58 protein-coding genes, 1 pseudogene and 1 other annotated feature (2 of these 60 cut by a window edge) are annotated in these 56,510 nt (G+C 64.5%); of the genes and pseudogenes, 29 read left to right on the top strand and 30 right to left on the bottom strand.

Annotated features, from left to right (window positions below):
- From P8192_RS12980 to P8192_RS12960, 5 genes and pseudogenes are all read left to right on the top strand, one after another.
- Positions 1–119: the end of an MBL fold metallo-hydrolase gene (locus P8192_RS12980; RefSeq protein WP_278157435.1), read on the top strand. 1,273 nt of this gene lie to the left of the window's left edge; the window shows 119 of its 1,392 coding nt (coding positions 1,274–1,392); its start codon lies off the left edge, out of view; the stop codon is at positions 117–119.
- 85 nt (positions 120–204) lie between these two features.
- Positions 205–876 (top strand): rhodanese-like domain-containing protein, encoded by a 672-nt coding sequence (locus tag P8192_RS12975; RefSeq protein ID WP_278157434.1) that lies wholly within the window; start codon positions 205–207, stop codon positions 874–876.
- Positions 873–1,826, top strand: a complete 954-nt coding sequence (locus P8192_RS12970) for a sulfite exporter TauE/SafE family protein (protein ID WP_278157433.1) — start codon at positions 873–875, stop codon at positions 1,824–1,826. The genes P8192_RS12975 and P8192_RS12970 overlap by 4 nt, the downstream gene beginning before the upstream one ends.
- A gap of 181 nt (positions 1,827–2,007) precedes the next feature.
- Positions 2,008–2,211 (top strand): metal-sensitive transcriptional regulator, encoded by a 204-nt coding sequence (locus P8192_RS12965; protein WP_347403412.1) that lies wholly within the window; start codon positions 2,008–2,010, stop codon positions 2,209–2,211.
- 160 nt (positions 2,212–2,371) lie between these two features.
- Positions 2,372–3,515, top strand: a pseudogene (locus tag P8192_RS12960) (IS3 family transposase).
- Positions 2,649–2,777: a sequence feature (AL1L pseudoknot), on the top strand. (Overlaps the previous pseudogene by 129 nt.)
- 531 nt (positions 3,516–4,046) lie before the next feature.
- Here P8192_RS12960 and P8192_RS12955 read toward each other — a convergent pair.
- The 3 genes from P8192_RS12955 to P8192_RS12945 form a co-directional block, all read right to left on the bottom strand.
- Entirely contained in the window at positions 4,047–4,883 is an 837-nt protein-coding gene (locus P8192_RS12955) for an HpcH/HpaI aldolase family protein (protein ID WP_278157432.1), read from the bottom strand.
- On the bottom strand, positions 4,868–5,653 hold the full coding sequence (locus tag P8192_RS12950; RefSeq protein WP_278157431.1) for a fumarylacetoacetate hydrolase family protein: 786 nt from the start codon (positions 5,651–5,653) through the stop codon (positions 4,868–4,870). The genes P8192_RS12955 and P8192_RS12950 overlap by 16 nt, the downstream gene beginning before the upstream one ends.
- A 322-nt stretch (positions 5,654–5,975) precedes the next feature.
- Complete coding sequence (locus P8192_RS12945; RefSeq protein WP_278157430.1) at positions 5,976–6,665, bottom strand: DUF1345 domain-containing protein; 690 nt, start codon at positions 6,663–6,665, stop codon at positions 5,976–5,978.
- 391 nt (positions 6,666–7,056) lie between these two features.
- Here P8192_RS12945 and P8192_RS12940 point away from each other — a divergent pair, with 391 nt between their 5' ends.
- The gene (locus P8192_RS12940; RefSeq protein ID WP_270107094.1) at positions 7,057–7,260 is read left to right on the top strand and encodes a cold-shock protein; all 204 of its coding nucleotides are present in this window, start codon (positions 7,057–7,059) and stop codon (positions 7,258–7,260) included.
- Between the two features lie 141 nt (positions 7,261–7,401).
- Here P8192_RS12940 and P8192_RS12935 read toward each other — a convergent pair whose 3' ends face one another.
- Both P8192_RS12935 and hpaD read right to left on the bottom strand, forming a co-directional pair.
- Positions 7,402–8,499 (bottom strand): fatty acid desaturase family protein, encoded by a 1,098-nt coding sequence (locus tag P8192_RS12935; RefSeq protein WP_278157429.1) that lies wholly within the window; start codon positions 8,497–8,499, stop codon positions 7,402–7,404.
- Positions 8,500–8,669: 170 nt separating this feature from the next.
- The gene (hpaD, locus tag P8192_RS12930) at positions 8,670–9,773 is read right to left on the bottom strand and encodes a 3,4-dihydroxyphenylacetate 2,3-dioxygenase (RefSeq protein ID WP_278157428.1); all 1,104 of its coding nucleotides are present in this window, start codon (positions 9,771–9,773) and stop codon (positions 8,670–8,672) included.
- Between the two features lie 187 nt (positions 9,774–9,960).
- On the opposite strand from hpaD, the gene P8192_RS12925 reads away from it, so the two are divergent.
- Positions 9,961–10,476, top strand: a complete 516-nt coding sequence (locus P8192_RS12925) for a hypothetical protein (protein WP_278157426.1) — start codon at positions 9,961–9,963, stop codon at positions 10,474–10,476.
- Between the two features lie 71 nt (positions 10,477–10,547).
- Here the strand turns inward: P8192_RS12925 and hpaE are convergent, their stop codons facing one another.
- The 4 genes from hpaE to P8192_RS12905 are packed head-to-tail and all read right to left on the bottom strand — an operon-like array spanning position 10,548 to position 14,538.
- The gene (gene hpaE, locus P8192_RS12920; protein WP_270107097.1) at positions 10,548–12,053 is read right to left on the bottom strand and encodes a 5-carboxymethyl-2-hydroxymuconate semialdehyde dehydrogenase; all 1,506 of its coding nucleotides are present in this window, start codon (positions 12,051–12,053) and stop codon (positions 10,548–10,550) included.
- A complete protein-coding gene (locus P8192_RS12915; RefSeq protein ID WP_278157425.1) occupies positions 12,050–12,760 on the bottom strand; it encodes a GntR family transcriptional regulator in 711 nt (236 codons plus the stop codon). Before P8192_RS12915 ends, hpaE begins: the two co-directional genes overlap by 4 nt.
- Entirely contained in the window at positions 12,721–14,277 is a 1,557-nt protein-coding gene (locus P8192_RS12910) for a fumarylacetoacetate hydrolase family protein (protein ID WP_278157424.1), read from the bottom strand. Before P8192_RS12910 ends, P8192_RS12915 begins: the two co-directional genes overlap by 40 nt.
- Before the next feature lie 48 nt (positions 14,278–14,325).
- A complete protein-coding gene (locus P8192_RS12905) occupies positions 14,326–14,538 on the bottom strand; it encodes a hypothetical protein (protein WP_278157423.1) in 213 nt (70 codons plus the stop codon).
- A 306-nt stretch (positions 14,539–14,844) separates the two neighbouring features.
- On the opposite strand from P8192_RS12905, the gene P8192_RS12900 reads away from it, so the two are divergent.
- Positions 14,845–15,099 carry a hypothetical protein gene (locus tag P8192_RS12900; RefSeq protein ID WP_278157422.1) on the top strand — a complete coding sequence of 85 codons (255 nt, stop codon included), beginning with the start codon at positions 14,845–14,847 and terminating at the stop codon, positions 15,097–15,099.
- Here the strand turns inward: P8192_RS12900 and P8192_RS12895 are convergent.
- From P8192_RS12895 to P8192_RS12880, 4 genes are all read right to left on the bottom strand, one after another.
- On the bottom strand, positions 15,086–15,715 hold the full coding sequence (locus P8192_RS12895; protein ID WP_278157421.1) for a GerMN domain-containing protein: 630 nt from the start codon (positions 15,713–15,715) through the stop codon (positions 15,086–15,088). The two genes, P8192_RS12900 and P8192_RS12895, sit on opposite strands and share 14 nt — an antisense overlap.
- Positions 15,716–15,870: 155 nt before the next feature.
- Positions 15,871–16,530, bottom strand: coding sequence for a CoA transferase subunit B (locus P8192_RS12890; protein ID WP_278157420.1), 660 nt, complete (start codon positions 16,528–16,530; stop codon positions 15,871–15,873).
- Between the two features lies 1 nt (position 16,531).
- Entirely contained in the window at positions 16,532–17,305 is a 774-nt protein-coding gene (locus P8192_RS12885; RefSeq protein WP_278157419.1) for a CoA transferase subunit A, read from the bottom strand.
- Between the two features lie 73 nt (positions 17,306–17,378).
- Positions 17,379–17,753 carry a hypothetical protein gene (locus P8192_RS12880; RefSeq protein WP_278157418.1) on the bottom strand — a complete coding sequence of 125 codons (375 nt, stop codon included), beginning with the start codon at positions 17,751–17,753 and terminating at the stop codon, positions 17,379–17,381.
- 280 nt (positions 17,754–18,033) lie between these two features.
- Here P8192_RS12880 and P8192_RS12875 point away from each other — a divergent pair, with 280 nt between their 5' ends.
- On the top strand, positions 18,034–20,022 hold the full coding sequence (locus tag P8192_RS12875) for an HNH endonuclease signature motif containing protein (protein ID WP_278157417.1): 1,989 nt from the start codon (positions 18,034–18,036) through the stop codon (positions 20,020–20,022).
- 45 nt (positions 20,023–20,067) lie between these two features.
- Here P8192_RS12875 and P8192_RS12870 read toward each other — a convergent pair whose 3' ends face one another.
- From P8192_RS12870 to lhgO, 4 genes are all read right to left on the bottom strand, one after another.
- Complete coding sequence (locus P8192_RS12870; protein WP_278157416.1) at positions 20,068–21,045, bottom strand: PKD domain-containing protein; 978 nt, start codon at positions 21,043–21,045, stop codon at positions 20,068–20,070.
- Position 21,046: 1 nt separating this feature from the next.
- Positions 21,047–21,748: a DUF6318 family protein gene (locus P8192_RS12865; protein ID WP_278157415.1), complete on the bottom strand. Its 702-nt coding sequence runs from the start codon at positions 21,746–21,748 to the stop codon at positions 21,047–21,049.
- A gap of 153 nt (positions 21,749–21,901) precedes the next feature.
- Positions 21,902–22,102 carry a helix-turn-helix domain-containing protein gene (locus P8192_RS12860; RefSeq protein ID WP_278157414.1) on the bottom strand — a complete coding sequence of 67 codons (201 nt, stop codon included), beginning with the start codon at positions 22,100–22,102 and terminating at the stop codon, positions 21,902–21,904.
- Positions 22,103–22,271: 169 nt separating this feature from the next.
- Positions 22,272–23,540 (bottom strand): L-2-hydroxyglutarate oxidase, encoded by a 1,269-nt coding sequence (lhgO, locus tag P8192_RS12855; RefSeq protein WP_278157413.1) that lies wholly within the window; start codon positions 23,538–23,540, stop codon positions 22,272–22,274.
- Positions 23,541–23,640: 100 nt separating this feature from the next.
- Here lhgO and P8192_RS12850 point away from each other — a divergent pair, with 100 nt between their 5' ends.
- From P8192_RS12850 to P8192_RS12795, 12 genes are all read left to right on the top strand, one after another.
- Entirely contained in the window at positions 23,641–24,330 is a 690-nt protein-coding gene (locus P8192_RS12850; RefSeq protein WP_278157412.1) for a GntR family transcriptional regulator, read from the top strand.
- A gap of 164 nt (positions 24,331–24,494) precedes the next feature.
- On the top strand, positions 24,495–25,340 hold the full coding sequence (locus tag P8192_RS12845) for an HpcH/HpaI aldolase/citrate lyase family protein (RefSeq protein WP_278157411.1): 846 nt from the start codon (positions 24,495–24,497) through the stop codon (positions 25,338–25,340).
- Between the two features lie 41 nt (positions 25,341–25,381).
- A complete protein-coding gene (locus P8192_RS12840; protein ID WP_278157410.1) occupies positions 25,382–25,573 on the top strand; it encodes a hypothetical protein in 192 nt (63 codons plus the stop codon).
- A 95-nt stretch (positions 25,574–25,668) separates the two neighbouring features.
- Positions 25,669–26,781 (top strand): mevalonate kinase, encoded by a 1,113-nt coding sequence (gene mvk, locus P8192_RS12835; RefSeq protein WP_278157409.1) that lies wholly within the window; start codon positions 25,669–25,671, stop codon positions 26,779–26,781.
- A complete protein-coding gene (gene mvaD / locus P8192_RS12830) occupies positions 26,778–27,797 on the top strand; it encodes a diphosphomevalonate decarboxylase (protein WP_278157408.1) in 1,020 nt (339 codons plus the stop codon). The genes mvk and mvaD overlap by 4 nt, the downstream gene beginning before the upstream one ends.
- The gene (locus tag P8192_RS12825; protein ID WP_278157407.1) at positions 27,794–28,885 is read left to right on the top strand and encodes a phosphomevalonate kinase; all 1,092 of its coding nucleotides are present in this window, start codon (positions 27,794–27,796) and stop codon (positions 28,883–28,885) included. Before mvaD ends, P8192_RS12825 begins: the two co-directional genes overlap by 4 nt.
- Positions 28,882–29,982 (top strand): type 2 isopentenyl-diphosphate Delta-isomerase, encoded by a 1,101-nt coding sequence (gene fni / locus P8192_RS12820; protein ID WP_278157406.1) that lies wholly within the window; start codon positions 28,882–28,884, stop codon positions 29,980–29,982. The genes P8192_RS12825 and fni overlap by 4 nt, the downstream gene beginning before the upstream one ends.
- A complete protein-coding gene (locus P8192_RS12815) occupies positions 29,979–31,058 on the top strand; it encodes a hydroxymethylglutaryl-CoA reductase (protein ID WP_278157405.1) in 1,080 nt (359 codons plus the stop codon). The genes fni and P8192_RS12815 overlap by 4 nt, the downstream gene beginning before the upstream one ends.
- Positions 31,059–31,101: 43 nt before the next feature.
- Positions 31,102–32,256 (top strand): hydroxymethylglutaryl-CoA synthase, encoded by a 1,155-nt coding sequence (locus P8192_RS12810; RefSeq protein ID WP_278157404.1) that lies wholly within the window; start codon positions 31,102–31,104, stop codon positions 32,254–32,256.
- Between the two features lie 6 nt (positions 32,257–32,262).
- Complete coding sequence (locus P8192_RS12805; RefSeq protein ID WP_278157403.1) at positions 32,263–35,853, top strand: DEAD/DEAH box helicase; 3,591 nt, start codon at positions 32,263–32,265, stop codon at positions 35,851–35,853.
- Positions 35,854–35,901: 48 nt separating this feature from the next.
- Positions 35,902–36,573: a DUF2625 family protein gene (locus tag P8192_RS12800; protein WP_278157402.1), complete on the top strand. Its 672-nt coding sequence runs from the start codon at positions 35,902–35,904 to the stop codon at positions 36,571–36,573.
- Between the two features lies 1 nt (position 36,574).
- A complete protein-coding gene (locus P8192_RS12795; RefSeq protein ID WP_278157401.1) occupies positions 36,575–37,270 on the top strand; it encodes a DUF1801 domain-containing protein in 696 nt (231 codons plus the stop codon).
- On the opposite strand, the gene P8192_RS12790 is transcribed toward P8192_RS12795, so the two are convergent.
- Both P8192_RS12790 and P8192_RS12785 read right to left on the bottom strand, forming a co-directional pair.
- The gene (locus P8192_RS12790) at positions 37,233–37,358 is read right to left on the bottom strand and encodes a hypothetical protein (protein ID WP_278157400.1); all 126 of its coding nucleotides are present in this window, start codon (positions 37,356–37,358) and stop codon (positions 37,233–37,235) included. The two genes, P8192_RS12795 and P8192_RS12790, sit on opposite strands and share 38 nt — an antisense overlap.
- Positions 37,359–37,460: 102 nt before the next feature.
- Positions 37,461–37,841 carry a hypothetical protein gene (locus P8192_RS12785; protein WP_278157399.1) on the bottom strand — a complete coding sequence of 127 codons (381 nt, stop codon included), beginning with the start codon at positions 37,839–37,841 and terminating at the stop codon, positions 37,461–37,463.
- 122 nt (positions 37,842–37,963) lie between these two features.
- On the opposite strand from P8192_RS12785, the gene P8192_RS12780 reads away from it, so the two are divergent.
- Both P8192_RS12780 and P8192_RS12775 read left to right on the top strand, forming a co-directional pair.
- Positions 37,964–38,245 (top strand): hypothetical protein, encoded by a 282-nt coding sequence (locus P8192_RS12780; protein ID WP_278157398.1) that lies wholly within the window; start codon positions 37,964–37,966, stop codon positions 38,243–38,245.
- 93 nt (positions 38,246–38,338) lie between these two features.
- On the top strand, positions 38,339–39,685 hold the full coding sequence (locus tag P8192_RS12775; RefSeq protein ID WP_278157397.1) for an aminotransferase class I/II-fold pyridoxal phosphate-dependent enzyme: 1,347 nt from the start codon (positions 38,339–38,341) through the stop codon (positions 39,683–39,685).
- Between the two features lie 114 nt (positions 39,686–39,799).
- Here the strand turns inward: P8192_RS12775 and P8192_RS12770 are convergent, their stop codons facing one another.
- The 10 genes from P8192_RS12770 to P8192_RS12725 all read right to left on the bottom strand — a co-directional run bounded on the left by P8192_RS12770 (position 39,800) and on the right by P8192_RS12725 (position 49,199).
- A complete protein-coding gene (locus tag P8192_RS12770; RefSeq protein ID WP_278157396.1) occupies positions 39,800–40,678 on the bottom strand; it encodes a PaaX family transcriptional regulator in 879 nt (292 codons plus the stop codon).
- Positions 40,679–40,760: 82 nt separating this feature from the next.
- Entirely contained in the window at positions 40,761–41,804 is a 1,044-nt protein-coding gene (locus P8192_RS12765) for a cytochrome P450 (protein WP_278157395.1), read from the bottom strand.
- A 220-nt stretch (positions 41,805–42,024) separates the two neighbouring features.
- Complete coding sequence (gene phnE, locus P8192_RS12760) at positions 42,025–43,668, bottom strand: phosphonate ABC transporter, permease protein PhnE (RefSeq protein WP_278157394.1); 1,644 nt, start codon at positions 43,666–43,668, stop codon at positions 42,025–42,027.
- Positions 43,669–43,672: 4 nt separating this feature from the next.
- Positions 43,673–44,395 carry a phosphonate ABC transporter ATP-binding protein gene (locus P8192_RS12755; protein ID WP_278157393.1) on the bottom strand — a complete coding sequence of 241 codons (723 nt, stop codon included), beginning with the start codon at positions 44,393–44,395 and terminating at the stop codon, positions 43,673–43,675.
- An 82-nt stretch (positions 44,396–44,477) separates the two neighbouring features.
- Positions 44,478–45,470, bottom strand: coding sequence for a phosphate/phosphite/phosphonate ABC transporter substrate-binding protein (locus tag P8192_RS12750; protein WP_278157392.1), 993 nt, complete (start codon positions 45,468–45,470; stop codon positions 44,478–44,480).
- A 193-nt stretch (positions 45,471–45,663) separates the two neighbouring features.
- Positions 45,664–46,710 carry an LLM class flavin-dependent oxidoreductase gene (locus tag P8192_RS12745; protein WP_278157391.1) on the bottom strand — a complete coding sequence of 349 codons (1,047 nt, stop codon included), beginning with the start codon at positions 46,708–46,710 and terminating at the stop codon, positions 45,664–45,666.
- Entirely contained in the window at positions 46,707–48,041 is a 1,335-nt protein-coding gene (locus P8192_RS12740) for an O-acetylhomoserine aminocarboxypropyltransferase/cysteine synthase family protein (protein WP_278157390.1), read from the bottom strand. Before P8192_RS12740 ends, P8192_RS12745 begins: the two co-directional genes overlap by 4 nt.
- Positions 48,038–48,793, bottom strand: coding sequence for an alpha/beta hydrolase (locus P8192_RS12735; protein ID WP_278157389.1), 756 nt, complete (start codon positions 48,791–48,793; stop codon positions 48,038–48,040). The genes P8192_RS12740 and P8192_RS12735 overlap by 4 nt, the downstream gene beginning before the upstream one ends.
- Positions 48,794–48,876: 83 nt before the next feature.
- The gene (locus tag P8192_RS12730) at positions 48,877–48,999 is read right to left on the bottom strand and encodes a hypothetical protein (RefSeq protein WP_278157388.1); all 123 of its coding nucleotides are present in this window, start codon (positions 48,997–48,999) and stop codon (positions 48,877–48,879) included.
- The gene (locus P8192_RS12725) at positions 48,996–49,199 is read right to left on the bottom strand and encodes a hypothetical protein (protein WP_278157387.1); all 204 of its coding nucleotides are present in this window, start codon (positions 49,197–49,199) and stop codon (positions 48,996–48,998) included. Before P8192_RS12725 ends, P8192_RS12730 begins: the two co-directional genes overlap by 4 nt.
- Between P8192_RS12725 and P8192_RS12720 the strand changes: the two genes are divergently transcribed.
- The 6 genes from P8192_RS12720 to P8192_RS12695 all read left to right on the top strand — a co-directional run bounded on the left by P8192_RS12720 (position 49,193) and on the right by P8192_RS12695 (position 55,830).
- Complete coding sequence (locus P8192_RS12720; protein ID WP_278157386.1) at positions 49,193–50,542, top strand: LLM class flavin-dependent oxidoreductase; 1,350 nt, start codon at positions 49,193–49,195, stop codon at positions 50,540–50,542. The genes P8192_RS12725 and P8192_RS12720 overlap by 7 nt on opposite strands.
- Positions 50,543–50,582: 40 nt before the next feature.
- Positions 50,583–52,106, top strand: a complete 1,524-nt coding sequence (locus P8192_RS12715) for an ABC transporter substrate-binding protein (protein ID WP_278157385.1) — start codon at positions 50,583–50,585, stop codon at positions 52,104–52,106.
- A gap of 210 nt (positions 52,107–52,316) precedes the next feature.
- Entirely contained in the window at positions 52,317–53,261 is a 945-nt protein-coding gene (locus tag P8192_RS12710) for an ABC transporter permease (RefSeq protein WP_278159832.1), read from the top strand.
- A 6-nt stretch (positions 53,262–53,267) separates the two neighbouring features.
- Positions 53,268–54,155, top strand: coding sequence for an ABC transporter permease (locus tag P8192_RS12705; protein WP_278157384.1), 888 nt, complete (start codon positions 53,268–53,270; stop codon positions 54,153–54,155).
- Positions 54,155–54,979, top strand: coding sequence for an ABC transporter ATP-binding protein (locus P8192_RS12700; protein ID WP_278157383.1), 825 nt, complete (start codon positions 54,155–54,157; stop codon positions 54,977–54,979). Before P8192_RS12705 ends, P8192_RS12700 begins: the two co-directional genes overlap by 1 nt.
- Positions 54,976–55,830 carry an ABC transporter ATP-binding protein gene (locus P8192_RS12695; protein ID WP_347403411.1) on the top strand — a complete coding sequence of 285 codons (855 nt, stop codon included), beginning with the start codon at positions 54,976–54,978 and terminating at the stop codon, positions 55,828–55,830. Before P8192_RS12700 ends, P8192_RS12695 begins: the two co-directional genes overlap by 4 nt.
- A 340-nt stretch (positions 55,831–56,170) precedes the next feature.
- Here the strand turns inward: P8192_RS12695 and P8192_RS12690 are convergent, their stop codons facing one another.
- Positions 56,171–56,510 carry the end of a ketopantoate reductase family protein gene (locus P8192_RS12690; RefSeq protein WP_278157382.1) on the bottom strand. The gene runs 602 nt beyond the window's last position, so only the last 340 of its 942 coding nucleotides appear in the window; its start codon lies off the right edge, out of view; it ends in the stop codon at positions 56,171–56,173.

The raw sequence follows: 56,510 nt of genomic DNA, 5'->3' as shown, positions 1-56,510 counted from the left end.
ACTGCCAGTCAGGGGTTCGAAACTCGGTGGCGGCCAGCGCGCTGCGCCGGCAGGGCCACGACGTCCGGGAACTGGTCGGCAGCTACGCCGGCTGGTCGCAATACAAGCACTCCAACTAAGACACACTCCAGTTCCAGCGGGCACCTCGGAAACCCGAGGTGCCCGCTGGAACCCCATTCGTTTTCGAGAGGAACCTCCCGCCCTATGGCTACCACCACGAACCCTGTAAGCACCGGCACCACCACGTCGACGCCGGCCTCCGCGGCCACCGCGCCCATAAGCCCCACCGAACTCGCCGAGAAGATCCAGTCCCAGCAGGCCCCCCTGCTGGTCGACGTGCGCACACCCGCGGAGCATGAGTCACTGCGGGTCCCCGGATCACACAACATCCCGTTGGACCTGCTACAGAAGAACAAAGAGGCCCTGGCCGAGCAGCTCAGTGGTGAGATCGTGCTGATCTGCCAGACCGGCAACCGTGCCAACCAGGCTCTGCAGCATCTGCGTGCTGCAGGTGTGGACACCGCTCGGGTGCTCGAGGGCGGCGTCGTCGCGATGGAGGCACAGCACAGCCAGCACACCCACCGGGGTCAGCAGCGTTGGGCCATGGACCGCCAGGTCCGGATGGTCGCCGGTTCCCTGGTGCTCACCGGGTTCTTGGGCAGCAAGCTGATCTCACCGAAGGTCGGCTACCTGGCCGGCGCGATCGGTGCCGGGCTGACCTTCTCCGCGCTCACTGATTCCTGCGCGATGGCTGCGGCGTTAAACAAGATGCCGTGGAATAAGGTCGAGGCTGATCCCACGGTGGAGAAGCTGCTGGCCGAGATCCCACGCTCCACCGCGATCCAGGCAGGCCAAACCCAGGCGTTGCGAGGATGAACGGGGGTCTGATTCTGGCGATGGTCCTCGCCGTCGGGATCGGGCTCTCCCTGGGCCTGCTCGGCGGCGGGGGCACCATCCTCGCCGTTCCGCTGCTGACCTACGTGGCAGGCTTCCCTGCGCATGAGGCCATTGCTGCGTCCATGTTCATCATCGGGGTGACCTCCGCAGTCAGTGTCCTCGCTCACGCCAGGCGTGGCAACGTGCAATGGCGGACCGGATTCATCTTCGGGGCGGCGGCGATGGTCGGGGCCTTCGGCGGTGGCCTGCTCGGCAGTCGGCTGCCCAGTGTGGTGCTGATGGTGGCCTTCGGCGCCATGATGGTCGCCACCGCGTTGGCCATGATCATGGACCGCAAAGTCACCCAGACTGGTGAGGAGCGGAAGAAGCTGCCCCTGGGCAAGATCCTCGCCGAAGGACTGGTGGTCGGTCTGGTGACCGGCATGGTCGGCGCCGGCGGTGGATTCCTGGTGGTCCCGGCGCTGGTGCTGCTGGGTGGGCTGTCTATACCCGCTGCAGTGGCTACCTCCTTGCTGATCATCTCGATGAAGTCCTTCACCGGCCTGGCCGGGTACCTGACCTCGGTGAGCATCGACTGGGTACCGGTGCTGATGATCACCGCGATCACGGTGATCGGGGCACTTATCGGCACGGTATTGGTCAAGCACATCCCAGAGAAGGCGCTCAAGAAGGCCTTCGGATACCTGGTCCTGGCCATGGGTATCGTCGTGTTCCTCCAAGAGCTCCCCCTCGTCTACGGGGTGGGTACTGCCGTGCTGATCATCGGACTGTTGGGGTACCTGCTGTACCGCCGACGCAGAACACTCCCGACTGGCACAGCAGAGCGGGAACCGAGCGCAGAACCCGTGACCGCAGGGCCCTCCACCCGGGTCCAGAACGAATCAACGACACGGCGAGATTTACACCGCGGAACCAAAAGAACCGGGTAGATCAGAACGAGCAGGAATAAGCACCGCGACGAGGCTCGAGACACGTCAGCCCGCCTCCGAGCCTGAGGCACTCAACACACCACACCGCGAGAAACAGAGAGACCATGATGAAAGAAGCCGACCCAGAGAACCGACGCCGCATCCTCAACCGGTCAAGCGAGCCCGCGGCCAGTTGGACTCCGTGATCACCGCCGTGGAATCCGGAGACGGATGCCGCGACGTGGTCACCCAGCTCGCGGCGGTCTCGATCGCCCTGGATCGCGCCGGATTCAGCGTGGTCTCCTCGGCGATGCAATTCTGCATCACCGACCCAGAACGTGCTGCTGAAATCGAAGATGGGCTCACGGTCGACGAGCTCGAGAAGCTCTTCCTTTCCCTTTCCTGATCGACTCAGATCACTTGAAAAGGTGCGCTGTTCTGCGGTTGGGCACTCCATAAAGGCATGTCGACCCTTGCCACGGAGCGCCCAGTGACGAGCAGCGTCGGGGCGATGTGAATCGCCCCGGGTCTGGTGGAGGCTCTGATTCCACGGAAGGATGAAGAGCATGGCAGCACCGAGGAAGTACCCTGACGAGCTTCGGGACCGCGCCACCAGGATGGCGATGGAAGCACGACGCGACCCGGCCACCAGGCCGGGGACGTTCCGCCGAGTAGGTGAGCAGCTCGGGATCAATCCCGAGACTCTGCGCAATTGGGTCCAGCAGGCCGAGATCGATGAAGGCCACTGTCCCGGCACCACGACCAGCGAAGCCCAGCGCGTGAGCGAGCTGGAGAAGGAAGTGCGCGAACTGCGCCGTGCCAACGCGATCCTGCGGTCGGCCTCGGCTTTTTCGCGGCGGAGCTCGACCGCCCACAGCGCTGATCATCGACTACATCGACAGCCATAAGCACCAGTTCGGCGTCGAGCCGATCTGCAGGACGCTGACCGCGGCCGGGACGCAGATCGCGCCGAGCACCTACTACGCCGCCAAGTCCCGCCCGCCCTCGGCCCGCTCTCTGCGAGACGAGCAGCTGTTGGTCGAGATCCACCGGGTGCATGCGGAGAACCTCGGCGTCTACGGTGCGCGGAAGATCCACGCACAGCTGCGCCGTGAAGGGATCCCGGTGGCTCGATGCACCATCGAGCGCCTCATGCGTGCTGAGGGTCTGCGAGGGATCAGCCGAGCGAAGGGGCCACGCACCACGATCGGCGGCAGTGCGCCGGATACACGTGCTGATCTGGTCCAGCGAGACTTCACCGCCACGGCTCCGGACCAGTTGTGGGTCGCTGACATCACCTACTGCAGGACCTTCGCCGGGTGGGTGTACGCCGCCTTCGTCGTCGATGTGTTCTCCCGCCGCGTAGTCGGCTGGCAGCTGTCGAAGTCGCTGCGGACCGATCTCGCTCTGGACGCGCTGGAGATGGGGATCTGGACCCGTGAGTACGCAGGTCACGACGTCTCCGGGCTCACGCACCACAGCGACAAGGGCGTCCAGTACGTCGCCATCCGCTACACCCAGCGGCTCGCTGAGGCCGGTGCCGTCGCCTCCGTCGGCTCGACCGGCGACTCGTACGACAATGCCCTGGCCGAGGCCTTCAATTCTCTCTACAAGGCCGAGCTGGTCCGTAACCGCGGGCCCTGGAAGAACATCGACGACCTCGAGATCGCGACCGCGGAGTACATCGACTGGTTCAGCAGTCCCCTCTAACTCAAGCAGGCTTTCATAGACTAAAGTCCTATGATTCGTCGATGCCCAGAATAGACCGGGGTAGTTCCGCTGGCCCCTGTAGGCAGGAGGTATCCGAATCGGGAGGCCCTCAACGATAAGGTCAGCACGCGCTTGTTCCCACGTCGTCGTGACTTCATCACCGGCGACGGTGCAGTATCGCAAGGAGACCCCGCGCGTGCCCATATCCTCAGTGTGACCTACTGTCAGAAAGATGAGACTACTGACACGCCACTGACAGATACATGGCATTACTGACAACTTAACTGGAACCTACAACGTCTTTATCTATTCGTCGTGGCCAACCTTGGCCTCTAAGTGGTGCATTTAGGTAGCAACAAGTTCAGCGACGGCAGGCCGCCACATGAAGCTGCGAAAACTCGCCAAACGAAGTTAACAGTCACACCCTTCTCGGTGCTATCGCATCGTCGTCCCCTGCCAGGTGAGGCAGTCATTCACGACCTACCTGGTGAATTTGGGGCAGGCCGAGATCTCAGGGGCTGAGGGGCAGGATCAGTACGACGCCGGGGCGGATCCTGATCCATCAGCATCCGACGGAGCGCACCATGTCTGAGCGAGCTGTTCGGTAGCGCGAGCCAGCAGGGCGACGTCGGCGGCGACGTTGACGAAATCCGCCCCGGCGTCCAGGTAGTCCCGCGCCTGGTCCTGGACGAAAGCGTTGACGCCCACGATCTTCCCGGCCTCGCGTGCCAGTCGGATCACCTGCTTCGCGGCGGCCACGACATCGGGGTGACTCTGCTGTCCGATCAGCCCCATGGAGGCGGACAGATCCGAGGGCCCGATGAAAATCCCGTCGACGCCGTCGGTGCTGATAATCTCGGCGGCATTCTTGACGGCGGTGGCCGATTCGATCTGTACCAGCAGGGTGATGGTGTCCCGCGCCGTCGTCAGGTAATCGGGGATGCGGTTCCAGCGCGCCGAACGAGCCAGGGCGGAACCGAGTCCGCGCACCCCGTTCGGCGGATAGTCCACCGCACGGGCGGCAGCGAGGGCGTCATCGGCGGTGTCCACCATCGGCACGATGAGCGACTGGGCGCCCAGATCGAGGTACTGCTTGATCAGTCGCGCGTCGTTTTCCGGCACCCGCACCACCGAGAGGGTGGGGTAGGCGGAGATGGCGCGCAGCTGCGCCTGGATCGACTCTAGCGACAGGGGTGAATGCTCGCCGTCGATGAGCAGATAATCTAGACCGGCGCCGGCGCAAATCTCAGCCACCCCAGCATCCCCAGCGGAGACGAACATGCCGGCCACGGGTCGGTTCCGCTCGGTGCGCGCCTGCTCGGTGAACAGGTCCTTCAACGAGGGGTCGGAGCTCAGGCGAAGTGACATGTGATGGTTCCTAACGGTCCGTAGTCGGCGTACACGGTGTCGCCGGCGTACACCCACATCGGGCGGGTGAAGGAGCCGGCCAGAATGATCTCTCCGGCGTCGAGCTGGTCATCGTGCCCGGCGATCCGGTTGGCCAACCAGTGCACGCCGTTGGCCGGGTGATTGAGCACCCCGGAGGCCACGCCCGTCTCGATGATCTCCTGGTTGCGCGACAGGGTGCCCGCCACCCAGCGCAGGTCCACCGCATCGGGAGCCACCGGGGTGCCGCCGATCACCATGGAGCCCAGGGCGGCGTTATCGGAGATGGTGTCGACGATGTTGCGTCCCTCCATCTCGATCCGCGAATCCAGTACCTCCAGGGCCGGCACCACGTATTCGGTGGCGCGCAGGACGTCGAAAATCGTGACGCCGGGGCCGCGCAGGTCCTCCTTCAGTACGAAGGCCAGCTCCATCTCGATGCGCGGATGCGTGTAGCGGGCCCACTCGTAGACGTGGCCGGACTCGAAAACCTGGTCGTCGAAGATCACCCCATAGTCGGGCTCGTCAATGCCGGTGGCGTCTTGCATCGCTTTCGACGTCAGCCCGATTTTGTGTCCGGCCTTAGTGCGCCCGGAGTCGAGCTGGCGTTGCGCCCAGATGCCCTGCACTGCGTAGGAGTCTTCGATCACCATGTCCGGATAGCGGGCCGTGAGGAGCGGAACCGGTACGCGGTCGAGGTTCGCGCGGTGCAATTCATCGGCGATGGCGACGTGGGTGGCGTGGTCGAGCATGGCACTCCTTGTAGCGGGGGAGAAGCGGTCAATTACGAATCGTATACGAAATGGTGTGATCGGCGCCATAGAGCCATAGAGCCATAGAGCCATAGAGAAGTCGAGTTAGGGGGACTCGCTCCACGCAGGGTGAGGAGTCGAGCTGTATCTGGTGGTCGTCGAGCACGCGATGGGCGCGGGAAATGGACTCGGAGGAGAACTCCCCGCAACGCCGCTCCCGTTCCAGCACATTACGCTCGGCCGTGAGCTGGGCGTGCCGGATGCACGTGACTCCTTAAGTGACGCCGAAAATTTTCGCGCTCAGTCTACCCCCGGCCCCCGGTCAGTTGATGCTGACGAGCTGCAGCATCAGGCTCGTCGCAGAGGCGAGCACCACGCTGCCGAAAAAGAAGCTGAGCAGACTGTGCCTCAACACCGCCAGGCGGATCGGGGCCGCACGGACCGCGGCGTCAGACGTAGTGAAGGACGTCCCGATGGTGAACGCAAAATACGCGAACTCGAGGTAGGTCGGTGCGTCGTCACTGTTGAAATCGATGGCGGGCGATGAGTCTTCCGCGTCCTCATAGTAGAGAGCTGCGTAGCGCAGCATGTAGACGATCTGGATGATGGTCCAGGCGCCGAGCACCGCCGCCAGCCCCAGCCCCGCGTTGATCACCCGGGCTACAGAGGTTGAATCCGCCGCGACCAGCATGGCCGCCATGCCGGCTACCGCGGCGGCGGCCGCTACCACGTGGAGAGCGTCGCGCACCGCACGACGAGGATCTTCGCGCTGGGCGTGCAGCCGCGTCTGTTCAGCATCCATGCCTCGCACCGACCACGTGACCCACAGGGTATGGGTTGCGACCAAGGCGATCCAGCCGAGGAGTGCGGCCGTGAGCCACGGAGTGGACATCTGCGCCTTCGGGCCGGAGAGCCAGAACCCGCTGAGCAGGGTCACCGCGGCCCCGACGGCCACCGCTGTCACGACGCGGTTCCGGTCGCGAAGCCAGAAGTCACTGCGGAGAGAAGTCATGAGCTCATCTTTCCAGAGACGGACTATATCGGATCAGGAGGGATCCGTGGTATGTTGAAGGTGCTTGATAACGATGTTGTGTCCCGTTCTGCAGACGGTGGCCGCTGGGTGTTCGCTCCCCGCGCGTTCTCAAGTGCGACATTCATCGCCGTCGTGACCGTGACAGGTCCTCGAGACGGCCTCACAGATAGTTTTATATTCCTCCCAGATTCACCGCTTCACACTCCTGGCGCCGCATCCGGCCGCACGCATTCCGCTTCTCACTGCCCTCGGTCCGTACGACCTGACTGGGCCTCCCGCTCCCTGAACATCTCAAGTTTGCTGTCCGCACATGCGGGCGGTTATCTAGCCGCAGACACGTGGTTAGCCCGAAAGAAAGAAGAAAAATAACATGGCAACTGGCACCGTAAAGTGGTTCAACTCCGAAAAGGGCTACGGCTTCATTGCAGCTGAAGACGGCTCCGGCGATCTGTTCGCTCACTACACCGGCATCGTTGGCGACAACTACCGCAACCTGGAAGAGAACCAGAAGGTCGAGTTCGACGTCGAGCAGGGCCAGAAGGGCCTGCAGGCCGTCAACATCCGCCCGCTCTGAAGCGCGCGAGAGTCTCTGCCCGCCCCGCGGGCTGACCTCTGGTAGGCGTTGACGCCTGCCACACCACGGGCCCGGTACCCGAGCAATCGCTCAGGAACCGGGCCCGTTCTGTGTCTCCGGAGTGTCACCCCGAGTTCCTCCTCAGACGGGACGGAACTGGGTGATCATCGGGCAGTCGAAGGGATCCCTCGCGGAGAGCCCGACCTTGTTGAGGTAGGTGATCACCTGAGCGTAGGACTCTCGCACCGTGGCCACGGTGTAAGGGATCCTGTGCTCGGCGCAGTAGCTTCGCACGATCTCGGAGACCCCGTGGAGGTTCGGTCGGGGCATCGACGGGAACAGGTGGTGCTCCACCTGGTAGTTCAGCCCGCCGAACACCACGGACAGCGCGGCGTTGCCGAACCGGGTGCGCCCCATGACATTGCGACTCGTCAGCACCTGGCGGGAGAAGAAGTCGATGCGCGAATTCGCGGGCACCATCGGCATGCCCTTGTGATTCGGTGCGAAAGACCCGCCCATATAGATCCCGAAGACGGCGAGCTGGACGCCGAGGAACGCGAAGGCGATACCCACCGGCAGCACCAGGAAGACCAGCGTGACATAGACGGAGAGCCGCAGGAAGATCCCGGTCAGCTCCCGCCGACGGCGCTTGACCCGCTGCGCCACGAAGAGGTGCTTGATCGACTGCACGTGAAGGTTCAGGCCTTCCAACGTCAGCAGCGGGAAGAACAGGTAGCCCTGACGGTGGGTGATCCACTTCAGCACCCCGGTCTGGCGCTGAGCGTCGACGGGCTGGAAGGAGATGGTGTCCCACTCGATATCGGGGTCACGGCCGATCGTGTTGGGCGTGGCATGGTGTTTGTTGTGTTTCTGCATCCACCACTGGTAGCTGATCCCCACCACGATGTTCGCCAGGAACCGGCCCAGCCGGTCGTTGGACTTCCCGGAGGAGAGGATCTGCCGGTGGGCGGCCTCGTGGGCGAGGAACGCGAACTGGGTCAGCACGATGCCCAGCGCCGCGGCCATCAGCAGCTGGAACCAGCTGTCGCCCAGCAGGATCACCCCGGTGACGATGCCGCCGAGCAGCGCGACGAGGACACCCGCCGTCCAGGCGTAGTAGTCGCGCCTGCGGCCCATCAGCCCGGCCTGCTTGACCAGGGCCTTGATGTGGAAGAAGGAGGCCGGATCACCCGGGCGGGCGTCGTCGGCGATGGTGGTCGTGGAGGTGCTGGTGCTCATGGCTCGTCCTCAGCGGGTGACAGTGGGACTTCTCAGCCGAAGGTGCCGAAGATCTCAGCTCCTCTGCCCCCGACTCTACGGGACCAAGGTGAGTGTTGGCATGACGTCGGCCCCGGAGCCTGTGCGATACAGGATCCGGGGCCGACGCCGTCGTGGGTGAGGCCAGCGGCTCAGAGCTGGTTGCCCAGTTTGAACCCCTTCGACGCTTCACCGTGGTACGAACCCTCGTCGTCGCCGGCGCGGGTGTACGAGAACCCGTCGGCGCCGATGGTGACATCCAGCTCGGACTTGTGCTCGCGGTCATGGATCGGCTGCGGGTTGCCGTCCAGATCCAGCACCAGCGAGGCTTCCGTGTACCAGGACGGGACCACCGGGTTGCCCCACCAGTCGCGGCGCTGGTTGTCGTGGACGTCCCAGTGCACCACCGGGTTGTCGGGGTCGCCGGTGTAGTAGTCCTGGGTGTAGATCTCCACGCGGTGGCCGTCCGGATCCAGGATGTACAGGTAGAACGCGTTGGACACCCCGTGACGGCCGGGGCCGCGCTCGATGCGGTCGGAAATCCGCAGCGCACCCATCTTGTCGCAGATGTAGAGGATGTTGTGTTTCTCGTGGGTGGCGAAGGCGACGTGGTGCATGCGCGGACCATTGCCGCCGGTCATCGCGGTGTCGTGCACGGTAGGCTTGCGACGCATCCAGGCGGCATACTCGGTGCCCTCGGAGTCCGAGATGTCCTCGGTGATCCGGAAGCCCAGGCCCTCCATGTAACGGCAAGCACGTGGCACGTCTGGGGTCACCTGGTTGAAGTGGTCCAGGCGGACCAGGGCACCGGCGCTGTGCAGGTCGTAGCGCCAGGCCAGCCGCTCCACGTGCTCGACCTCGTAGAAGAACTCGTAGGGGAAGCCCAGAGGATCGATGACGCGCACCGAGTCACCGATGCCGCGCACGAATCCGTCCTTGGAGCGACGGGTCTCGCAGCCCAGCTCCTTGAAGTAGGCCTCCGCGGCGTCCACCTCTTCGGCGCTGCGCACGCGGTAGGAGAACGCTGCCACTGCCGCCACGGGGCCCTTGCGCAACACCAGGTTGTGGTGGATGAACTCATCGGTGGAGCGCAGGTAGATGGCGTCGTCGTCCTCGACCGTGACGGTGAGTCCGAGCAGGTCCACGTAGAACTCGCGCGACTTCGCCAGGTCGGTGACCACGAGCTCCATGTAGGCGCAGCGCAGAATATCCGGTGCCGGGACCGATGGGGTGGGGATGGGTGTTGAATCAGTCATGGGTGCTCCTTTGCTGTGGTCGTGGTGCCGCGAAGTTCGGCCCACGATGTGGTCTGGGACACAGCCACTACCAGGATCGTATACGATTTGTCGGATCGTGGGAAGTGGTTTCTGCGTCGTGTGGGGTGGAGTAGTAGTTGGGATAATTCGGGTGTAATAGTGGCGAGGGTTGAGTGAAGGAGCACAGGTGACAGAGCGTGTGGAACCCGTCAGATGCGACACCGCGATTCTGATTCCCTCGACGGTGGAGGATCTCGAGTCGTTCGTCGCCGATCCAGCACGGTATCTCTGCAGCGTGAGCGAAGAGCCGCTTGCGGCGGCCCGGCTGTGGTCCGAACGGCTCCGCCGCAATCCCTTTGGGGGCGACGGGGTGGTCAGCATCGTCTACTACGGGCAGGAACTCATCGGCCCTTCCTGGTGGGATGACGTGACGGGGGTCTGGGAGGCGCTCATCAACTGTGTCGAAGCGTTCCGCAGCGGTGAGCCGCGGATAGCAACCTTGTCGGGTCAGCCGGTTGAGTTGTCGTTACGCCGAGTCCCTGCCGGGGCGCTGTTCTCGATCGATCGCAGAACCACGCTCGTGGATCCCGGCGTGTTCATCCAGGGTGTCCTCGACGGCGCCGCCGAGTTTTCCGCTTGGGTGCACGAATACCTGGGTACGTGCGATGCACCCTCGGTGGAGCGGATCAACCGACTGCGCTGATGCTTCGGTTTGAGTGGTACCCCGCCAGGGAGGTAACGGGGTACCACTCTCGGAGCGCTGGCTCCGGCTGGCTACTGCTGCTTGCCGAAGACGGGGTTGTGGACCTCGCCGAGGTTGATGTGCACGGCCTGCTGGTCGGTGTAGAAATCGATGGAACGGTAGCCGCCCTCGTGGCCCAGCCCGGAAGCCTTCACGCCGCCAAACGGGGTACGCAGGTCGCGCACGTTGTTCGAGTTCAGCCACACCATGCCGGCCTCCACCGACTGCGCGAAGTTGTGCGAGCGCTTCAGATCGTTGGTCCAGATGTAGGCGGCCAGTCCGTACTTGGTGTTGTTCGCCAGTTCCAACGCCTCTTCATCGGTATCGAAGGGAGTGATGGCGACGACGGGGCCGAAGATCTCCTCCTGGAAGATGCGCGCGTCCGGGGCGACGTCGGCGAAGACCGTGGGGGAGACGAAGTTGCCGGTCGGGAACTCCTCCGGGCGGCCGCCGCCGGCGGTCAGCCGGGCCTCGGTCTTGCCGATCTCGACGTAGCTCATGACTTTCTCGAAGTGCTCGGGGTGCACCAGGGCGCCCACCTCGGTGGTCTCGTCCTCGGGCAGGCCCACCTTCACCCGGGAGGCCTGGGCGGAGTAGCGCTCCACGAACTCGTCGTAGATGCCGCGCTGGACCAGGATGCGGGATCCGGCCGTGCAGCGCTCGCCGTTCAGCGAGAAGACCCCGAAGATGGTGGCGTCGATGGCGGCGTCCAGGTCGGCGTCGTCAAAGACGACGGCAGGGGACTTACCGCCGAGCTCCATGGACAGGCCCTTCAGATGCGGGGCCGCATTGGCGAAAATGATCTGCCCGGTGCGCGATTCGCCGGTGAAGGAAATCAGTGGAACGTCGGGGTGCTTGACCAGCGAATCTCCGGCGAAGCCCTCCTCACCGTAGCCGTGCACCATGTTGAACACGCCGGCGGGCAGCCCAGCCTCCTCGAAGATGCCGGGCCACAGCGAAGCAGACAGCGGAGTGAACTCGGCGGGCTTGAGCACCACGGTGTTGCCGGTGGCGATGGCCGGTCCCAGCTTCCAGGACTCCAGCATGAACGGGGTGTTCCAGGGGGTGATCAACCCGGCCACGCCGATGGGCTTACGGTTGACGTAGTTCGCCTGGCGGCCGGGAACCTTGAAGGCGTCGTCGTGCTGAGCCACAATGAGGTCTGCGAAGAAGCGGAAGTTCTCGGCGGCGCGGTTTGCCTGGCCGCGAGCCTGCTTGATGGGCAGCCCGGTGTCGAAGCACTCCATCTCGGCGAGCTCCTGGCTGCGAGACTCGACGATGTCGGCGATCTTGTGCAACACCCGGGAGCGCTCGCGGGGGAGCATCTCCGGCCACGGGCCGTTCTCGAAGGCGTCCTTCGCGGCTGCGACGGCGGCGTCGATATCGGCCACCTTGCCGGAAGCGGCCTTCAGATAGGGCTCGTTCGTGACGGGGTTGAGCACGTCGAAGGTCTCGCCGTCGATCGAGTCGACGTGCTGGCCTCCGATGTAGTGCTGGATTTTCTCGGGCAGGTTGGCGGGGACGAATGCTTTGCTCACGAGGCGTTCCTTTCGGTGGTGTGCTCGGTGTGCTGTAGGTAGGCGTTCAGGGTATTGAGACGGTGCTGGCGGGCGGCATTCTCTATCTCAGCGAAAGCGGCACCGGATTTGATGAGGTTCAATAGCTGCTCGTGCTCGGCCACGGATTCTTCGGCCCGTCCGGGTACATAGGCGAAGGTGGAGGAGCGCAACGCGGCCAGACGGTTCCAGCCGCGGTGCACCAGATCGTGAATGTGGGCGTTCTGGTGGTGCTCGAACAGCACGGAGTGGAACTGCTTGTTCAGCTGGGTGAACTCCGGCGGATCAAACTCCTCGCGTCCATCGACCTGGGCGCGCATCTTGTCATTGATCTTTCGGGCCGTTTCCAGCTCCGCCTCGGTGACCAACGGTGCGCACTGCGCCGTCGAGAATCCCTCAACCAGGGCCAGTGTTTCCATGGTGGTCTGATACTCCACCGGATCGATCCCCACGACAGTGGCGCCGACATTGCGCTCGTAGGCCACCAGGTTCTCGGACTGCAGACGGCGGATGGCTTCCCGCACCGGCACCACGGACATGTCGAGTTCGGCGGCGATTTGGGCCAACACCAGCCGGTCGCCCGGTTCATAGCGCTGGGCTTGGATGCCGGCAACGATGGCCTGGTAGGCGACGTCGGCTTTGGACACGGTCACTGCTGGGCCACCCATTCCTGGTACTTGGCTTTCCATTCCGCATTCGGCGGGAAGAGGCCATCGACCGGGTGCCCGGCCTTGACCTGGTCGTAGACCCAGCCGTCCTGGCGGTCCTGTTCCCAGGCGGCGTCGATCACCTCGTGGAGCAGCGCGGGCGGGACGACCACGACACCGTCGTCGTCGCCGATGATGATGTCGCCGGGTTGCACCGTGGTGCCGCCGCAGGCAATGGTGCCGCCGACCTCCCACGGGATGTGGCGGCGGCCGAGCACGGCGGGGTGGGCAGCGTTGTAGTACACGGGGATGCCGACCTCGGCGACGGCGGCCGAATCGCGGACCCCGCCGTCGGTGATGACCGCGGTGGCGCCAGCGACCTGGGCGCGCAGGGCGAGGACGTCGCCGAGGGTGCCGGTGCCGGGTTCGCCGCGGGCCTCCATGACGACGACGTCGTCCGGCTTGACGTCATCCATGGCGCGCTTCTGGGCGTTGAATCCGCCGCCGAATTCCTTGAACAGGTCTTCACGCTTGGGCACGTAGCGCAGGGTTTTGGCGTAGCCGAGTATGCGCTTCCCAGGGTGCATGGGGCGGGGGCCGTCGATGGTGGCGTTCTGGATGCCGCGCTTCTGCAGCTGGGCGGTGATGGTGGCAACCGCGGTCTCGTTGATCTTGGTCTTGAGGGACTCGGTGAGCAGGGTGCGATCAGCCGTGGGGGCCGAGGGCTCCCAGCGGAGGTCGGTGTTCGCGGCCGGGGCTGTTGAAGCGGCGGGGGCATCGAGGCCGGCGGCCTCGCGGGAACCCCAGGCTTCTTCGCGCTGGGTGTCATCCACCTGGGGGCCGTGGCCGTAATCCGCCATCGGGTGTTCGGAGGCCACAACCCGGGTGACGAGGCGGCCGGTGGTGGGTGAGCCGGGTGCGGTGGGGGCGTCGACTTCGACCTCGACGGTGTCGCCGGGCTGGGCCACGGAGGAGCCGGCAGGGGTGCCTGTGAGAATGATGTCGCCGGCCTCCAGGGTCATCAGCTGGGAGAGATCGGCGACGAGCTGACCAAAGGGGAAGACCAGATCTGCGGTGGTGTCGTTCTGCTGCAGTGTGCCGTTGACCCAGGTGCGCACGCGCAGGGCAGTGGGGTCGAGTGCTGTGCCGTCGTCGAGGGTGGTCGGGATGATGGCCGGGCCCAGCGGGGTGTAGCCGTCGCCGGACTTGTTCTTCACGTTGGAGCCCTTGTCGGCGTGGCGCAGATCGTAGAGGCCCCAGTCGTTGGCAGCGGTGATGCCGGAGATCTTCGACCAACCCTCTTCGGGGGAAACGCGGCGCACGGTTTCGCCGAGAATGAGCGCGATTTCGCCTTCGTAGGCGAGCAGTTCGGTGCCGGCGGGGCGCTCGATGGTGTCGCCGGTGGTGGCGATGGAGGAGGTGGCTTTGAGGAAGTAGCCGGGGAACTTCGGCGAGCGGCCGCGCTGGGCGATGCGGGAAGGGTAATTGAGGTGAAGAGCGATGATCTTGCCTGGGCGATGGTCTGGGGCGCGGAAGTCGACGTCGTCGTGCATGCTCATCTGGTACCTCTCGACAGGGCTGTGCGTGGAGCGCTTCTGTGATGCGTCTCACGATGGATCGTATACGATCCGTGGTTCTGCTGGCAAGGGGTGGCTCAGGCTGTTGATGGTGGTGAGGGGTTGGACGCGGCCGGTCACCATGAAATCGCCCGCGACCACGAGGCTGAGGTGGGACAGGGTGGCGAGATCCACCCAGGTGCGCTCGATGTTCGTTAAAGAGATGTTGTAGTGGTGCAGGATTTGCTCCTGAAGCAGCTGCACTCGATGGGTCACGATGCCCTGGCGGAGGGCTCTCGACGTTGTGGGCCTGATGGTGATGTGGACCTCGGGGCGCGCCTGTAACTGGTGAGACAGCGCAATATTGTGGTGGTGAGCCGCCGGGAGGTGCGAGTATGCGCCAGGCGGAAGGGTCGCTTGGAGCCCCCGAAGATCGGACAGCGAGTAGTTGTGAGCCGGTACTGGGAGGCCGGCATCCATTCGGCACTGGTGAACGAGGTGCCCTGGAATTGCGGAGGAACTGGCGTCAACCGGTAGCCCAGGTCCTGAGAATATGGAGGCTGCCGCGGTGTGGAGGAGCTGAGTGACACCGCCAACACAAAAAGCTCGGCCAGCGCGGCTCCGGAGAAGAGCACACCCGCCGAGGGCGAGACGGCCGAGATGCCCGCCGAAGAACTGGTGGAGCAGGACGAGCGGCGCTTTGTGGTGGTGATTCAGACAGCCACGGACGGCCCCGCAGGGATCAGCTCGGAAGCAACCGCGGAATTTACCCGGCTGGCCACGGCTGCGCTGGAGCTGACGCGCCAGGAGGCTAGTCGGTCGTGATCTGCTCGCCGCGCTCGAACGGATCTAGGCCGAGCAGGGTGTCGAGATCTTCGCCGTCGACCAGAATGCGGGCGTCCTCGACGCCGGCGGCCGCGGCGGCGGTGGCCTCGAACTGGGCACGGATCCGGTAGGACTCGCACACGCTGCGGGTGACCACACTGCCGGAGAGGTTGACCTCCACGGTGTCGCCCTGAATCTCATAGTCCTGCAAGGTGAGGGATTCAGATGAGAGCAGCACGGAGTTGGTCAGCGCAGGGTCACCGTGGCGGTACTGCTGGTCCTGCAACAGGAAATTGAGTGCGTCTTCTACGGGATCTTCGGTCTTCATGGGAACCGTGTTGACCTGGAGGAGCAAATCCTCACAGCCGATCTGCGCGCCGGTCACACCGCTGGGGTACTGGCCGGACAAGGCCACGAAGTAGAGGGGAAGCGGGGCGAAGCCGTCGTCATCGGGGGCGAGGTCGAGCTCGTCGGCCGCGGACGTGGGGTCGGCGTCTCCGGGAGAGGACGACTCTTCTGCGCAACCGGCCAGAGTGAGCAACAACGCGCATCCGGCGGCGACCGCGGCTACGCGGCGTTCTGCGCGGCGACGAGGGCGCGGTGCTGCAGGGTTCATGGATCTCCCGGGGTGGGCTGGGTGGCGTGGGTGTCCGCCGGTTGGCGGCATTGTTGCCCCTCATCCTAACGCGACTGAGCCTCCGGTGCCGTGGTCGTAACCACCGCGCCGGAGGCTCGTGAGGCGGAAACCAGTAGGTCAGCGCCGGTTCGGGTTCAGCTGAGTTCGACGCCGGTAGCGGCGCGGACCTCTTCTTCGGATACGCCGGGAGCGGTCTCCACCAGGCGCAACTCCGGGCGCTCGGCGGTGCCCACCACGTCGATCACGGCAAGATCGGTGATGATCCGGTCCACCACGCCCTTGCCGGTCAGCGGCAGGGTGCACTCGGGCAGGATCTTCGGGGTGCCGTCTTTGGCAGTGTGGTCCATCAGGATGATCACCTGGGCCGCGCCGTGCACGAGATCCATGGCACCGCCCATGCCCTTGACCATCTTGCCCGGCACCATCCAGTTGGCCAGGTCGCCATTGGCTGCCACCTGCATGGCGCCCAGCACGGCGATATCGATCTTTCCGCCGCGGATCATCGCGAAACTCTGCGCCGAGTCGAAGAACGACGCCCCCGGATTCACAGTGACGGTCTCTTTGCCTGCGTTGATCAGATCCGGGTCGATCTGGTCCTCGGTGGGGTACGGGCCGGTGCCCAGAATCCCGTTCTCAGACTGCAGGATGATAGTCCGATCTTCGGGAATGTAGTTCGGGATCAGCGTGGGCATGCCGATGCCGAGGTTGACGTAGGCGCCATCGGTCAGTTCCTGTGCGGCGCGGGCCGCCATCTGCTGGCGGGTCCAGCCAGTGCGCTCGGTCTGCTGCGTCATCTCAGTTCTCCTCTCGCACGGTGCGCTTCTCGATGGGCTTCTCGATGTCGGTGCCGACCTCCACCACGCGGTGAACGTAGACCCCGGGCAGGTGTACCTCGTCGGGATCGATCTCCCCGGGCTCTACCAGTTCCTCCACCTGGGCGATGCAGATGCGCCCGGCGCTGGCAGCCGGTGGTGCGAACTGGCGGGAGGCCTTGTTGAACACCAGGTTCCCGTGCCGGTCTCCCTTCGCGGCGTGCACGAGGGAGAAATCGGTCACCAGTGCCTCCTCCAGCGCAAATTCCTGCTCGGTGCCGTAGGTGTTGAACGTACGCACCTCTTTCGCCGGAGACTCTTTCACCACGTTGCCCTCGGTGTCGTAGCGCATCGGGATGCCGCCGTCGGCCACTTGGGTCCCGACGCCGGTCTGAGTGTAGAACCCTGGAATGCCCGCGCCGCCGGCGCGCAGCTTCTCCGCGAGGGTGCCCTGCGGGACCAGCTCCACTTCGAGCTCGCCCTCCAAGTACTGGCGTGCGAACTCCTTGTTCTCACCCACATACGACGACGTCATCTTCGCGATGCGGCCGGCGCTGAGCAGGATGCCCAGGCCCCAGCCGTCCACGCCGCAGTTGTTCGAAACGATGGACAGGTTCCCGGCGCCCTGCTCGAGGAGCGCCTCAATGAGCTGGATCGGGTTTCCGGAGAGCCCGAACCCGGAGACGGCGAGCGAGGCGCCGTCGGGAATGTCGGCCACAGCCTCCGCGGCGGAGGCAACGGTCTTGTCGAGTGTCATGGTGTGATTCCTCTTCTCTCGGTACTGGCCACGATACTGGTCCGCGCCGTCCGAGGGGATGTTGGGGAGACGATCAGCTGGCGGACCAGTCGCCGTCCTCGCTGGATCCGCTCGACATGACAGTATTGGCCGGGCTGTCGAAGTGCTCGCCCGCGGCCATCAGGCGACGACGACGGTACTCCAGCCACAGCAGGCCGCCGCCGAAAATCAGTGCGCCGCCCATCAGGCCCATGCCTGGGCCAGGGAAGGACTCGATGCCGAAGAACTGGCCGGGAATGATGTTCTGCACCTGCGGGGAGCCGGGCAGCGCCGTCATCGTGAAGGTGAAGATGCCCAGAGCGATGGTGCCCGGAATGAGCCGTCGCGGGATGTCCGTCACCCGGAAGAGCTCGCAGGCCAGCGGGTACATCACGAACGCGACGATGAACAGGCTGATGCGCAAGAGCATGGCGTCTCCTCGTTGAAGGTGCGGGTGGAGATTTTCGACTCACACCAGACTGCGGGGCACGGTGTGATCTGCGCACATTCGCTTCTTCAATGTCGGCTCCGTACTTTCGTGGTCACCTACAAACCCCGACCAAGCCCCGACCCTCTTGGTGTACTTGCGAATGTTTCACTCACGGCAACATCGTACACTTGTCTTAAGGTGCCATCGACGTGTAGGTTGAAATTACGGGAACAGGAAAGCGAAGAGCACGTGGTCGTGAACTGGGCGAGGAGGCGAGGGGATGACGGCATTGGCAGAGGAGCAGCTCCTTGATCTCACTCAGCTCACCGATTCCCAAATGCTGGCCGCCCTTGCTACCTTGCCCCTGCATCGCCAGTTGGGTCTCGCGCAGCGCATCGTTGCGGAGGTGCGTGACGTCGTCGTCGAACCCTCCTCGATTCAGCGGTTCGAGAGTCTCAACTCGCACGGCGATGATGAGCAACCACTGGACTGGGGCACGCTGTGGGCTACCGGATCTTTCGACGACGATGCGCCGGCGTCGGGAAGTCCCTGCGCCGCCGGGGCAGAGCGGGTCCACCCCGACGAGTCTGACGACCTCCCTTGGCTGCCCGCGGTAGTGCGCGCGGCTGAAGACTTGCGGCGCAGTGCCGATGCGGTGAATTCCGCGCTCGCCGCTCACGTGGATCGGTCCTTCTCCCTGCGTGCGACTCGCTATGAACGGCTCGGCATTCCGGAGAAGGAAACCGACTACACCGGCGCCCCGGCGTATCTGGCCGAGCTGATCGGAGTGTCAAAGAGCGTCGCCCGGACGCGGGTGAAGGCCGGTCAGCATCTGCTTCCGCGCCCGCTGCCTGGTGCGCTCGCGGAGGTCACCGATTCTGCCGCACCGCGTTATCGCCACACCGGCCGCGCCTACACTTCTGGATCCGTCGCGCCGGAGAACGCCCAGCGCATCACCAGTTCCCTCCAGGAGGTGGTCACCTACGGCCGGCGCTGTAAAGTGCCTCAGGAGAAGGTGAATCTGGCCATCGCCTCGGGTGATAAGTTCCTGGCGGGGCAGGTCAGCATTGGTACGGCAGAGGAATTCCGCGACCTTTGCGCCACTTGGGTCGAGCGCACCAAGGCCCTGCTGGACCAGGACGGCGTGCCACCGGAAGAGAATGGCAAGCCACCCGCTCACGGTCTGAGCTACCTGGGGCGCAACGCCGACGGGTTGCATGAGTGGAAGATGCGCCTCAATGATGTCCTGCACGAGTTGCTGGCGTCCCTGACCTCGGCCGCCACGAATCCGCGGTCGCTCACCGTCAAGGAGCGCGCCCAAGCACTCGATGCCCTGTTCGAGCGCTACCAAGCTGAAGTAGGGCTGAACGGCGACGACGCTCCCGCGGATTCTGCTGCAGATTCGAGCTCCGCTGGGCTTGCGGTCGAGCCCGATGCCGGAACCGACGAAACCACAGGGGCTGATTCCAACACCGGACCCGACGCGCAGTCCGGAACGGAAGATGATGGTTTCCGCCTCGAGCCGGGCAACGTTGCCCTCGACCCACTCGATCCGGAGTTCACACCGCCGGACCCCTGGGCGACGCCCGAACAGATCCGCCTGAACCGACCGCTCCGCGAAGCTCTACAGCTGGAAGCGCTGATGGCCGCGTTCTACGCTGGCATGCAGGGGTTGGCACGGGAAGGGGAGCTGCCGAAAAACAGCGGACTGCTGCCGCGCATCAACGCCGTCGTCGATTACGAGGAACTGGTTCGACAAGTCGAAGGCGAGTCACCCGGATCGAAGCCCCCGCCGCTGCGAGGTCGGGGCACGTTGTTTGAAGCTACTCACACGGGGCCGTTCAGTCCCACGGAGATTCTGGCGCTGAGTTGTGATGCTTTGATTATTCCGACAGTGATGAATCCCGAGAAAACGGTGGTGCTGGCCCAAGGGCGCGACCATCGGCTACTGCCACAAGCCATGAAGAACGCGCTGATTGCCCGCGACGGCGGTTGCGCACGCCCGGGCTGCACCGCGCCCGCAGCCTGGTGCCAGGGCCACCATGTGAAGCACTGGGCGAAAGGCGGCACGACTGACCTCGACAATCTGGTGCTGTTGTGCCCCGGATGTCACCGGTTGGTACATCACGATAAGTACAGCGTGAAAATGGTCGACGGCGTCGCCTGGTTTACTCCGGCCATCTGGCTCAACCCAGATCCGACTCCGCAGCGCAACAGCTACCATCGCCCGGGCAATGCGGATCTCGATCCTCCCCCAGCATGGGAGTGAACAGCCGAGAATTCTCACGCTGAGTCGTCTATCATCGGCACAGCGTTAGCCAGTGCAGCCCCAAGCAGTGGATCCCGGTGTGCAGGGTTCGGCGACGTTGCGGGTTTTTGCTCGCCAGATATCGGCCTGCTGGGTTTCCGCTGCCACGGTCATGGTGCCCTCGACCGGGATCCAATCACCGCCATCGACTTGGTAGTCGCCTTCGTAGGTGGTGGTCAGATCCACGGGAAAGGTTCCCGTCTCGGTGTAGATGTGGCTGGTCGGGGTTTCTTCGTTGAACCGATCCTGGGGATGGCCGGGAACATCCGTGGTCAGACTGGCGCCGTCGCCGAAGCGCCAGTCCCACCGCACCGGAGTAATCCGCAGGGTGACCTGCCGGCCCAGCATCGTTTGCGTCTGGGTTTGCGGGCGGTAGGTGGAGGCGTAGACGTTGGTGTGGGCGTTGATGAGTCCGAACCCGTTCTGGTCCATCACGATCTCCGATTCCGGGGCGAACATGGTCTGTAGATCGTTCAGGGTGATCACGGGCATGGCTGGTTCTGCTGCTGCGGGTTGGGCTGCGGGTTGTGCGGCTGGTTGGGCTGGTGCCTGGGCAGCGGGTGTGGCTGGCTCGACGGGGTCTGGGGTGCTCACCGGGCAGTAAGCGAGCCCGTTTTCCATGAGGGTGCGCTGTGGGACATTGCGGATGGTTTCGCCAGTGTTGCACAGGCTAGCGTTCATACCGTCGATGTAGGTGGAGGTTCGCCGTTTCTGCGCTTTAACTGAGTTGGGTGCGGGAGCGTTGCTGACGTGGTTGTCCGGCTTTTTCTCCATATGCTGCGAAACACTGCCCGTGCGACCGGTGGCTGACGACGTTGAAGAGTGATTAGTGGCGTTTTCGGCCGAGCGGTTCTTTGCACCGTGAATACGATCTGTGGCGACGACGCGGAGCTGATCTTCCCCGTTGATTTTGTCCTCGAATTCTACGGTGTTTGAGGTAAGGACGAGTGCGATTAGTCCGAGGGTCGCAAGTGCAGTCTTCATATCATTTCTCGTTCCCTTGTTCCTCTTCCTCGGAGAGGAGATCTGAGGGGACTGACTCGTATAGAAGCCACTGTCCGTTGGACTCGTCGTAGTTCAGAATCGCGAACCAGGGTTGATTGTCGAAACTTGTACGTGACTCAGTAATCTCGTCGCCATTAGACGAGTAATGGCGAAGTTCTGGGTGCGTTAGTGAGTAATCGATATCTGCCTGAGATACTTCCTCGTCGACGGTGCTCAGCGTGGATTCGATCTCGATCTCCCCATTTAGACTGCTCCACTCATCGTTTCGATATGCAGATTCCCAGGTCTCCACCATCATTTCGCAGACTTCGCAATCTGCTTCAGATGCGGCCATGAGTTGCTCAGGGTCGCCGGTGAGGTAGAGATATTCCATAGCGTCCCACCAGTATTCGAGGGTGGCTTCGGCGCCTTCAGGGGTTTGTTCGCGGGCGGCGTCGGGGAGTGCGGGGACGGGGACGTTCTGGGCGGGGCCGTCGGCGGAGGCGGGGATGAACTCGGTGTTGGACGCGGTGGCGCTGGACGCGCTCGGGCTGGCGGCGTCGTCGCCATTGTTGCCGCCGGAGTCACTGCAGCTGGTGAGGGCGAAGGCCATGCTCAACGTGGCGCCGACCACGGCAAGACGAACGGGACGGGCAGTGCGGAGCGCGCGGGATGTGCTGACGGTAGGGGCAGTGCGGGCCATGGGTCCAGGCTTCCTGGCCCCTCTAAGGTGAAGCGTCGGGCCGGGTCGAGATCAGTCAACAGGTCAAACGACTTCCAAATATAGCCCGACACCCAGATCCTTGGACAGGGTTATCCACAGATGCGCGTCATCCGGGGTAGTGCGCCGGGGCGGTTAGGAGCGCGGGTCGCCGCGGCGGGCGGCGAGGACCCAGGAGAGCTCGATGAGGGTGTCTACGTAGCCGAGATCGGCGCCGGTGAGTTCGCTGAAGCGGAGCAGGCGGCAGCGCAACGTGTTCACGTGCACGGGGATGGAACGAGCGGCGATTGGGATGCTGAGCCGGTGGGCGAGGCAGGCCTCGACGGCTTCGAGCACGGACCCCGGCGGCCCCCTGGCCGTAGCGCTCGGCGGCCAGGGGTATCGGCCTTATGGACGTCGTCGGGGCGACGGGAAAGCCCGGTTCGGAGGGTGCGCACGCTCATGCTGATGTTGCGGGAAACGGGTGCTTCTTGCGCGGTGGCGGGCTCAGTGCGCTACCCGCGTATCATTCGTTGTTCTCGTCCTTCCGGGTGAGGCCGTGGGTTTCACCGACGACGTCGAGAATGTATTCGGCAATAGCGAGGGATGAGGTGGCGCCGGGGGACGGTGCGTTGCGGATGAGGGTGGCCCGGCCGATGTGCTCGATCACGAAATCATCGACCAATGCGCCGTTCTCATCCATCGCCTGGGCCCGGATGCCGCGGGTGATCGGGCGAGAAGGTACTCCCTCGAGGCTGGGCACGTATTCGGCCGCACCTTCGAGGAATTTCTTGCGTGAGATCACCGCACTGAACTCTTGAACGGCTGCTTTCGCGTTCTGTGCGGCGAATTTCCAGAACCCGGGGTTGGCGGCCACGCCCAGGCTGTCCTTCACTCCGATCTTCCAGCCGGTGTAGTTTTCTCGGCCGAAGGACAGGAAAGCGTTGGGCCCCACGAGCATTTCGCCGTCGACCCGTTTGGTCAGGTGCACGCCCAAGAACGGGTAGGCCGGATCCGGCACCGGGTAGACCAGACCGTTGAGGATGGTGCGGTACTGGGAATCCAGCTGAGAGTACTGGCCGAAGAACGGCACGATCTTGGGGTAGGCGGCGCCCCCGGCCAGCGCGGCGACGCGATCGGACTGCAGTCCAGCACAGGAAATCACATAGTCGAACGTTTCGGTGCTGGTCCGTCCGTCGGCGTCGCGCGTGGTGATGGAGCAACCGTTGTCGTTGTTCGACATATCGGTGACTTCCGCCCCCAGGCGCACGGTGGCGCCAGCGGCGCGTGCATCCTCAATCAGCGCACGTGCCACCCCGGCAAAGTCGATAATCCCGGTGTGGGGGGAGTGCAGGGCCAGCCGTCCGACGGCGTTCGGTTCGATCTCGCGAATACGCTCGGGGCCGACCAGTTCGACGTCGGGAACACCATTGGCAACCGCGCGTTCATAGATCGCGTGGAGCCGGGTCTCTTCTTCTTCGGTGAGGGCGACGACGAGCTTGCCGCACTCCTCGTAGGCAACGTTGCGCTCACGGGCGTAGGCCGTGATCAGCTCGACGCCGCGACGGCACAGCCGGGCCTTGAGGCTGCCGGGTTCGTAGTACAGGCCGGCGTGGACCACTCCGGAATTGTGCCCGGTCTGGTGGGCGGCAACGTGGTCCGCCTTGTCTATCACGGTCACCGAACCCTGGGGGAAACGCTGAGTGATTTCCCGAGCGACGGCGGCACCGTTGATGCCTGCCCCAATCACTGCGAAGCGCGGCTGGGACGTGGAGGTGGGGTGATGATGCGTCATGGGCTGGTTGTCTCGCTATTCGTCATCGTGGGGTAGGGCGGGATAGGTCAAGGAGGGGGACTCGGGCATACTGAGTTGTATGCAACATGTGTCGCGATCGATGAGCCTGACGGAGCAAGCCACTGAATCGATCAAGAACGCCATCTTGGCGGGTGATCTGGTGCCGGGGCAGCTGTATACGGCCGGGGAGCTCGGACGCGAACTGAACGTGTCGCGCACACCGATCCGCGAGGCGCTGCAGGAGTTGGCGCGACGCGGTCTGGTCGAGATCGAGAAGAACCGCGGTATGCGAGTGCGCTCGACGTCGGTGGAGTCGCTGATCGAGGTCTTTCAGGTGCGGCTGATGCTTGAGGTGCCGCTCTCGCGGCGAGCGACCGAGTTGCGCACCCCCGAATCGCTGGCTGCTGTTCGTGCCGCCTACGACGATTTTCGTGTCGCGGCGGAATCGGGCGAAGCCGATGCGGTGCTGCGGGCCGACCGGGACTTCCATCGCGCACTGATGGCCGTTGCCGGGAACGATCGAGCGAAGACTCTGTTGCAGGAACAGCGAGACTTCGTGCTGCAAACTGGAATGGGTACCGTGCCGACCTCGCGTACCCCCATGGAGTGCTTCGAAGACCACGCCGACATCATGGCTGGGTTCGAAGCCGGTGACGCTGCTGCAGTGGGTGCGGCCGTGGGGCGACACATCTCGCATACGGCCACCATGCTGATCCGTCAGGAGACGGCGTCCCGTCCAGAGCTCGGACAGGTGGACGCGGACGCGGCCATCGATTGGCTGCTGCACTGAGCCTCCTCTCCAGTTGAGACCTCTCGCACGTTGTTGCCTGAGTCACGATAGCAGGTTGCATGCAACATGCAAAGTAGCGGACTCGGGGAGCGCGCAGGTGTGGTGTTCGCCCTATCGATGTCATTCCGCCAGCCCGGCTCGACGGCGTGGACTAGGCTGGAGACATGTCGATCCGCAATCGTCGCGCTGCCTCTCTTCCCGCCAAGCTCAGCCGCACCTGGCTGCTCATCAACGCCGCCCGTCCGGAGGATTACGCCCCCGGCCTGGCCAGCGAGGCGGACTCGGTGATCATCGACCTGGAAGCCTCGGTTCCGGACGAAAAAAAGGATGAGGCGCGCGGCCACGTCGTCGACGCGCTCTCCGGGGGGATGACGGCGTGGGTGCGCATTTCCGGCACCGGCACTGACGACTGGGCGGAGGACCTGGAAGCCCTCTCCGGACTGAACGGGTTGCGCGGCGTCATGCTCGCGATGACCGAGGAACCGGAGCAGGTGACCTACACGGCCATGCGGCTGCGCGCCGGCACCCCGGTGCTCGCCCTGCTGGAAACCGCCGTCGGCGTGGAGAACGCCAACAACGTGGCCAAGGCGCCGGGCACCTTCCGCCTGGCCTTCGGCACGAACGATTTCCGCAAGGACGTGGGTGTTTCGGACGACCCGATGGCGATGGCCTACGCCCGCTCCAAACTGGTGATGGCTTCGCGCGTGGGCAAGCTGCCCGGTGCGATTGACGGTCCGCCGTTAGCCACCGACGACGACGACGCCGTGCTGGCCGGGTCCGCACACACCGCATCGATGGGCATGACGGGGCGACTGTGCCTGAATCGCAACCAGGTGGACGCCATCAACCGGGCCATGAGCCCCTCGGAAGACGAGCTCGAGTGGGCGCGCGAGTTGCTCTACGCCCACGCACAGGGCGCAGCGGTCGGCGATGGCTCCTACCTGCCGCGTCTGGCCCGCGCCCAGAAGATTGCGGACCTCGCAGACTCCTACGGCCTCTGGAACGCCTGACGCGCATTTTTCGGCAGGGGAATCCTTCGGGACCCTAGCCTGTGGATAACTTAGACGGGGTCGGTGTGATCCTGGCGGGGTCGCTGCTGTGGCTGACCGGTTGTGGTGACGGCGCGAATCCGGGCGCTGAGGCTGCTGCTTCGGCGTCATCGGGTACCGCCAGCGCAACATCCAGCCCGGAAGCGCCTGAGGCACCGGAATTGTTGGAAGAGCGTGAGATCGATGGTGCGTGACGCAGATCGTGGTGCCTCGAATCGGGGGAAGAGGACCGTGCGGGGTAAATTAGACTCCAGCATGTGACCGTCAACCTCGCACCCACCACACCTTCATGACTTCTGAGACACCCTGGAGGCGCCACCGCGCGCCTGACACGTCAGCCCCCGAGCCGTCTGCCGCAGACGCCTCGGGGCCGTCGTCGTTAACCGCGCCGGTCACTGCATCCCACGCGGGTCTCGGCTCCGCTCACGGCAAGGCGATCCTCATCGGCGAGCATGCTGTGGTCTATGGGGCGCCGGCCATCGTCTTGCCGCTGCTGGACCTGCAGGCCGCGGCGAGTGTGCGCGAGGCGAAGACCGCTACCATCACCTCCGACCTCTACACCGGGCCCATCAGTCAGGCGCCGGCGATGATGGCGCCGATTATTCGGGCGGGCCAAGCCGCGGCGGAACGGGTGGATCTGCGCCCGGATCGGCTCGAGGTGATCGTGCGCTCCACGATTCCGTATGAGCGCGGGCTGGGTTCCTCAGCTGCCGTGTCGGCCGCGATTGTGCGGGCCGTGGCTAACGCGGGTGGGGTGCGGCTGAGCCCGGCGGAGACGCACGCGCTGGTGCAGGAAGCCGAACAGATTGCGCACGGTACCTCTTCTGGACTCGACGGGCACGCGGTCCAATCACTGACCCCGCTGCGCTTCCAGGCCGGCAAACCGACCACCGTGAAGGTGGCGGAGCGGATGACCTTCGTGATTGCGGATACCGGGACCTCCGGGTCGACGTCGTCGGCGGTGAACGGCGTGCGGATGCTGCGCACCGTACTGCCGGAGGCCGTGGAACGGATGACCCGGGATCTCACCGAGGTGGTGGAGGATTCCGCGGACGCGCTCGCCGTCGGCGATGCCCCGCGCCTGGGCCGCAACATGAACGCCGCCCACCGGCACCTGGCCCGCATCGGGGTGTCCTCGCCGGCGTTGGACGCCCTCGTCGCCGTCGCGCTGGAGGCCGGTGCCTACGGTGCGAAGCTCACCGGATCCGGACTCGGCGGCTGCGTGCTGGCCTTGGCCCCGTCGCTCGAAGTAGCGGGTGACCTGGCCGCTGCCATGACCTCCGTGGGCGCCACCCGAGTGTGGACCACTTCGCTGGTGCCCACCACCCCGACCACGCATACCGCGCCCACCGCGCGAGTCAGCCCCGCCCCATCCGCCGATACTCCCCAGGAGGCCCCGTGACCCAGGCGACCGCGCGCGCTTATCCGAACATTGCCCTGGTGAAGTACTGGGGCAAGGCGGACGAGGCCCTGATCATCCCGGTGGCCGGGTCGATGTCGATGACGCTCGACGATTACGCGACCACCACCACGGTGCGTCTCGACGACGCCGCCGATGCGCTGAACCTCAACGGGACAGAGCTGGACCACACCGACTCGGCCACCCAGCGGGTCGGGGCGTTTCTCGATATCGTGCGCGGGCTCGCTCAGGAGCGCGGACTCGACACCGCGGCGGCGCACGCCCAGGTGACCACCGTGAATGAAGGACCGACCGCAGCCGGGATGGCGTCCTCGGCGTCGGGCTTTGCGGCGCTGGCCCAGGCCGCCTCCGCAGCTTACGGGCTGGACCTTGACACCCGGGACCTCTCTCGGTTGGCCCGGCGCGGTTCGGGCTCCGCCTGCCGCTCCGTGATCAACCGGTTCGCCGTCTGGCATGCGGGCGATTCAGACGAGACCTCCTACGCCGAAGAGATTGCCGCACCCGACCTGGCCATGATTGCGGTCACCGTGGCCTCGGGCGCGAAGAAAGTGTCCTCCCGGGCCGGCATGCGCGCCACCGCCGCCACCTCCCCGTTCTACCGCGCCTGGATCACCACCACCGAAGAGTCGCTGAACGAGATGGTACGGGCGTGTGCTGACGCCGATTTCACCCGGATCGGCGAGATCACCGAAGCCCATGCGATGCGCATGCACGCCGTCATCAACGCGTGCGAGCCGCCCATCCGCTACCTGGCGCCCGCCTCCTACCAGGTATTCGACGCGGTCGCCGAACTGCGTGCCAATGGGGTGGAGGCCTACGCCACCGCCGACGCCGGACCCAATGTGGTGGTGATTTCCCGTCCCGAGGACGCGGAGCAGATTGCCGGCGCACTGGGCCAGTACGCCGAGAACGGTGAGGCGAAGGTGCTGCGTCCGGGTCCCGGTGCACACGTGGTGAACGCTGACGACGCCGCTGACGCCGCGGGGGCCACCGCGTGATCGTCACCCGCGCCCCCGGCAAGCTCTACATTGCCGGTGAGTACGCCGTCGTCGAGCCCGGCCAGTCGGCTGTGGTCGTCGCCGTGGACCGGTACATCACCATCACCCTGAACGAGTCCGCCAGCTCCGAGGATTCCGGCCGCGTGCACTCCTCCGAGTACGGCCGGCTGCCCGTGGTCTGGCGCCGGGACGAGGCGACCGGAGAGATCGTCGTCGAGCATCACCCCTACGATTTCGTCACCTCCGCCATCACCACCTGTGAGCGGCTGCGTGCCGAACGCGGCATTGCCCCGCGGTACTTCGACCTGCACATCGACTCCGAACTCGACGACGCCGACGGGCTGAAATTCGGGCTCGGTTCCTCCGGCGCGGTGGTGGCGGCCACCGTGTCCGCCATCGCCGAGTTCTACGGGCTGGGGCTGAGCGACGACGAGCGTTTCCGGCTCTCCTTGCTGGCCACCGTCGCCATCTCGCCGAGGTCCTCCGGCGGGGATATTGCGGCATCCACGTTCGGCGGCTGGCTGGGCTACGCCTCCCCGGATCGTGCCGCACTGCGTACCGCCTTGGCCGCGGGCACCGTCACCGAGGCGCTGGTCCACCCAGGCTGGGATCCGCACCGCGTGCAGCGCCTGAACACCCCCACCTCGGTACGGCTGCGGGTGGGCTGGACCGGCTCACCTGCCTCGACCGAGGCGCTGGTGGGTTCCGTGAAACACCACTCACCACAGGATGCCCCCGGATACGGACGGTTTCTGGCCGCCTCCTCCGCGATGGTCGCCGGACTGATCGACGCGGTGAACGACGACGACGCCGAGAAGATCTCCGCCCTGATCCGCACGGCTCGGGTCCTGCTGCGCGGGCTGCACGAGACCACCGGGATCACCATCGAGACGGGGACGCTGCGCCGGCTGTGCGAGATCGCCGAAGACCACGGCGCCGCCGCGAAACCCTCGGGCGCCGGGGGTGGGGACTGCGGTATCGTGCTGGTACCCGCTGACTCCGATCCAGCCGCACTCTTCGGCGCCTGGAGCCTGGAGGGCATCCGCCCACTGGACCTGACTGTGACCACAGAGAGGCGCACCCGATGACCGAGCCGACGGCCGCCTCCCGCAAGGATGACCACCTGCGCCTGGCCGCTGAGCAACAACCCGGCATCCGCGCCGCGCGCACCGCTTTCGATGACGTCACCGTGCGCCACCACGCCCTCTCCGGGATCTCACCGAAGCAGGTCGACCTCGGCGTCGACGTCGGACCCTGGCGCTTCCCCGCACCCTTCTACGTGAACGGCATGACCGGCGGCACCGAGAAGGCGCGCGCCCTGAACCGCACCCTGGCCCAGGCCGCCGCCCGCGCGGGAGTGCCCATGGCCTCCGGGTCGGTGGGCATCGCCCTGGATGATCCGTCGACCGTCGAGACGTTCACCGTGATCCGACAAGAGAACCCGCACGGGATCGTGCTGGCCAACATCGGTGCTGGGCGCAGCGTGGATGACGCCCGCCGCGCCGTCGAACTCTTAGCTGCAGACGGGCTGCAGCTGCACGTCAACGCGGTGCAGGAGACTGTGATGCCGGAGGGCTCCCGCGATTTCTCCGGCTGGCTCGGCCTCATCGAACAGATCGCCGCAGCACTCGACGACGACGGCGTGCCGCTGGTGGTCAAGGAGGTCGGTTTCGGCCTCTCGGCCCGCACCCTGACCCAGTTGCGTGACGCCGGAGTGCGCCTGGTGGATGTGGCTGGCACCGGCGGAACCGACTTCGCCCGGATCGAGAACGACCGCCGCGACCCGGTGGAGGATCTCAGCTACCTGTCCGCTGCTGCTGGTTTTGGCCTGTCCACCCCGGCGGCCCTGCTCGATGCCGCTTCCCTGCCTTCCGCGGTGCGCCACGATCTGACCGTGCTCGCCTCCGGTGGGGTGCGCCACCCGCTGGATGTGATGCGCTGCCTCGCCCTGGGCGCCCGCGCCGTGGGCGTGGCCGGTGGCTTTCTCTCGGTGGCCCTCGAGCATCCTGACGACGACGGCGCCACCCTGGCCACCGTCATGGAATCCTGGCGCGAGCAGCTGGTGGCCCTGCACGCACTGTTCGGTGCCCCCAGTCCCACGGAGTTCACCGGCGTCGACGTCGTCGTCACCGGCGACACCGCCGATATCGTCCGCGCCCAGACCCCTTCGAAGGAGCAGATGTGAGCACCCACCGGGAGACCACCACCGTCACCGCCATTCCGACCCGCTGGGTGGGACCGATCAAAATCGGCGGCAACGCCATCTCCGGTTCCGGCACCGAGTCCACCGAACTGATCGAGGTGCCGCTGGCCACCTACGAGACCCCGCTGTGGCCCTCGGTGGGCCGGGGCGCGAAGATCTCCCGGCTCGTGGAAAACGGCATTACCGCCACCGTGGTCGACGAACGGATGACCCGCTCCGTGCTGTTCACCGCGGTCGACGGTGCCGCAGCCCACCACGCCGCCCAGATCATCGAGCAGCGCTTCGACGAACTCGCAGGGGTCGTTTCTGAGGGCTCCCGGTTCGCCCAGCTGATCGAGATTCACCCCGAGATCGTGGGCTCGCTGCTGTTTGTCCGCTTTGCCTTCCGCACCGGGGACGCTTCCGGGCACAACATGGCTACTGCCGCCGCCGACAGCCTGATGACCCGTATCCTCTCCTGGGAGATCGGGCTGAGCTACGGCTCCATCTCCGGCAATTTCTGCACCGATAAGAAAGCCACCGGCGTCAACGGCGTACTCGGCCGCGGCCGCTCGGTGACCGCGGACATTCTCATCCCGCACGACGTCGTCGAGCAGCACCTGCACACCACGGCCGGCGCCATTGCAGAACTGGTGGTGCAGAAGAACTACGTGGGCTCCACCATCGCCGGGGCCCTGCGCTCGGCCAATGCGCACTTCGCGAACATGCTGCTCGCCTTCTATCTGGCCACCGGCCAGGACGCCGCCAATATCGTGGAGGGCTCCCAGGGCTTCACCTACGCTGAGGACCGCGAGGACGGACTGTACTTCGCCTGCACCCTGCCCCACCTGATCGTGGGCACCGTGGGCAACGGCAAGCACCTCGAGCATGTGGAAGAGGCCATGGTGCGGCTCGGCCTGCGCGAAGAGCGTGAGCCGGGCGCGAACACACGTCGCCTCGCAGCCCAGATTGCCGCTACCGTGGTGTGTGGAGAATTGTCGCTCTTGGCGGCCCAAACCAACCCGGGTGAGCTCATGAAGGCGCACACCGTATTCGAACGCAGGCAGCGTCGGGCCTGATCGCCCTGAGCAGGGTCGCCGACGGCGAAGGAGAATCGCAACAGTGAGCAACAACATCGGAATCCACGACCTGGAGGCGGCCACCGCCCACTACGTGCTCCCGCTGGACGCGCTGGCGGAGGCACACGGGATCGACCCGGCCAAGTTCCACCGCGGCCTGGGCCAGGACCGGTTCTCCGTGCCCGCCCCCGACGAGGACGTGGTGACCATGGCGGCGACAGCAGCATCGCGGCTGCTGGCCCGTCACCCGGAGCACCACGTGCGCATGGTCATCTTCGCCACCGAAACCGGCGTCGACCAGTCGAAGTCCGCCGGGGTGTTCCTGCACGGTCTCATCGGGCTGGGCCCGCACGTGCGCACCGTCGAGTACAAGCAGGCGTGTTATGCCGGGACCGCCGGTATCCAGGCGGCACTGGGTCACATCGCCCGCTACCCGGATGAGCAGGTGCTCGTGGTGGCCTCCGATATTGCCCGCTACGCGCTCGACTCCTCCGGCGAGCCCACCCAGGGTGCCGGTGCGGTGGCCATGCTCATCTCGGCTGATCCCGCCCTGGTGGCGATCGAGCCGCAGTCCGGGCTCTACACCGCGGATGTGAACGACTTCTGGCGTCCCAACGACTCCTCCACCCCGTTCGTGGAGGGCAAGCTCTCCATGGACGCCTACATCGAGGCCACCCTGGGTTCCTGGGATGACTTCACCGCCCGCCGTGAGCTGAAGGTCACCGACGTCGACCGGTTCATCCACCACCAGCCCTTCACCAAAATGGCCCGTAAGGCCCACGCCGCACTCGCCGCCCACACCGGGGTGGAGCTTGGCGATGAGCTGATCGAGGAGTCGATGACGTACAACCGTCAGCTGGGCAACGCCTACACGGCGTCGATGTACTTCGGCCTGGCCGCCCAGTTGCACGCCGACACCGACCTGACCGGCAAGCGCCTCGGCTTCTTCTCCTACGGCTCCGGGGCGGTGGCCGAGTTCTTCACCGGGGTGGTGCAGGAAGGCTACCGTGCTCATCTCGACGCCGCCGCGGCCGTGGAGGAGCTGTCCGCGCGCGAGGAGATCGACTATCCGACCTACCGCGCCCTGCACGAGGCCCACCGCACCGTCTCGGACGACTACGACGTCGAACCCGTCACCCAGGCCCCGTTCCGCTTCACCGGGGTCAAGGACCGGGTGCGCCACTACGCCGTTCGCTGACGACCCGTGGAGGTTCCAGGCCTGACGCCGACGTATCCCCGGGTGCGGCCCGAGGCGGTGGAAGCCTGCTTCGGGCCGACCATGACGGCGCGCGGGCGCGCGTACTGGCAGGAAGACCGCATCCGCACCGTGCACTGGGACGAAGCCACCCAGAAGCTCACCGGGAGCGTCTTCGGCTCGGGCGAGAGCATCTACCGGGCCACGGTGCTGCTGCTGCGCTCGGGGCCCGACGCCTGGGAGCCGGACCGCAGCGGGTGCACCTGCCCGGTGGGCGATGACTGCAAGCACGGCGCGGCCCTGGTGTTCCGTGCCGATGAGCTGGCCCGCGATCGAGCCGAGGATCCCTTCGCCGTGCTGCGTGCCCTGGAAGAGCAGAGCGGGCTGATCCAGCGCGCCTCCTCCCTGGGTGGCGGATCCGGCGGACAGCGCGGACAGACGGCGGGTGCACCTGCACCGGAGCCGCCCAGCTGGCAGCGCACCCTCGGAGCGCTGGTGCCGCCGGGCACGGTCGGTTCCGCGGGGGCAGGCCAGGAGCGTGCGGCCCGGAAGCCGGTGTTCGACCAGCTGGCCCTGGGACTCGACGTGCACGTGGCCACCAGCGAGCGGCACCGCCTCTACGGGGGCATTCAGTGGACCTCGCTCGGCCACGAATACCTCGGAAGCACGGCACGCTGGACAGTGCAGGTGCGTCCGCTGAAGCGCTCGGCCCGCGGCAACTGGGTCAAGACCGGCCTCACCTGGCAGACGTTCTCGCGGCAGCGTCCGCCGCATACCCTGAACCCGGACCCCGTCCAATACGAGCTGCTGCACCGCCTGCAGCACCTCTACCATGCCACCGTTGCCTCCCCGGCACGCTCCGAATGGCTCAATCTGGCCACGCTCGACCACCCCGAGGCATGGCGTCTGCTCGGCGCGCTGCAGGAGGCGGGGGCGCCGCTGGTGGGGCTCGGCCGCATCGGGGAGATCACGCTCACGGACCCAGCCGAGCTGGTGCTGGACGTGCGCCGCACCGACCCCGACACCGACGCTGACCCCGCCGCGCTGGCCCTGCAGCTGCGCGCCCGCACCGCCGGATCGGATCTGCTGGACGACGCTCGGCCGGTGGGCAGCCGCGCCGTCGTCGTCGCCCGGCCCCACCCCGACGGCAGCACGGGTAAGGACTCCATCCTGGTGCAGCTCAGCCCGCTGGACACCCCGGTGCCCACCGGGTTGCGCGGGCTGTTGGCCGGGGGCGAGCCGCTGCAGGTCCCCGCGGAGGAGACACCCGAGTTCTTCGACGATTTCTATCCCGGCCTGGCTGCCTCCCTCGACGTCGTCTCCAGCGATGACACAGTGGAGTTCCCCGAGATCCCGCCACCAGAGCTGCGCCTGTCTGCCAGCTACACCCTGGCCGATCCTGACGACGACTGGGCGCAGGACACCCTCGAGCTGAGCTGGTCCTGGCACTACCGGGGTCTCGACGACGTCGAGGAGCACCAGCGCACCGTGCTCGCGGCGGTGCGGGAGATCTGGCCCGGCGCCTTCACCCAACCCGAGCAGACCCTGGCCGGTCCCGCCGCAGCCCGGTTCTCCGAGCACGCCCTGGATCAGCTGCGCGACCTGGACCACGTGCACGTGAGCATCATCGGCACCCGCCCCGACTACCGGGAGCTCACCGGGGCCCCGGATATCGGCATCACCGCGGTGGCCTCCGGCACCTCGAATGACTGGTTTGACCTCGGCTTCCAGATCCGACTCGACGGGCGCTCCGTGCCCTTCGCTCACATCTTCAAGGCCCTGGTGAAGGGCGAGAATGAGGTGCTGCTGCCCGATAAGACCTACCTGAGCCTGGGCCACCCCGGTTTCGACCGGCTGCGCGAGCTCATCGACGAGGCCGGCCAACTCGAGGAATGGGACCCCGAGAACCAGGGCGTGCACCGTTCCAACACGGTGATGCTGCAGGATCTCGAGGAGCTGGCCGACGAGTGGACGCCGGACGCCATGGTCGAGGAGTGGATGGACACCATCACCCGGCTCGCCTCGCTGGACCCGAACGACCACCCCGATCCGGCTCAGGTGCCGGACACCCTGAACGCCACCCTGCGCCCGTACCAGTTGGACGGGTTCCAGTGGCTGGCCACCCTGCACGATCTAGGACTCGGCGGGATCCTCGCCGACGACATGGGCCTGGGCAAGACCCTGCAGACACTGGCCCTGATCGCCCACGCGCGCGAAACCACTCACGACGTCGAACAGGGCACCAGAGCGCCGTTCCTCGTCGTCGCTCCCTCCTCGGTGGTCTCCGTCTGGGCACAGGAAGCAGCCACATTCACCCCGGAGCTGCGCGTCGTCACCCTCAGTGCCACCGCCGCCAAGCGTAAGAAATCCGTCGAAGACATCGACGCCGAACTGGCCGAGGCCGACCTGGTGCTCACCTCCTACGCCATCGCCCGACTCGACGAGAAAATCCTCGCGGCCCGAACCTGGGGCGGACTCGTGCTGGACGAAGCCCAATTCGTGAAAAACCGCACCACCCGCACCTTCCGGTCCGTCAAAGCACTGGCCGAGCGGTCCCGATTCCGCCTGGCCATCACCGGCACCCCCATGGAGAACACGTTGGGGGACCTGTGGTCGCTGGCCGCCCTCACCGCGCCCGGACTCTTCCCGCAGTTCCGGCTCTTCCGCGAGCACTTCATCAACCCCATCGAAGCCGGTCAGCGCCTGGCCACCGACCCCTCGCTGAACCCCGAGGACGACCCGGAGGGGGCGCGCACCGCCCAGCGCGCCGAATCCCGGCTGGCCCATCTGCGCGACCGGCTCGCCCCGTTCATGCTGCGCCGCACCAAAGAAGACGTCGCACCTGACCTGCCCGAAAAGCAAGAGCAAACCGTGCTGGTGCCCCTGCAATCGGCGCACCGCCGTCTCTACGACACCGTGCTGCAACGCGAACGCGCCAAGGTGATGCGCCTGCTCAACGAAGAGGACCTGGACACGCACCGGATGATCGTGTTCCGATCCCTCACCCTGCTGCGCATGCTCGCCCTGGACCCGCAGATCGTCGATCAAGACTACACAGAACCCTCCTCGAAACTTGAGGACCTGATGGAGCGGCTCACGGAGATTCACGACGCCGAAGAACACCACCAGGTGATCGTGTTCTCCCAGTTCACCTCGTTCCTGCACCGGGTCGCGAAACGTCTCGACGACGCCGAGATCAGCTACGCCTACCTCGACGGCGCCACCCGGGGTCGGGCCGCCGCGGTGGCCGAATTCCGCGAGGGCGGAGCCACGGTGTTCCTCATCTCGCTGAAAGCCGGTGGTTTCGGGCTCACCCTCACCGAGGCGGATTATGTGTTCCTGATGGACCCGTGGTGGAACCCCGCTGTCGAAAACCAGGCAGTGGACCGGGCCCACCGCATCGGCCAGACCAAGAACGTGATGGTGTACCGCATGGTCGCCGCCGGCACCATCGAGGAGAAGGTGCTGGAGTTGCAGTACCGCAAGGCGGTGCTGTTCGACGCCGTCACCGAGGGCGCACCCGGCGGCGCGGTCAGTTCCGGGTTCACCGCCGCCGACTTCCGCGCCCTGTTCTCCCAGCCCCGGTCGCTGGAAGAATGACCGCGCCGAAACTGATCGTGCTACACCCGGCCGTGTTACTCTCAGCTCGTGTTCTTCAAGCGCCGTCCTAAGCCTCGCAACCGCTCGGGTTCCTTCAATCCGTTCCCTGCTGACGTCGACGTCTGGGCGGGCTTCGAATCCGGCATCGCCAAGGCGCCCTGGGAGGTTGAAAACCTGCACTGCGACCCGCAGCGCTCGCAGCAGGTGATGGCCCAACTTGAACTCACCGAGGACTCCGAACTCGGCGCGATGGTGGCCCACACCGGCGGACTGGTGATCGACCACGGATGGGTACGACTGCTCGGCGCCGGTCTGGGCGACCTGCCCGACGTTGCCACCGCCTCGCCTTTCACCCGCGAAGATCCGCACTACCTGGTGCTCGGCGTGGACGTGCTCGGCGGAATCTTCGCCATCGACGGCACCGCGCTGGGGGCCGGTGCTGGGCGGCTCTGCTATATCGACCCCACCACCATGGACGCAGCCCAGCCCACCGTGCGCGATCTGAACGTCAGCCACGCCCAGTTCATGGCGTGGGTGCTCACCGGCGACGTCGACAAGTTCTACGCCCCGCACCGCTGGGACGACTGGAAAGAAGACATCGCCGGGCTCAGCCTGAACCACGGGCTCGACGCCGATCGCCAGCCCATTCGGCTCAGCGACCTCTGGGAGCAAGCCTTCCCGACCGTGGGACTCGACGTCCCCCGACCGCAAGGATTTTGACATGACCGCACCGGATCACCGCACAGGCCAGCGCACCCCGCTCGATGCCGTGCCCGGTACCTCCGCACCCTTGCGCGGCGCGCTCGCTGAAGCCGGCTACCCGGACCTGGAGTCACTCGACGGCGCCGACTACGCCACCCTGAAAGCCCTGCACGGGGTAGGTGCCCGCGGGCTGGAACGCCTGCAGGCAGCACTCCTCGAGAAGGGGCTGAGCTTCAGCGGCACCATTCCAGCCCCGCGCGGCAACGGGGTCACGGTGACCGCCGGGCACACCGGCGTCGTCGCCTCCGATATCAAGACCAAGCCGACGAACGTCAGTCCGGCCGAGTATATCGAGACCCTGGACACCCCGCGCCGGGTGGAACACGGGCGGCTGCTGCTGGAGCTGTTCACCCGGGTCACCGGAGCGGAACCGGTGATGTGGGGCCCCTCGATGATCGGCTACGGGGAGACCCACTACGTCTCCGCCGCCGGGCGCGAAGGGGACTGGTTCCACGTGGGCTTCAGCCCGCGCAAGGCCAAGCTTTCGTTCTACGGGCTCACCAGCCACCCCGGATACGAGCAGCAGCTGCAGCGCCTTGGCAAGCACACCGTGGGCGCATCCTGCCTCTATGTGAACAAACCCGAAGACATCGATCTGGCGGTACTGGAAGAGATGCTCACGGACGCGTGGAACGCGCAGCCGCAGGGGTGCTGACCCGACGCACGAGGGCCGTGTAGAAGATCCCGGCCACCACCAGGCCCAGTACGAGCCCCAGTACCGCGGTGATGAAGGCGGGGCTCATCGAGCGGATTCAGGACCACAAAGGTGGGGCGGCGCGTCAGCACCGCCCCACCGAAGAGGGATCGCCCTTGGCCGCGCGCCGGAGAATAACTCAGGCTGGCTGTCAGGCGCTGATGCTGGCCTGCTCGCGCTTCCAGCGGCGCGCGGAGATGAAGGAGCGCACCCCCATCACCACGTAGATCACCAGCAGCACGAAGGTGATGGAGGAGGCGATGACGGCGGCCGGGCGCTCCGCGGTACCGGCGAACAGGTCGGGCAGCTGCATCACGTTCATCAGGGTGCCGGCCGCACCGATCACCGCCAGCAGCAGGCCGATGTGCACGCCGACCATCTGGTTCTTCAGAGCGATCAGGCCCGAGATGAGGATCAGCGCACCCAGGATGGCCGGAATCAGGGCGGTCCAGCTGGCGAAGGACGTGGCGATGTAGGCAATGGCGCCAATGACGATGAGAACGGATCCGAGGCCAATGGTGAGACGAGGCATGATGCTCCTAAAGCAAAAAAGGGGTCTGGGTCCACCCCCATTCTTCTACAGTTCGTAGAATTTGTCGCATCGCTCTCTGCGAAACCTGGACCGGAGAAATCCCCGCTGGTAAGTTTCCGCCCATGGGACAGAAAACAAAGAACATCCTGGCCTCGCTGTCCGCCCTCGCTCTGGCTGGCGGTGCTGTGACTGTGGCGGCCCCGGCCGCGCAGGCGTCGGTCAAGCCGGTGCTGGTCTACGTCGAGGCCAGCACGAAGCTCGGGTGCCAGGCCAAGCTCAACTCACAGCGCGCCTACCGCGCTGCTCAAGGCGGGAGCCCCTGGGTGGATATTCCCTGCAGTGAGGTGCTCTACAGCAGCCCCAAACGCTACGGCGGGACCTTCTACTACTACCCGCAGCCGTGATGCTCCGCTGATGACGGGGGACTGCGGCACGTCGTTCACGCCGGTGGAGCTTGCCTACACTGGTGGAGGACGTGACGACAGGAGGCTGGCTCGATGGCGGACATCAGCGCGGGCGCGCTTGGCGAGCTGATCTCGGCGACCGATTCTCACGGCATCGCCACCCAGACGCGCGAGCTGGTGGAAGCTGGCACCCTGGACGTGGGAGCCCGCCTGCCTACGGTGCGCGCGGTCGCGGGTGAGTTAGGCGTCAGCATCGGCACGGTGGCCAAAGCCTGGTCGTTGCTACGCGACGCCGGACTCATCGAGACTCGGCAGCGGGGCGGGACCCGGGTGCTCGGTGCCGTGCGTCCCCCGACGCAGGATGAAGCCCCGGTGGCCTGGTCCGACGTCGATTTCCTGTTCTGCAGCCCGGACCCGGCGCTGTTGCCGCCGTTGGACCGCGCGGTCGCCACGGCACTGAGGACCCCACATTTCAACGAATGGGGCCGGGAGTACATTGTGCAGGCCCTGCACCGGATCGTCTCCCGCGACTGGCCCTTCGAGGCGACCGGGTGGATGACCGCCGGCGGTGGTACGGAGGGACTCTGGCTGGCCACCCGCGCCGCCGTGGGCAACCAGCGTGTGGTGGCCTGCGAGGAACCGCTCGCACCCGGGTTCCTGGCGGGACTGCAAGAGGAGGGGCTCACGGTGATCGGCGTCCCGGTGGACGACGAGGGCCCCACCGTGGAGGGTGTCAGGGCTGCCGTTGATGCCGGAGCTGCCGCTCTGGTGCTGTCTCCCGGTGGACCGTTCTCCGATCGTCACGTGCTCAGCAGCGCCCGGGCCGAGGAACTGGCCGACCTGCTCGAAGGAACCGACGTCGCCGTCATTGAGGACGATGTGCTCGGGCCGCTCTCCACGGTGCCGGTACGGACGCTCGGACATCGCCTGCCTCAGCAAACCATCCGGGTGCAGGAGTACTGCCGCGCCTTCGGCATTGATCTGCGCACCTCGGTGATCGGCGGCGCCCGACCTCTCGTGGACGCCGCCATTCATCAACGCAGCGGAGGGGTGGCCTCCAACAGCCGCCTGCTCCAGGACGCCCTCGCTGCCCTGCTCAGCGATGAGCGCACCGGTGCGGCGGTGCACCAGGCGCGCCAGCGGTACACTCGCCGACGCGAGCGGGCGCTCGCCGCGTTCTCCGCAGCCGGACTCACGGTGCATAGTGGACCGGGCAGTTGGGCGCTCTGGGTGGAGGTTGCCGACGAGCGATCCGCCGCCTTGGCGCTGAGCTCCCACGGCATCGTCGTCGACGTCGCTTCAGCCTCCCACGTGAGCCCGGATCAACAGCGGCAGCGACTGCGGCTCTCGCTGGCACAGCTGCCGGAGTCTTCGCTGGACGAGCTGGCGCAGCGGGTGGCCGATGCCGCCCGCGGCCGGCTCGGGCCGGTCATACCGTAACGGGGGCACCCTGAACGAGCGGGAACACCTCGGCGGCGATACGCTCCAGCTCCGACTCGAATTGCCCCAATTTTTCTCTGATGCCGCACGACTTCAACGCCGTACGGCCAAGCCTTACAACGTGGCCGAACCGGATGAGGCCGATTCAATGACGGACAGAGAACTCGCGAACGTATGGTGGCTTACCATTTCCGCCAGTTCGGGGCTATGACGCTCCAAAATCCTGCGCACGGCGTGCTCCGCGGGCGAGCCCAATGCGTCATATAGGACTGCACAGGTGGTGGCAGCTAGCTGGATCGGGGCTGGGTCGCTGAGCAGGTCCGCGGGGAGCTGTGGGTCTTTGCGCACCAACGTTCGCCACGCGGACATCACCTCGGTGCGCAGCCGTAGTGCGTTTTCGCCGCTTATCGGTTCACGTTCCAGAGCATGTGCTTGGGGGCTCCAGAAATCCGCGAATTTCCGATACTCCTCATCGAGACCGTCAGCGTCGAAAGCGGCACGGACGTGGTGGACTGAAGAGGGCCAGGCTAACACGCCCTGTCGAAACACTCCGACGTCATTGTCGGCATCGGCATCGAGGCGCTGAAGCGTGGCGACCACTTCCTCAACTTGATCACCTGGTCTGATCCAGACGCCGTCGGAGAGGTTGCCGAACTTGAGATTGCGCAGTTCGTCGCGAAGCAGTCGTCGGTCAGAAGTCTCCTGACCGGGCAGCATATAGCTGACGAGTGTCCAAGTGCCATCCCAAGCGGGGGGATGGTGAGAATGGAAGAGCCTTTTGACATGCAGTGCCACCGTTTCGCGTGTTTCTCTCTGCACCGCGTAGGACGTGCGTCGTCCCTGCCGATGAGCGACAAGAAAGCCGCGCTGGGCGAGTCTTTGCACGGCCGCCCGCGCTCCGGTCTCAGAGACACCGAAGACAGAGAGCAGCTCGACGAGCGCGCTAGAAGGGATGGGGTCGGCCCGCCCTAGCCAGTAGTCGCCGAAGAGCACCGTCAACAGTCGTTGCGGTGCAGTTCCGGATTGGTTCCGAGGAATCACCGACCTCGGAGTTCTGGTCTTGCCGTTCACCTGCTCATTCTCTCTCATTCCGTGGAATCCGCGGTGTGATGGATATGGGAACAGCCCGGGGACCGTATTCAAGCCAGTTCATCATTTCGACGTCACCGGCAAGCTCGAAGTGCTGAGTGTCCTGCAGAAGGACTTGCAATGCGACGAGCAGTTCCATCCGGCCTAGTGTTGCAGCAGGGCAGCGATGGGCTCCTCTGCCGAAGGACAGGTGCGAATTCTGTTTGCGGTGCAGGACGAACTCATGCGGATTCTCGAAGTGCTCAACGTCCCTATTCGCGGAGGGGAAGATCAGCGCGATGGGTTCATTCTGGCGGACGGTTCTTCCGTGAAAGATGGTGTCACGCTTCGCCGTTCGGGCGAACACCCGGTAGGGAGCGTGTAGCCGCAAGAACTCCTCGATGGCCGCTGGCAGATCATCCGGATGGTCGCGGAGGTGCTGCTGCAGTTGCGGATCCTGGGCCAGATGCACGATCGCACTGCCCAGGACAGCTTGAGGAGCGCCCATACCTGCGACGATGAGCTGACGAATGGTGGCGATCGCGGTTTTCTCCGTGATCCCGTTGTTGTCGTCGGCGACCGCCTGCTTGAGGCCGGCGACCAGATCGCGGTGAGGATCGAGCCCCGATGCCTGATGTTGGGCGTAAACCTCCTCGGCGATTGCGTAGAGACGCTTGCTGCAGTCCGCGATAACCGGATCGTCCATATCTTGAATCGCGAAGGAATAGCGGACGCCGATATCGCGGATTTCGCGAGTCAGCATGCGGGAGACGCCGAGTAGTGCAGCAAAGCAGTCCATGACGAAGGGGGCAGCGAAGTCGCGGACCGCGTCCGGTTCGGGGTGCGCGAGGAGATCGGCAACGAGCTGTCGGGCACCCGCGACATAGTCGTCATGATGGGCTCGGATGACGCTGCGACGGAAAACTGGATCCAAAGCAGTGCGATATTCGGTGTGCTCGGGCGGATCGAAGTGCAGCGGAGGTCGGCGGGAAGACCTTGGCACATGGGGGACCACGTTCTGGACGGCTGTGCTGAAGAGATCGTCGTCCAATGTGACATTCAGGATGTCTTCGTACGTCGTGGCCGCCCAGAATCCACCATATGCGGAGCTCCAGGGGAAAGGATTCTTCTGGCGCAGTTCCTCATAGTCCTGATGTGCTGACCCGAAGGTCTCTTCGCGCGCAGGGGTCCACTCCGACGGTCGTTTAGCGCTGTCATTGTGCCCCGTGAAGGGGCAGCCGGTTGCAGCGTTCTCCTGAGCCTGAGTCATATCAAAGTACCTTTCTACGCGCCCAGCGCGCCACTTGCTCGAGCGCGACGACGACGATCACGAGCCCGATGAGGATGCCCGCGGTGGTCGAGTACTGGATGGATGTGACAGATTCGTGGAGCAGGAATCCGACGCCGCCCGCGCCGACAATGCCCAAAACTGCGGATTCCCGTAAGGCAAGATCCGAGGTGAACAGGCTGTTGGCGATGAAGGATGGCACGAATTGAGGCCAGACGCCGCTGACGAATGCCTGAACCCGACCGGCACCGGTAGCTTCCAGCGCACGCCGAGGGCCTGGGTTGATGTTCTGGAGTGCGTCGGTAAAGAACTTGGCGGCCAGTGCGGTGCAGGAGATCGACAGTGCTAGGAACCCAGGGAAAGGACCGAGACCCAGCGCAGCGACGAAGATCAACGCGTAGATGATGTCCGGGACCCCGCGGACAAGTACTACGAAGGTTCGAAGCATCCAGCTCAGAGCTGGGATGTTCACCAGATGATTCGTGGAGAGAATCGCAATGACCAGGCCGATCAACACTCCGAACGAGGTTGCCGTCAGAGCCATGATCACGCTTTCGAAGATGCCCAGGACGACTTCTGTACTGATTGTCGGCGGGACGAATCCGCTCAGCATGGCCCACGCATTTGCCCCGCTTCGTTGGAGTCTATCGAAGGGGATAGACAGCGTGGACAGAGCGAAGAGGAAAAGTCCGATGGCGCTGAGTGCTGCTGCAGTGCGCCCAAACCGTTGCAGCGACCATCCCGGGTCGCGCCCGGACCGGCTGGCGACGAACAGCTGTGAGGATGCCGAAGGGTCGGCGTGCTCGGCCAGGGACCGCTGTGAGAGGAAGGAGACCAATTCAAGCGCCAGTAGTAGGAGGATGATGACGATGATGATCCCAGCCGCGCGAGGATAGTTGAGGCTACCGATGGCAGTTTGAAGGGCGACGCCGATGCCGCCGGCTCCAACCAGGCCGAGAATTGCCGATGCCCGAATATTGATGTCGAGTCGATACAGCACGAAGGATGTCATCTGCGGCAGCGCGCGGGTGAGTGTGGTTGCGATAAATGTCTGGGTCCGTGTGGCACCGGTGGCTTGGATTGCCTCGCGCGGCTGTGGGCTGAGCTCCTCAAAGGAATCCGTCATCATCTTGCCGATCATGCCGATCGAATGCACAGCGATGGCCAGCGCACCGGCGAGCGGACCCAAGCCAAAAATCCGCACGAAGATGATCGCGAAAATGAGTGAGGGAACAGCCCGCGTCAGCATGATGACCAGGCGGCTGATGATCTGTACCCAACGTGGCCCGGTGAACGATCGAGATGCCGCGGCGGCCAAGGGAATCGACAGGAGAGTTGCGATACCGGTGCCCGCCAGGGCGATCCATAACGTTTCGAAGACGAGCGCGATGAGCGGCGGAAGTGGCCCCGTGGTGGCCGGGACCATTCGTTCCATGAGTCGGGCGATGTCCCCGAATCCTTCGACGACCACCCCAGGACGCACATCGATCCACCACATCCCGAAAATCGTGATCACGAGATACGAAGCCGGAACGGCCCAGGTTGCGGTAGATAGTTGGGCCCGTTGCGGGCGGTGTGGAGTCGGAGTTCGCGATGAGGACCGCGCTGACGCAGTGACGGCGGGCATGATCTTAACTCCTTGCCGCTGCGTAAACGGTACGGATTTCTTGCTCGTCCGTCTGGGAGGTGGGAGTGTCAAGAATGAATCGGCCATCACGCACAGCGACGATGCGATCAGACACTTGCAAAGCGAGGTCGACCTGGTGGAGGGAACACATCACGGTGAAGCCATCCTCGGCGCTGAGCTTTTTGAGTGTTTCTAAGACGGAGACACTTGCTGCGGGGTCCAGTGAGGCCACCGGTTCATCGGCGAGGACGAGTTCCGCGTCCTGCATCAGCATCCGGGCGATGGCCACGCGCTGCTGCTGCCCTCCGGAGAGTGTGTCCGTGCGCTGGAATCTGAAGTCCAGCAAGCCGACCCTCTCCAGATTCTCGTTGGCGCGCTCGCGCAGGGCCCGTGGATAGGTCATGATGCCGTAGCGGGGCATTTTGAGGCTGCCCAGGCCACCCATGAGAACGTTCTCCAGGGCGGAGAGGCGACCGACGAGTCCGAACTGCTGAAACACGAAGCCGATCCGCGTCCTGAGCTCTCGCAGGTGTCTTCGGCTGCACTGAGCAGGGTTGACGCCCAGCACACTCACCGTTCCCTCGGTGGCGACGTGTCCACCATTGAGTAACTGCAGAAGTGTCGACTTACCAGCGCCAGAAGGGCCGACCAACGCGACGAACTCTCCGGGGTGGGCCTTCAATTCCACACCCTGTAAGACATGGTTGTCGCCGAAGCGCTTGTGCACACTCTGAAGACTGATACTTGCGTGATCAGAGCCAGGGGAGTCTAAGGGGCTTTCGTTCCGGACGGCACCCGGCGCCTGCGGGTCAGCTGTCATCACGGCACACCTCAGCCTGAGTTGCTTCGCAGATCTCACGGATAGGGTCGTAGCTCTCATCCGTCGCGGGCTCGAAGGCGAATGCCCCTGTGCCGCCCCATTCGCAGGCCATTGCGTCGGTGTACTCGTCTCCCCATTGCTCTGGGGCAGGACGCTGGTCCTCGTCGGCGCAGAACCCGGCCTCTGCAGCCGTGACAGCGTTATATTCGCTCATTGCCCGGCGGATACTTTCCTGAAGGTCCTCCGGCAGCCAGGTTCCCACCACCATCGGAGTGCCGGGAATGCCATCGGAGACCCAGATCGTCTCGGTGTCCCCGTCCTCTATGACACCACGCGCCGGCAGGAGAACATCGACGAAGGTTTGGGCCACAAAGGCGATGTCGCAGTCGCCAGCGATCATCTGAGTGACGGCGACATCATGGGAGCCGGTGAAGACCGGATTAATATCGTCCTCCGGGTCGATGCCTTCCTCGATCAGGCCTGCGGCCGCTGCGAGGTACCCCGTCGTCGAAGCCGGGTCGGTGAAGCAGACGTCCTTGCCATCGACATCTGCCAGAGAAGTAATGTCACTTCCAGGGATCGTGACGCCGACGGAGCTCACCGCTCCTGAGCCCGCCTCAGGTGTTAATTGATCCATGGCAATCGGTGTGACATCAGCCACATCCGAGGCGAGGTAATAAGAGAACGCGCCGTAGACGGCGACGTCGACTCGTTGGGAGACCTGGGCTTCGATCACTCCGGCGTTGTTACTGACGGCCTGAATTGAAACTGGAATGCCAGCCTCCTCTTCGATGGCGGCAACCACAGGTTCGAAAGAACTTAGAAGTTCTTCGCTGTTATCTGTGGGAACAACGGCGAATACTAGCTCGGACGGGGCTTCAGACCCGGTGTTGGAGCTACGCGCATTAGGGCTTTCACCGCAGGCGCTGAGGAGTAACGCGGTGCAGGAAAGGGCAATCAGGGGCTTGAGATGATGACGCATGGAACCTACTCAGCAAGAGGAATAGAAGGCATGATATTTACGCTGTGGTCGAAAATCTGTGGCCTATCAACGTGAGACATATCACATCACTGTTGCGTGAGTTTGTCAACGGTTTTAAGGGAGGCTCAGTGAGTCTCCCCCTGCTGAGGGCGTCAGCGGGTGGCCGATGCCGCCCGTGGTCGGCTCGGGCCGGTCATACCGTAACCGGGGCACCATGAACGAGCGGGAACACCTCGGCAGCGATACGCTCCAGCTCCGACTCGATGGGGGAGGACTGGATGAGCAACAGGGTCAGCCCCGCCTCCTCGTAGGCGCGGATCTTCTCCGCCACCTGTTCCGCGGTGCCCACCAGGTTCGGGCGCAGCCCTCGGGTGCCCACCGCGTACTCGCGTGCCGAGACCTCCACATCAAGGGCTGAATTCGCGGTGAACTCCTGGAAGGAGGCGTAGCCGGGGGAATGCGGATCCACGGTGGTGATCCGCTCCAGCTCTGCCTGAGCTTCGGCCTCGGTGTCGCGGACGATCACGTACGCCGACATCGCAAATTCTTCGAGCGGCGGGCGTCCCTTGGCCGCGCGACGGCGCTGCATGTCGGCGATCTTGTCCCGGATCTCCGCCACGGTGCCGCCGTGCATGGCGTAGGCGTTAGCGAAGTCGGCAATCGCGTCGCGGCCCTGAGCGGACTCCCCGCCGGCGAAGATGCCCAGCTCACCGGAGAGCTTCGGCTCGACAATGGTGTCGGTCAGCGTGAAGAAGTCGCCGTCGTAGCTGAAGGGGGTGGTGGCCAGCGCCCCGGTGAGCGCCTCAACAAACTCAGTAGCCTGCGCGTAGCGCTCATCGTGGGCAGGAAAATCCCCGCCGAACTGCTTGGCCTCCTCCGCCCACCAGGCTGCCACCACGTTCAGTGCGAGGCGCCCGGGAGCGATCGAGTCCAGGGTGGAAAGCTGCTTGGCCGCCACCGCCGGGTGATGGAACCCCGGTCGGATAGCCGTCATCACGCGCAGGTTCTGCGTCACCGCGAGCACCGCGGAGGTCAGCGCCCAGGCCTCCAGGCTGGGGGCGTCCACCCCCTTGCGGTCGTTAAGGTACAGCTCGGGGATGAGCGTGGTGTGGTAGCCGAGCCGGTCCGCCGTCAAGGACAGCGAGCGGATGGTCTCCCAGGTGGCGGGGGTGCCCTCGTCGCCGACGTTGCGCAGGAATCCGCCGTACACCGGGGTCCAGTAGCCGAAGTGCAGAGTCATGGTTGTCCAACTTTCTGACGTGAAATGTTCTGGTTCGCAGCCGATACTGCGGTGCTGGCGGCGTCCAGGGTCGCGCTCAGGTCGGCCACCAGATCCTCCGGGTTCTCCAGGCCCACCGAGAGTCGAATCGTGGCGGCGGAGAACCCGCCCTGGGTCAGCTGCGCTTCCGTGAAATGGGAGTGCGTGGTGGTGGCGGGGTGGATGACGAGCGAGCGTACGTCCCCGATGTTGGCGGCCAGGGTAAACAGTCGCAGACCGTCCACCACCGCGGGGACCAGCGCGGGGTCGACGACGTCGAAGGACAGCACGCCGGGCCAGCCGCGCGGCAGATAGTGCTCCGCCCGGGTCCGAGCCGCCCCGCGCTCGGCAAGCGGATGGTGCACGCGGGTGACGGCCGGATGCTCGAGTAGGGCGTCGACCACGGTCTGCGTCGTCGTTGAGATGCGCGCCAGCCGGACCTCCAGGGTCTCAATGCCGAGCAGGATGTCGCGGGCGTTGAACGGGGAGAGGCTGGGGCCCAGGTCGTGAACGAGCTTGGTGCGAGCGTAGACCAACAGTGCGCTGGACTCCCGACCGAAGCGTTCCCAGAGCACCACGTCGCCGACGCGAGGATAGGGCTGCGTGAACTGCGGCCAGCGTGCGGGTTCGGCACCGAAATCGAAGGTCCCCAGGTCCACGATGGCACCGGCGAGCGAACCCCCGTGGCCGCCCAGATGCTTGGTGGCCGAGTAGACCACGATGTCGGCGCCGTGGTCCTTGGGCTTGAGCAGGGCAGCGGTGGCCACGGTGTTGTCGACCACCAGGGGCACTCCTGCCCGGTGGGCGATCTCGGCGAGCGACTCCAGATCGGGAATGCTCGCCGTCGGGTTGCCCACCGACTCCACGAATAGCGCGCGGGTGGTGGGCCGGATTGCCGCCGCCCAGGCCTCGAGGTCGAGTGGGTCGACCAGGGTGGACTCGATGCCGAAATCGGTGAACGTGTCCGTGAGCAGGTCCATGGTGCCGCCGTAGAGGGTGGAGGAGGCCACCAGGTGCTCTCCGCTGCGCGCCAGCGCCAGCAGCGCGACAACGACGGCGGATTGCCCGGAGCCGGTGGCCAGGGCGGCCACGCCGTCGTCGAGAGCAGCCAGGCGCTGCTCAAGCACCAGCTGGGTGGGATTGCCGGTGCGGCTGTAGACATCCCCGGTCTGGCGCAGCGCGAAAACCTCGCGGGCCTGCTCCCAGGAATCGAACTCGTAGGCCGCCGTCTGGTGGATCGGCACCGCGACCGGCCGGTGGCCGTGCGCCGCCTCGCTTCCGGCGCGGACCGCGTGGGTGCCGGAACCGGTCACAGCGTGTCCTGCAGGATGATCGGGGTGGCGCGGGCATCGCCGCGCAGCCGTTCAGCGAAGCTGACGATCACGGCGGCCACGCTGCGGTGGTGGACGTCGTTGAGCACGTCGTGCAGACCGCCGGCCACCACATTCAGTTCGACCGGACCGGCGATCCAGTCCGCGCGCAGCTGAGCCAGCGGGCTGATCTCATCGGCGCTTCCATGGATCACCACGGTGGGGACCCCGAGGGTATGGCCGGGCAGCACGGGCGAAACCTGATCGGACGACACCGCGGGCTGGGAAGCCGACTGTGCACTCTCGACCACGCCACGATGCACCGGGCAGGCGCTGCGGAAGCTGACGTCAGCCACGGACGTGTCGGCTCCCTCGCCCTCGGTCGCACCGGCGGTAGCCAGTCCGGTGAGCGCCACTCCGTCCGGGCGCACCTCGACCAGTTTTTCGCTCAGCGCCTGAGCGAAGAATCCTCCGCCGGCGTCCACGGTCACAGCGAGCACGGGGCCGTCTGGCCGCTCGACCAGGGACGGGTCCCTCAGGGCCGCGTTCCACAGCTCGGCCGCCGCCTCGGCTGAATCTGGGGCGGCGTTCGGCACCCGCACGATGTACCCGTCCGCGGCCAAGCGACGGCCGAAGCGGGCGTAATAGCTGGCTGCATCGGCGCGTCCCTGAACGAGGACAACAAGTCCGCGCGGGGGCGTGGCCGGTAGGTACTCATCGATGGAAGCGACGGACTCCTGCTGGGTGACAGTCATGCGATCTCCTGAACATAAAACCGAATAAAGTGAACTTAAATTCTGGCAGGTCTCTGCCTGAAACGGTATCCGTACCCCGTCATCTACGCAATCGGATCGGCGGGTGGAAGCATGAGTGCGCGGATGTGAAGAAGCGTGACTTCTAGATAAGTTCCTTGCAATTCCAGGGTTGTTTCAGCGAAATCCTGTGCTTCCATGGTGGTCATGCCCGTTCGGTGGCGGAGTTGTTGCTGGACGCGTCGATCGCCACGTGGTGGTCGGTAGAGATCCGCGGCACCGAGCAGCTGAACAAAAATGAACATAAAGACTGACTGTTCATTCCGTTGTGTTGTTTCAGTGAAGTGGACGGATGCGTGATCAGCACCGCGACGGGCCACGATCCGGAGGAGAGGAACTCAGATGTCATCACGTCGATACTTGCGACTGGGAGCTGTGCTCAAGGGCGCAGGCGGTCCTGGAGACCATGGTGTGTGGAAAGACGCTTCGGTTCCGGGGGACGCCAGCGTCAACCTGGAGTATTACGCTCACCAGGCGCGGCTGGCCGAGGCAGCGAAGTTCGATCTGATCTTCATCGTGGACAGCCACTTCATCACCCCTGATTCGCCGCCCCACTACCTCAACCGCTTCGAGCCGTTCACGATCCTCTCGGCGCTCGCCGCACTCACGAAGAACATCGGGCTCGTCGGCACGATCACCACCTCCTTCGAGGATCCCTTCCTGGTGGCTCGCCGCTTCGCCTCGCTCGATCTGATCAGTGGCGGTCGGGCCGGCTGGAATGTTGTCACCACCGGTGATGAAGGCACAGCCCGACTCTTCGGCCTGGAACAGCACTACGACTACGACGATCGCTACGGTCGGGCGCTGGAGCACGTGCGACTGGTACAGCAACTCTGGAACTCTTATGAAGACGACGCCTTCCCACGCGACCGGGCCACGGGACAGTTCCTGGACCGCTCTAAGCTGCACGAGGTGCATCACCGGGGAACGCACTTCACCCTCGATGGGGCGCTCAACGTGCAACGATCGGCTCAAGGGCAGCCCGTGATCTTCCAGGCTGGTGATTCCGAGTTTGGTCGAGACCTGGGCGGAGCGGTCGGTGAGGGGATCTTCACCCATGCTGCCAACCTCGAATCAGGACGAGCGTTCCGCACTGATCTGCGGGCCAGGGCCGAGCGCTTCGGCCGGAACCCCGACGAGGTGCTGGTCATGCCGGGCATGGAGATCGTCGTCGGCGATTCCGACGCCGATGCGCGTGACCGTGAAACGGCGAATCATCAGCAGGACGCAGACTTCGATAAGGATCTCGGTCAGTTCGGGCGCTCCTTCGGCTGGCACGACTTCACCCAGTACGACCTCGACGCACCGTTCCCTGATCTACAGGATTTGGGGGATCGCAGCTTCAAGACCCGTGCTGACAAGATTCGTGCCGTCGCGAAGGAGGAGAACCTGACGCTGCGTGAGGTAGTCACGCGGTTCACCGCTCCGAAGCGCTCTCCCTTCGTGGGCAGCCCGGAAACCGTGGCTGACACCGTGCAGGAATGGTTCGAAGGAGGCGCCTTCGACGGACTCAACGTGCACTATCGCACTCACGAGCAGTTCTCGCGGTTCACCGATGAGGTGCTCCCCATCCTGCGTGAACGTGGCGTCGTTCGTAGCGAATACTCCGGCAGCACGCTGCGCGAGAACCTCGGTCTGCCCTTCATTCCCCACCAGCGCCCCGCGTCTTCGCTCGTCGAGCAGACCGCATAGCCCGTCGCCCTGTGACGACTTCAGAACGAAAGAGAACGACATGTCTCCACGACCACATCAGTCACCGAAGAAGCTCATCGCCCTGACCCTCGCTGCCTCCATGCTTGCCTTGAGCGCATGCGGTGGAAACGCTAGCGGAGGTGACAGCGTCGAAGCCGATCAGGTGTTGAAGTGGGCGCCGCGAACGAGTCCGTGGAGTTGGGACCCGGTGGTGCAGGGCAGTGGGTTCCAGTTCAACCAGCTGGCGCTCGCATACGCATCGCTGACGGAGATCAACGAGGACGGCGAGGCAGTGCCGGGGCTCGCAGAATCGTGGGAATACAACGAAGCCGGCGATGCCGTGACCTTCACCCTGCGTGAGGGCTTGGTGTTCCAAGACGACACTCCGTTGGATGCCGAGGCCGTCAAATCTTATGTCGAGCGTGCCATTGAACAAGAAGATTCGGCCCTTGCCAATGACTTGGACTCGATTGACCACATCACTGCAGACAGCGAGCGCGAGGTCACTTTCCACCTCACCCAGGTCGATCACCAGATTCCGCTGTTGCTCGGGCGCCGAGTTGCCTTGATCACCTCTCCTGAAGCCGATCCAGACGACCTGACGCAGACGCCAGTGGGAGCCGGGCCGTTCACCCCGGTGGAAATCGTCCCGGATTCGCACGCGTACTTCGAGAAGAACCCGGACTACTGGAACGCGGATGAGATCAACATCGACCGCGTCGAGATCCACTGGGGTATTGACGAAGCCTCGCTGGTCCCCGCGCTGCAAACGGGAACCTATAATTTTGCGGACCTGCCACCGGCACAAGCACAAGCGGCCGAAAATTCCGACTTCGATGTGGTGACCCATCCAGGGTTCAACGCAGCCAACATCACCATCAACCACCACCTGGAACCGTTCGATGACCCGGCTGTCCTCGAAGCGGCCCGCTACGCGATCGATCGCGACGAATTAGTCGACGCGGTCACCTTTGGCTATGGGGAACCTGTCTCTCAGCCGTTCCCCGAGGGGTACCTCGCGTGGAGCCCTGAGGTCGAGGATCCGTGGCCCTATGACCCTGAGAAAGCGAAGGAGATCCTCGAAGACGCCGGATACGAGGAAGGCGAGGTCTCGGTGAACTTCGCTGTGCGTGATGACGCGCCGGCGAACGAGATCATTCAGTCTCAGCTCGCCGACGTGGGGATCAACCTCAACCTGCAGATCATCCCGAATTGGGAGCAGCCGTTCTTTGCCAAAGAGCTTCCCATCTCGACCTACAGCACGACGGGGCGCGAATCACCCGTCCAGACGCTCACCGCACACTTCGGTGCCGATGGGCCGCTCAACGGCGCAGGTGAGTATGAGAATGACGAGTTCCTCGAGGCTGTAGCACTCGCTCGAGAAACCCCCTTGGACTCCCCGGACTACGAGGAGAATCTGCAGAAGGCAACGGAGCTGGGCGTGCTGAACAGCCCGACCATTTTCACCTACAGCCAGCCGAACATCTTCGGTCAGTCCGGAATCTCTGAACTGCCGCAGGTCCCCGGACAGATCCATTGGGAGGGCGTGACCATCGAGGAGTGATCTTCGATGGGCGCGGCACAGGTTGAACGGATTGGACAGGAAGGAGACGCGATGAGCTTAACCACCGCAACGAACTCACGAGCCCACACGAGCAGTATCGAGCGCTCCGATGCGGAAGCGCAAGTGACCGATCAATCCTCATCAACCTCAGGGGACGGTCCTCAATCGAAGCGAGTATCGAGTGCATGGCGTCGGCGCGCGCGGAATGTCGTGTGGACCGTCGGCCGGATCGCTGGTGTGTTTGTCCCCGTCTTTATCTTGGGCACATTCCTCACCTTCTTGCTAGGACATCTCAGTGGCCTCAGCCCGGCTTACGTGCAGTTGGGCGAATCAGCGACTCCCGAGCTGGCCGCCCAGCTGGAGCAGGAGTGGGGGCTCGATCAGCCGTTCCTGGTGCAGTACTGGACCTGGTTCACGGCTTTGCTCCAGGGCGATTTAGGAACCAGCTGGTACAACAACCAGGGCATTGCAGACCTGTTGTGGGGCCGAGCCATCGTCAGTCTCTCCGCAGCCGGAATCGCGCTCCTGATCGGGGTGGTTGCCGGATTTATCCTTGGATCACTTGCGGCAGTGCTACAGGGAACATGGGTGGACCGAAGCATCACCGGGTTCACCACGCTGATCTCGACGATGCCCCCGTTCGTCGTAGGAATCGGATTGGTGGCCATTTTCGCGGTCGGTCTGGGATGGTTGCCCGCTGCCGGTTATGTTCCGTTGAGTTCCGGGTTCGGTGCATGGCTGAGCTATCTGATCTTGCCGGCCCTGGCACTGAGCTTTGACACGATCGCAGATGTGGCACGGCAGTTGCGCACCGGACTCGTCGATTCACAGCGGCAGAACTACGCGGTGGGTGCCTTGGTTCGCGGGCTGAGTCCGCGTCGGACCTTCTTCGTGCACGTTCTTCGTAACGGTGCCAGCCCCTCCATTGCGATCCTCGGGATGAAATTCCCGAACTTGCTCGGCGGAGCTGTGGTCACCGAAGCGATTTTCGGACTCTCCGGGTACGGGCTCTTCGCCAGCGAGTCCGCGATCCGCGGAGATGTGCCAGCTGTCCAGGGTGTCTTGGTGATTGCCGTCGTGTTGGTCGTGGTCTTCAACGTCATCGTGAACATCATCCTGAACCGTCTAACGCCGGCATCACAGAGAGGGGTGTAAGCAGACATGCTCCGCAATCTCAGTCGTTTGCTCAGCGTTCGCATCGCAGCTGTGTTCTTAGTGTTGATTCTGGGCTTGGCTCTGCTCGGCCCTGTCTTGGCTCCATTTGATCCTCTGGCTCGTAGCCCCGAGACGTTGCAACATCCCAGTTGGACTCACTGGATGGGCACGGATTACATGGGGCGGGATGTCTTCAGCCGCATTCTGTCGGGCGCCACAATCAGCGTGCTCGGTGCGGTCGAAGTCGCGGTGATCGCCCTCGTCGTGGGTGCGATTCCGGGGATTCTGTCCGTGTACCTTGGCAGAGTTTTCGAGTGGGTGACACTGCGCGTGATCGACACGCTGATCGCGTTGCCGTTTCTCGTCGTGGCCGTTGCCATGACCGCTCTTCTGGGCAACGGCGTGCATCAGGCGATGATCGCCGTCGGACTCCTCGTCTCACCCGTCTTTTACCGCGTGGCTCGCGCCGCGGCATTGGCTGCCGTGAGCTCGCAGTATGTTGAAGCGGCTGTGCTGAACGGAGCCTCAACCTGGTGGGTCGTACGTCACCACATTTCAGCGAAGGTCATTCCCGCTTTGGGCGTGGCCGTTGCCAACACTATGGGCGCCGGGCTCGTTGTGATCGCGAGCCTGACCTTCATTGGGGTAGGAGTCCAACCACCAGCACCGACATGGGGCGGCGTGCTCGCCTCCGATTTGGGTTACCTGACGTATCGTCCGTACGCGCCCTTCTTCCCCATCGCATTGATTATGGGCACTGTCTGGGCACTGAACGCTATCGCCGATGGCATCCGCGATGTGGCTGGCGACGCCGGCCGCGCGCTCGGAAAGCAGGCACACGCGGTGCCAAGCACCGCACAGAAAATTGTGAAACCGGAAGCGGTGAGCTCCTGATGACTGAGAACGCTCTGGTTGAATACGACCAGGTCACGATTACGAATTCCTATACCGGCGAAGCCGTGGTAAGCGGTTTCTCCGCGACGCTTCATCCAGGAGAAGTACTGGGCCTTGTCGGCGAATCCGGAAGCGGTAAATCCATCACCTGCAGGTCCCTTCTGGGGATTCTGCCCCGCGGATTCGAGATCACCGGAGGAACGGCTCGAGTCTTCGGGAACAGCGCCGTGGGCCTGTCCGACCAACAATGGCAGCAGGTCCGTGGGGTGCGCATCGGTGCTGTTTTCCAAGATCCCGGTTCGTACCTCAACCCCTCGATCAAGATCGGATCGCAGATCGCTGAACCGCTTCGGATCCGTCGAGGGTTGAATCGACGTGACGCCAAAACAGAAGTGCTGCGCTTGTTCAAAGAAGTGCACTTGCCTTCTCCAGAAGACCTGTTTCAGCGCTATACCTTCGAGCTGTCGGGCGGAATGCTCCAACGTGTCCTTCTTGCTGGCGCGCTAGCACTGAACCCTGAGGTCCTGATCGCCGATGAAGCGACCACCGCACTGGACGTGACCGTTCAGGCGGAAATCTTGGACCTGTTTCAAGAGTTGCAGCAGACACGTCAACTCGCACTCATCGTCGTTTCTCACGACTTGGCTGTGGTCTCGCAACTATGCGACAGGATCATCGTCCTGCGGAACGGTGAGATCGTCGACCAGGGGAGCGTCGAGGACATCATTCATCATCCAAGACATGAATACACCCGGCTGTTGGTCGACGAACATGAAAAGTACGGGCTTGAGAAGGTCTTGTCCCCTGAAAGGAGTCGTCCATGAACCATCACCATGATTCTTCAGCCACGTTGATTCACACGGCAGGCATGGACGTTCACCTCGGGACACTGCGTTCGCGGCGCCACATTCTCCAGAACATCGACTTCTCCGTTCGCGAGGGGGAAGCCGTCGGTGTTATCGGCGAAAGCGGGTCAGGCAAGACCACGTTGGCGCGCACCCTTCTCGGGTTAGAGAAGCCATCCGACGGAAGTATCAGGTTCCGTGGCGAAGAGCTGTCAACGCAGTCACCTCGTCAATGGGCCGAATTTCGCCGAACCGGCACACTTCAGTACGTCTTCCAAGATCCGTTGAGAAGCCTCGACCCAGACCAGACCGTGGGCTGGTCCCTGGGCGAACCTCTGCGCATCCAGGGTCGACTCTCCCAGGAGGAGATCCGTTCCAAGGTAGAAGAGCTAGCGATTGATGTGAATCTCGAGTCAGCACTGTTGGACCGATACCCTGCGGAGCTGTCGGGTGGTCAGCGACAACGTGTCTCCGTCGCGAGGGGACTGATCGTTGAGCCAGAGTTACTCATCCTCGATGAGCCGGTGAGTGCTCTCGACGCCGCAAACCGAGTTCAAGTTCTGCAGTTGCTGGAAAAGTTGCGTCACCGAGGAATCTCGTTGATCTTCATCTCCCACGATCTGGGTTCCGTCGCGGGCATCACTGATCGAACCGTGGTTTTGTATCAGGGGCGGATCGTCGAAGAGGGTCCCACCCGCCAGATCATCGAGGCGCCACAACACCCTTATACTCGTCTGCTGATCGGCTCCGCACCGACGTTGACCTCGCGTACGTCGCTGTCGAAAGACGAGAAGAATGCCTTGCGTGCAGAGCTGCTGATGGTGTCGTGAGCTGAGTGTAGTCAGCGGAGCAATCTGGCTTCCGGCAGATTCTCGGCCCCTAAAACATTCTGAGTGGCGAAGAAGTCCATGGACAACCGTTACATTCCTTATTAGTGCGTTAGCGACGTGAACCTTTGACCTGAAATTCTGCGTCGGTGCGTATCTCGGGGCACGCAGTTCCACCTTTGTGAGGCGTTTGAAGTGGTAGGTGTGGTTAGCGGCGCTCCTGGCTCGAGGACGTGGATACGAGAACCACTTCTCATAAGGCGACGACGAGTGGCCTGTGAATTACGTGGTCAAGCTGGACTGTGCCGTATCTTCGGATTGAGAGCTGACTTTGGGAAGCCGCCTATCCGATGCTCCTACGATTCTTGGAGGCGAGGGTGCGGAGCCGGATCACATCGCAGAGCATCCTCAATACCGGAGAGGGGAGCCCGTGTGCCTCTGCTACGGAGAGAATCGCACCGCCGATCGTCTCCACCTCCGTGTCTCGGCCCTGCAACACGTCTTCGGTCATCGAGGTCAGGTGATCGGCATGTTCCCGATAGGCCATCGTCAATGTCGCTCGAATACGTTGTTCGGAGATGGCGATGTCGAGGGCGCCTGCTACGGTCAACGATTCTCGGATGATCTCTTCGGCCCATTGCTGCGTTTCGGGGAGGCGGCCTACGTCGCCGACAGTGAGGCCT

It is taken from the genome of Citricoccus muralis, assembly GCF_029637705.1.
GTDB lineage: Bacteria > Actinomycetota > Actinomycetes > Actinomycetales > Micrococcaceae > CmP2.
Note: the sequence above shows the minus strand (reverse complement) of the source record. Positions and strands in the feature narration are given on the sequence as shown.

Coding starts and splice junctions, on each gene's coding strand:
- P8192_RS12975 (WP_278157434.1), top strand. CDS start 205: ATGGCTACCACCACGAACCCTGTAAGCACCGGCACCACCACGTCGACG.
- P8192_RS12970 (WP_278157433.1), top strand. CDS start 873: ATGAACGGGGGTCTGATTCTGGCGATGGTCCTCGCCGTCGGGATCGGG.
- P8192_RS12955 (WP_278157432.1), bottom strand. CDS start 4,883: ATGTCACTTCGCCTGAGCTCCGACCCCTCGTTGAAGGACCTGTTCACC.
- P8192_RS12950 (WP_278157431.1), bottom strand. CDS start 5,653: ATGCTCGACCACGCCACCCACGTCGCCATCGCCGATGAATTGCACCGC.
- P8192_RS12945 (WP_278157430.1), bottom strand. CDS start 6,665: ATGACTTCTCTCCGCAGTGACTTCTGGCTTCGCGACCGGAACCGCGTC.
- P8192_RS12940 (WP_270107094.1), top strand. CDS start 7,057: ATGGCAACTGGCACCGTAAAGTGGTTCAACTCCGAAAAGGGCTACGGC.
- P8192_RS12935 (WP_278157429.1), bottom strand. CDS start 8,499: ATGAGCACCAGCACCTCCACGACCACCATCGCCGACGACGCCCGCCCG.
- hpaD (WP_278157428.1), bottom strand. CDS start 9,773: ATGACTGATTCAACACCCATCCCCACCCCATCGGTCCCGGCACCGGAT.
- P8192_RS12915 (WP_278157425.1), bottom strand. CDS start 12,760: ATGGAAAGCCAAGTACCAGGAATGGGTGGCCCAGCAGTGACCGTGTCC.
- P8192_RS12910 (WP_278157424.1), bottom strand. CDS start 14,277: ATGAGCATGCACGACGACGTCGACTTCCGCGCCCCAGACCATCGCCCA.
- P8192_RS12895 (WP_278157421.1), bottom strand. CDS start 15,715: ATGAACCCTGCAGCACCGCGCCCTCGTCGCCGCGCAGAACGCCGCGTA.
- P8192_RS12890 (WP_278157420.1), bottom strand. CDS start 16,530: ATGACGCAGCAGACCGAGCGCACTGGCTGGACCCGCCAGCAGATGGCG.
- P8192_RS12885 (WP_278157419.1), bottom strand. CDS start 17,305: ATGACACTCGACAAGACCGTTGCCTCCGCCGCGGAGGCTGTGGCCGAC.
- P8192_RS12880 (WP_278157418.1), bottom strand. CDS start 17,753: ATGCTCTTGCGCATCAGCCTGTTCATCGTCGCGTTCGTGATGTACCCG.
- P8192_RS12875 (WP_278157417.1), top strand. CDS start 18,034: ATGACGGCATTGGCAGAGGAGCAGCTCCTTGATCTCACTCAGCTCACC.
- P8192_RS12870 (WP_278157416.1), bottom strand. CDS start 21,045: ATGAAGACTGCACTTGCGACCCTCGGACTAATCGCACTCGTCCTTACC.
- P8192_RS12865 (WP_278157415.1), bottom strand. CDS start 21,748: ATGGCCCGCACTGCCCCTACCGTCAGCACATCCCGCGCGCTCCGCACT.
- lhgO (WP_278157413.1), bottom strand. CDS start 23,540: ATGACGCATCATCACCCCACCTCCACGTCCCAGCCGCGCTTCGCAGTG.
- P8192_RS12850 (WP_278157412.1), top strand. CDS start 23,641: ATGAGCCTGACGGAGCAAGCCACTGAATCGATCAAGAACGCCATCTTG.
- P8192_RS12845 (WP_278157411.1), top strand. CDS start 24,495: ATGTCGATCCGCAATCGTCGCGCTGCCTCTCTTCCCGCCAAGCTCAGC.
- mvk (WP_278157409.1), top strand. CDS start 25,669: ATGACTTCTGAGACACCCTGGAGGCGCCACCGCGCGCCTGACACGTCA.
- fni (WP_278157406.1), top strand. CDS start 28,882: ATGACCGAGCCGACGGCCGCCTCCCGCAAGGATGACCACCTGCGCCTG.
- P8192_RS12795 (WP_278157401.1), top strand. CDS start 36,575: ATGACCGCACCGGATCACCGCACAGGCCAGCGCACCCCGCTCGATGCC.
- P8192_RS12790 (WP_278157400.1), bottom strand. CDS start 37,358: ATGAGCCCCGCCTTCATCACCGCGGTACTGGGGCTCGTACTGGGCCTG.
- P8192_RS12785 (WP_278157399.1), bottom strand. CDS start 37,841: ATGCCTCGTCTCACCATTGGCCTCGGATCCGTTCTCATCGTCATTGGC.
- P8192_RS12780 (WP_278157398.1), top strand. CDS start 37,964: ATGGGACAGAAAACAAAGAACATCCTGGCCTCGCTGTCCGCCCTCGCT.
- P8192_RS12775 (WP_278157397.1), top strand. CDS start 38,339: ATGGCGGACATCAGCGCGGGCGCGCTTGGCGAGCTGATCTCGGCGACC.
- phnE (WP_278157394.1), bottom strand. CDS start 43,668: ATGCCCGCCGTCACTGCGTCAGCGCGGTCCTCATCGCGAACTCCGACT.
- P8192_RS12750 (WP_278157392.1), bottom strand. CDS start 45,470: ATGCGTCATCATCTCAAGCCCCTGATTGCCCTTTCCTGCACCGCGTTA.
- P8192_RS12745 (WP_278157391.1), bottom strand. CDS start 46,710: ATGACTCTGCACTTCGGCTACTGGACCCCGGTGTACGGCGGATTCCTG.
- P8192_RS12735 (WP_278157389.1), bottom strand. CDS start 48,793: ATGACTGTCACCCAGCAGGAGTCCGTCGCTTCCATCGATGAGTACCTA.
- P8192_RS12730 (WP_278157388.1), bottom strand. CDS start 48,999: ATGACCACCATGGAAGCACAGGATTTCGCTGAAACAACCCTGGAATTG.
- P8192_RS12720 (WP_278157386.1), top strand. CDS start 49,193: ATGTCATCACGTCGATACTTGCGACTGGGAGCTGTGCTCAAGGGCGCA.
- P8192_RS12725 (WP_278157387.1), bottom strand. CDS start 49,199: ATGACATCTGAGTTCCTCTCCTCCGGATCGTGGCCCGTCGCGGTGCTG.
- P8192_RS12715 (WP_278157385.1), top strand. CDS start 50,583: ATGTCTCCACGACCACATCAGTCACCGAAGAAGCTCATCGCCCTGACC.
- P8192_RS12705 (WP_278157384.1), top strand. CDS start 53,268: ATGCTCCGCAATCTCAGTCGTTTGCTCAGCGTTCGCATCGCAGCTGTG.
- P8192_RS12700 (WP_278157383.1), top strand. CDS start 54,155: ATGACTGAGAACGCTCTGGTTGAATACGACCAGGTCACGATTACGAAT.
- P8192_RS12695 (WP_347403411.1), top strand. CDS start 54,976: ATGAACCATCACCATGATTCTTCAGCCACGTTGATTCACACGGCAGGC.